The organism is Sphingomonas sp. (genome assembly GCF_026460985.1).
In the GTDB taxonomy this organism is placed as follows: domain Bacteria; phylum Pseudomonadota; class Alphaproteobacteria; order Sphingomonadales; family Sphingomonadaceae; genus Sphingomonas.
Genome location: NZ_JAPKNM010000064.1, coordinates 57,672 through 113,492, shown reverse-complemented (window position 1 = coordinate 113,492; position 55,821 = coordinate 57,672). Strand labels below are relative to the sequence as shown.

Below are 55,821 nucleotides of genomic sequence, written 5' to 3'. Positions count from 1 at the left end.
CGTCCTCGGGCAGCGGCAGCACGGTCGAGATCGTCTCGCCGGCGGCCAGCGGCAGGATGTTGACCATCGGCCGTCCGCGCGTGGCCGGCCCGCCCTCGGGCAGGCGCCACACCTTCATCCGATAGACCTTGCCCAGCGTCGAGAAGAACAGCACCGGCGTGTGCGTCGAGGTGACGAACAGCTCGGTGACCGCGTCCTCTTCCTTGGTCGCCATGCCCGCGCGGCCCTTGCCGCCGCGGTTCTGCGCGCGGAAGCTGTCGAGGCTGGTGCGCTTGATATAGCCCTGGACCGTGACGGTCACGACCATGTCCTCGCGCTCGATCAGGTCCTCGTCCTCGATCCCGTCGGCGGCGGCGGCGATCTCGGTGCGGCGCGGCGTCGCATAGGCGTCGCGAACCGTGACGAGCTCCTCGCGCATCACTTCGTAGAGCTTGATGCGGTTGCCGAGGATCTCGAGCAGCTCGGCGATCGATTCGGCGAGCTTGGCGAGCTCCTCGCCGATCTCGTCGCGGCCGAGCGCGGTGAGGCGATGCAGGCGCAGGTCGAGGATCGCGCGGACCTGCACTTCGGACAGGCGATAGCTCTCGCCGGCGACCTCGACGTCGACCGCTTCGACCAGCCGGATATAGGGCGCGATCTCGGCGATCGGCCATTCGCGCTGGAGCAGCGCCTCGCGCGCGACGGCGGGGCTCGACGATCCGCGGATGATCCGGACGACTTCATCGAGATTGGTGACCGCGATCACCAGGCCGAGCAAGATGTGCGCCCGGTCGCGCGCCTTGGCGAGCTCGAACTTCGAGCGCCGCGTGATCACTTCCTCGCGGAAGCGGACGAACGCCTCGACGATGTCGCGCAGGTTGAGCAGTTCGGGGCGGCCGCCGCGAATCGCCAGCATGTTCGCCGGGAAGGAGGATTGCGCGGGCGTGTTGCGCCACAATTGGTTGAGCACCACCTCGGGCGTCGCATCGCGCTTGAGATCGATGACGATGCGGACGCCCTCGCGCGACGATTCGTCGCGGATGTCGCTCACGCCCTCGATCCGCTTTTCCTTTGCGGCCTCGGCGATCTTCTCGACCAGCGCGTTCTTGCCCTGCTGGAAGGGGATCTCGGTGAGGACGATCGAGCGCCGTTCGCCGCGCTGCTCGACCATGTGCCGCGAGCGGACCATGATCGAGCCGCGGCCGGTCTGGTAGGCCGAACGGCAGCCCGAGCGGCCGAGGATGATCGCGCCGGTCGGGAAGTCCGGCCCGGGGACGATCTCCATCAGTTCCTCGAGCGTGACCGCGCCATTGTCCATATAGGCCAGGCACGCGTCGATCACTTCGCCGAGATTGTGCGGCGGGATGTTGGTCGCCATGCCGACGGCGATGCCGCCCGCGCCGTTGACCAGCAGGTTGGGGAAGCGGGCAGGGAGGACCGTCGGCTCGCTCTCGGAGCCGTCATAATTGTCCTGGAAGTCGACCGTGTCCTTGTCGATGTCGTCGAGCAGCGCCGAGGCGACGCGGGCGAGGCGCGCTTCGGTGTAGCGCATCGCCGCGGGCGGATCGGGGTCCATCGAACCGAAGTTCCCCTGGCCGTCGATGAAGGGCACCCGCATCGACCAGTCCTGGGCCATGCGCGCCATCGCGTCGTAGATCGAGCTGTCGCCGTGCGGATGGTACTTACCCATCACCTCGCCGACGAGGCGAGCCGACTTGCGATAGGGGCGGCCGGCGACGAACCCCGATTCCTGCGCGGCATAGAGGATGCGGCGATGGACCGGCTTCAGGCCGTCGCGGACGTCGGGCAGTGCACGCGCCACGATCACGCTCATCGCGTAATCGAGGTACGAGGTCTTCATCTCGTCGACGATCGAGATCGGGGTAATATCGGAAGGGTCGGCGAGCAGGGTCTCGTCGGTCAAAGGATCACGCTTTCGGAGTTTGTTACGTTACGATGGCTCTAGCGTGCCCGATACCACCTGCCAACCCGCGCGTGCGCGTACACGCGCGCGAGAGGCGCTCCCCGGCTAGATTCCCGTCACCCCGCATGCGACGGCGACCGCCAGCGGGTTGCCCGCGCCGATCGAGGCGAGCATCTCGTCGCTGAGCAGCTTGAGGAACGCGTCGTCGCTGCCCAGGCCGCGCTTCTTGAGTTCGTCGTCGGTCAGCTTGTCGGACAGCGGCTTGAGCTTGGCGGCGATCTTGTCGAGCGCCGTGGAGTCGCCGTCCTTGCTGAGCTCTTCCGCAGCTCCTTGCAGCAGCGAGAGCGTTCCGAAGCAGAGGACGTCGCGGCGGAAGGGGTCCTTGGGAAGACGCGCGGGGGCGGTGCTGCGCGCCAGCGGGAAGCGCCGGTCGCATTGCGGCGCCAGCACCTTGGCGCTTTCGAGCGAGACCGTCGGCTCCTTTCCGATCTCTTCGGAAAGCGTGTTCAGCCGTTCGAAGAAGCTCGCACCGACTCCTTCCGCCTTGGCGGCGTGCATCGCCATGTGCGTGAACTGCGAGGTCAGACGCATCGGCGATTCGGTGCCGGTCCCCGCAATGACGAGCGTCTGTGCGCAGGTCCTCGCCGCTTTTGCGCCGTCGGCATCGAGCGTGGCGGTCTGCAGCGATAGCGCGAACAAGGTCAGCATGGAAAATTCCCCCGGATTTCGCTATACACCCTAAGCCGTTTTCCGCGTCGGGCGCCAGCGACCGCGCGACGAAACGAGTTCAATCGTCGTTCAGGACGCGCTTGCCATCGCAACGGCGAATGCGTCCGCTTGAATGGCGTGCGGTGGCCATTTAGAGGAGCCGCCGACCGGTATGCCGTTCCCACGAGGAGAGTTGTACATGACGTTCGTTTCGAAGCTCGCGCTGGCCGCCGCGCTGACGCTGGGCGCCTCGGCGCTGGGCACCGCTCCGGCGCTCGCGCAAAAGGCGGACAAACAGAATGCCGGGCCCGAACTGAAGGTCAGCGACGAGTTCCGCAAGCCGGCCGCCGCGGCCGATGCCGCGCTCAAGCTGAAGGATCTCACGACCGCGGACGCCCAGCTCACCGCCGCCGAAGCCATCGCCAAGAATGACGACGAGAAATATTATTCGGCCGTCCTGCGCCTCCAGCTCGAACTCGAGCGCAAGAACGAGGCCGGCCAGATGAAGGCGCTGGGCCTGCTCGCGAGCAACCCCAAGACTCCGCCCGAGCGCGTCAATGCGTATGGCGGCCTGTACAATTACATGCTCGGCTCGCAGCTGGTCTCGCAGAAGAAGCCCGCCGACGCCATTCCGGTGCTGCTCAAGGCGCGCCAGCTCGGCACGAACCAGCCCGATCTGCCGGTGCTTCTCGCCAACGCCTATGCCGCCACCGGCAAGTCGGCCGAGGCGATCGCCGAAGTGAACCGCGCGATCGAAGCGAGCAAGGCCGCCGGGCGTAAGCCGCCGGTCGACTGGTACAAGTTCGTGATCCCGCGCGTGAACGCCAGCGGCGACCGCGCGGCGATGGCCGACTGGCTCAAGCGCTTCATCGCCGAATATCCCACCGTCCAGAACTGGCGCTGGGCGATCCAGATCTATCGTACCCCGGCCGACACCAAGACCCAGAAGATCAATCTCTACCGCCTGATGCGTGCGACCAACGTCCTCGCCGATCGCGCCGATTATGCCGATTACGGCTTCGCCGCGCAGCAGTCGGGCCTTCCCTGGGAAGCGGTCGCGGTGATCGACGAGGGGCGCAAGGCGGGCAAGATCCCGGCGGGCGACAGCGACGTCCAGCGGACCTACACCGCCTCGCAGACCGCGGTGAAGGCCGAAGGTTCGCTCGACGGCCTCGCCAAGCAGGCGGCTGCGGGCAAGGACGGCAAGACCGCACAGCAGACCGCCGACGCGTTCCTCGCCTCCGGCAACTATGCCAAGGCGCTCGAGCTTTACGATCTCGCGCTGCAGAAGGGCAGCGTCGATGCCGACGAGGTCAACCTGAACCGCGGCGTCGCGTTGCGCGCGCTCGGCCGCAAGGAAGAGGCCCGCACTGCGTTCCAAGCGGTCAAGGGGACCCACGCCAATCTGGCGCTGCTCTGGCAGACCTCGATCGACTTCCCGCCGCTCGCCTGAGCGGCGCGCGCAAGCCAGGTTAGGGAAGGGGGCGGCCGCAAGGACCGCCCCCTTCTCACATCTCGGGAACGGGGACGCCCGGCAGCGCCTTCGAGGTGCGGATCGTCAGCGATGTCTTCACATGCTCGACATTGGGCGCGGTGGTGAGCTTGGTAGTCAGGATCTGCTGGAAGCTCTGCAGGTCCGGCGCGACGATCTTCAGGATGAAGTCGATCTCGCCGTTGAGCATGTGGCATTCGCGGACTTCGGGAATGTCCGCCACCAGTTGCTCGAACGCGCGCAGGTCGCTCTCGGCCTGGCTCTTGAGGCTCACCATCGCGAAGACGGTGAGATTGTAGCCGAGCGCGGCGGGATCGAGTGCGGCGTGATAGCCGCTGATCGCTCCCTGCTGCTCGAGCGCGCGGACGCGGCGCAGGCAGGGGGGGGCGGTCAGCCCGACCCGCTCGGCGAGTTCGACATTGGTCATCCGGCCATTATCTTGCAGCAGCCCAAGGATCCGTACGTCGATATCGTCGAATCGCATGGGTTCGTCTCTTTCATTGTGGATTCGTTGCATGCAATGACTGCTAGACTATAAGATAATTACAACGCAACGCAATTGTCCCACAATGCGACGTGCCGAAATGGGCTGTATCCAGCGGGTACTTTCAACCGTTAAGAAATTCTGAAGGCGCAGTCCCGCGCCCCGGGGATGATGGCAGCGCGTGCGCTTCGACGACACTCTCGAGACGGTGCTCACCGCCGATTTGGGCACGCCCTACGGCGTCCAGTCGGCGTGGCGCCAGCTCGTTGATCTGATCGGCCGCCGTCGCGTCCCTCCGGCCACCCGTGCGATGGCGACGCTGCGCGCGATTCGCGGCGAAGTGCCCAAGCCCGTGCGCCAGGCCAGCGCCCGCGCGCTCGAATATGCCAATCCGCCCGCGCCGCTCGTGCGCCTGTTCGCGCGCGACGAACTGCCGATCGCGATCCCCGTGCTGCGCAGTGCCCGACTCAGCGAGGCCGAGTGGATCCAGCTCCTCCCCGATCTCGCTCCCGCCGCGCGGACGGTGCTGCGCAACCGCCGCGACCTGAGCCCGGCGGTGCAGCGCGCGCTGGAGAGCTTCGGGCCGGTCGATTTCGTGCTTCCGAACGACGCCCTGGTGCCCGACGCCGACGTCAGCCACGGCGTCCGCACAGAAGCTGTGGATAGTTCCGCCGGACCGATTGCGGAACCTTTCGCCGGCGCGCAGAAGCTGAGCATGGACCAGAGCGACAGGATCAGGGCCGCGGGCGCCGCGGGCGCAGGCGCGCAGCCTGGTCCGGTCGAGGAAGAGGGTCCGTTCGAGATCGCCGAGGTCGTCGCCCGGATCGATGCTTTCTGGCGCCATCGCGAAGAATCCGGTCCCACGCCGCCGCCCCCGTTGCCGGCCGTTGGGGAGTTCCGTTTCGAGACCGACGAGAAGGGCGTGATCCGCTGGGTCGACGGGGTCAGCCGCGCACCGGTGATCGGGCTGTCGCTCGACCTGGGAACCGCCGAGGGCGCGCATGTCGACGGCATCGCCGCGGGTGCCTTCCGCCGCCGTGCGGGCTTCTCCACTGCGCGGATGCGGATCGAGGGCAGTTCGGATGCCGCGGGAGACTGGCTGATCTCGGCCATTCCCGTCTTCGACCCCGCCAATGGCCGCTTCACCGGCTATCGCGGCACCGCGCGGCGCCCGCGGACCGACGAACGTGCCGAGCCCGCCCGACCGCCCGTCGCGTCGCCTGCCGAATCGCTGCGTCAACTGGTCCACGAGCTCCGCACACCGACCAACGCGATCGCCGGTTTCGCCGAGATGATCGAGACGCAGATGCTCGGCCCGGTCCCCGACGTGTATCGCGCCCGCGCCAACGCCATCCGCACCGAGGCGCACGAGCTGCTCGGCGCGATCGACGATCTGGATCTCGCGGCGCGGATCGACAGCGCGGCGCTCGCACTCGTGCCCGGCCGCGTCGCGCTCCGGCCATTGCTCGCGGGGATCACCGACGATCTCGCGCCGCTCCTCGAGCTTCGCGGCTCGATGATCGCGCTGCCGGTCGAGGACCTTACCGTCGCCGGCGATCGGCGCGCGGTCGAGCGGCTGCTGGCGCGGCTGATGGCGACCCTGGTTTCGGCCAGCAGCCCCGGCGAGCGGATCGGCGTCAATATGGCGCTCGAGAGCGACCAGCGCGTCGCGGTGTCGATCGATCGGCCGCGGGCGCTCGCCGACTATCCCGGCGATCTGGTGCTCGGCATCGACGACGAGCGTGAGGATTCGTCGCTGCTCGGCACAGGCTTCGCGCTGCGCCTTGCCCGCAATCTCGCGCGCGAGCTCGGCGGGGGCCTCGTGATCGAGCCGTCGAGCTTGACTTTGCGGCTCCCCGCCGCCGTAAACAGCCAGGTGGGCCAGGCGATCTAACCGACCGTGGGTGAGCGGCATTCCGGCAGCGGCTATCGCCCGCCAGCGCCCGCACCCGCGTCGTTCGTGCAATGGCCCGAAGGCTTCGGCACGCGTTTCACCATCTTCGTCGACACCGAGGAGGAGTTCGACTGGCGCGCGCCGCTGGCCCGCGAGGCGCGCGGCACCGGCCATATCGCGGCGATGCCAACCGCCCACGCCCGCTTCGCGGCGCACGGCGTGCCGCTCACCTGGCTGGTCGACCATCCGGTCGCGAGCTGCCCGCGCGCGGTCGAGATCCTCGGCCAGCTGATCGAGGACGGGCGCTCGGCGATCGGCACCCAGCTCCATCCCTGGGTCAATCCGCCCTTCGAGGAGGTGGTCAACAACTTCAACAGCTTCGCGGGAAACCTTCCGCCGGCGCTCGAAGAGGCGAAACTCGCCGCGCTGACCGACCTGATCGCCACCGCCTTCGGCTCGCGGCCGCTGGCCTATCGTGCGGGGCGCTACGGCGTCGGCCCGAACACGTTCGCGATCCTCGCCCGGCTCGGATACCGCATCGATACTTCGATGCGCTCGGCCTACGACTATTCGCGCGAGGGCGGCCCCGATTTCTCCATTATTCCCAACCACGCCTTCCACGCCGGCGCGATCGTCGAGCTGCCGCTGACGACGGTCTTCACCGGTGCGCTGCGCCAGGGCGGGGCGGGGCTCCATCGCCGGCTCGGCAGTCTGCCGCGCGGCCGCGGCGCCGCGGCGCGGCTCGGGCTGCTGTCGCGCGTCGCGCTCACGCCCGAGGACATGCCGCTGGCCGAAGCGCTCGAGGCGGTGCGCGTCGCTGTGGGCGAGGGGGTCCGGCTGCTCAATTTCAGCTTCCACTCGCCTTCGATCGAGCCGGGCCACACGCCTTATGTCCGCGACGCCGCCGATCTCGCCGCCTTCTGGCGCTGGTGGAGCGCGGTGTTCGCCTTGCTCGCCCGGCTGGGCGTCGCGCCGGCCTCGCTCGCAGAGATACTCGACGCGGCTTGCGGCGCGGCCCCAACCTCCGCTAGTGCCGCGGGCGCTGGGGGCCTGTAGCTCAATGGTTAGAGCTGGCCGCTCATAACGGCTAGGTTGCGGGTTCGAGTCCTGCCGGGCCCACCAGCGGCGCGCGTGCGCCGCGATAGCACAGCTATCGCGCGTCCTGAGCGCGCCCGGCCGGCGGCGCTACAGCGCCGACCGACGGCGTGGCTTTGCCACGCCGCGACTTGTATCCTGGCGCGCCAGCCTATAAGCGCGCTCGGCGTCGGGGAGTGGCGCAGTCCGGTAGCGCGCCTGCTTTGGGAGCAGGATGTCGCAGGTTCGAATCCTGTCTCCCCGACCATTTTCCGTTCTTTCATATCCGCAACGAGGCGGTTTCGCTCGGCTTGTCCTTTCAAATCTCCTCGAGGGAAGCCTTTGCCATGCTTGTGGGGCGGTTTTGAAACTGGGATAGAAGGCGGGCCGAAACGCTGCGTCAACAGCGCCCGGCCCTGACCAAACGAACGTTGGAGGTTCGCATGGCTACCCTTTGGAATATTCGAAATCAGGAATTGATTGAACCCCGCGCCTTGAGTGCTGCCTTGGCCGCTGCAATGCTGACTCTCGCTTCGTGTAGTGGTGGCGGGGCTTCGGGCAGCATGGTGACGCCGAAGCCGACGCCTGTCCCCACGGCGTCACCCACGATTCAGATCATGGGCGAAGCGCGCATAATGAGCGCCACCACTCTCGTCGCGCTCCTTAATCCCGTGTCTCAGGTCAGTGCCGTTTACAGCTATGGCGACCAAGGACAGCGCATCGATTATCAGCAGGGAACGGACTGGATCGTTAGCGGCAACAGCATCGCGCGCACCGCCGGTTCAAGGATCCCTAACTTCGCCAACTACACCTATACCAAGACAAATGGTGACAAATTCGATTTTGCCGGAGACCCGCGCAACCCGCCGCTCACGATCGGCTACAACATCTATGTCGATTACAGCTCCACAGCTCCGGACCTGACCGTGAAGGCCACCCCGCTCGCAAAGCGCAACGGGACGGTACTCTGTGCCGGAGATAGCATCGCGCACGGCGCGCACACCGTTGCCTCATATTACCATAACAGCGATTGGCAGGGATGGTGCGGGATGCTGCGCAAGAACCTTCAGGGACAAGCGAGCGTGGTGAACGCCTCCATCCCAGGGTCCGTCCTCCAGTCCTTCTCCAGCAATATCGATTCCTGGCTCGCCTCTGATCCGGATACGATCATCCTCGCTTTCGGGATGAACGATCATGTCAATGGCGCCGCATATCTTCCTACCTTCACTCAGCATCTCAACACAGTTCTCGATCGCCTGGGTGCCGAGAATGTACAAGTAGTCCTTGTCGGTTTTTTCCAGCAGAATGAGCGCTGGAACATGGAGGACCCGTCGCAGACCATCGCCTATAACAACGCGATCCGTACCGCGGCGCAGGTGCGCGGACTACCCTTCGTAGATCCCTATGCCGCCTTCGGAAAGGCGGTTGCGGGAAGCGAGCAGTTCTACCACCTCACTGCCGACTTCATGCATCATCCCAATATCTATGGGCAGCGCATATATTACTCGTTGATCATCCCATATTTCCTTGATCGCGACATGCCATCGAGCGCCGTGCCGGACTACGTACTAGGCAATTGGTAAGCATCTCTAAGCTTCCATCGTCAGGGCTTCGCAGGAGGCGCCTTCGCCCAAGGCATTCCAGCGTCTCGGCGAGGTGACTCTTGCGGGATTCCGGGAAAACCCCGCTTCCACCCTAGCTTCAAACCCGGCTACACTCCCGTTCTTCTTCGAGACGGGAGTGACGCATGCGGGCCGAACCCTTGAACAGCCGGCGCGCGCGAATGATGGCGCACCCTTTTTCCCTTCTCGTGGCGCTGGCGCTGCTGACCGGCCAGGCCTCGACGCCCACCGATCGGTCGATCGGTACGTGGCGCAATCCTAAAGACACGGTGCGGGTCCGCGCCCGGCCCTGCGGCAGCGCCATGTGCGGCACGGTGATCTGGGCGAGCGACAAGGCCAAGGCCGATGCCGCCCGCGGCGGCACGCCGAACCTGGTCGGGATGGACCTGTTCAAGAACTTCAAGCGCGACGCCAAGGGCGTGTGGCACGGGCGGGTGTTCGTCCCCGATATCAACAAGACCTTTTCCGGCACGATCACGGTGATCGATCGCAACACGGTCAAGGGAAGCGGCTGCCTGGTCGGGCGCATCGGCTGCAAGTCGCAGGTCTGGACGCGCGTGCCGGAATAGGGGCGCGGTCAGATTTGAGCTGAGGCGATCCACCAATTCCGTTTGCCCTGCTTGTCGAAGGGCAGTCCTTGTCTCGCCCGGCCTGCCGAAGAAGAACGGTGCTTCGACAAGCTCAGCGCGAACGGTGGGGGATCCTTCTCTGCGAAGGCCCGCCCCTCAGTCGGGATCGCTCTCCACTGGCGGCGCGGCGGGCAGTTCGTCGGGCGCGCCGTCGAGCGCCCGCGCCAGCTGCTCGCGGTCGAGCGCGCCTTCCCAGCGGGCGACCACGATCGTCGCGACAGCGTTGCCCATGAAGTTGGTCAGGCTGCGGCATTCGCTCATGAAACGGTCGACGCCGAGGATCAGCGCCATGCCCGCGATCGGCACCTTGGGGACGATCGCCAGCGTGGCGGCGAGCGTGATGAAGCCCGATCCGGTAACCCCCGCGGCGCCTTTCGAGCTCAGCATCGCCACGCCGAGCAATGCGAGCTGCTCGCCCAGGGTCAGCTCGACCCCGGTCGCCTGGGCGATGAACAAGGCGGCGAGCGTCATGTAGATGTTGGTGCCGTCGAGGTTGAACGAATAGCCGGTGGGCACCACCACGCCGACGACTTCCTTGTCGCACCCCGCGCGCTGCATCTTCTCGATCAGGGCGGGGAGGGCGGCCTCGGACGAGGAGGTGCCGAGCACGAGCAGCAGCTCGGCCTTGAGGTAGCGGATCAGCTTGAAGATCGAGAAACCGTTGAGCGCCGCCACCGCGCCGAGGATGCCCAGCACGAAGACCAGGGCGGTGAGGTAGAAGGTACCGACCAAAGCGCCGAGGCTGAGCAGGCTGCCCAGCCCGTATTTGCCGATCGTGAACGCCATCGCCCCGAAGGCGCCGACGGGCGCCGCCCACATCACCAGGGTGACGAGCCGGAAGACGACGAGCGCGATCCGCTCGAGCATGTCGGTCACTGGTCGCGCGGCCTCGCCGGCCAAGGTCAGCGAGACGCCGAACAGCACGGCGACGAACAGGATTTGGAGGATCGACCCGCTGGTGAAGGCCGAGACGAGCGTGGTCGGGATCACCGAGAGGAGGAAGCCGGTGACCGTCGTCGCGTGCGCCTTCTCCTCGAAGCCGTGCACCGTGGCGGCGTTGAGCGTGCGCGGATCGACGTTCATCCCAGCACCCGGCTGGACGATGTGCGCGACGACGAGCCCGACGATGAGCGCCAACGTGGAGAAGAAGAGGAAATAGGCGAAGGCCTTGACCACCACCCGGCCGAGCGCAGCGAGTTGCTGCGAGCCGGCGATGCCGGTGACCACGGTGAGGAAGATCACCGGCGGGATGATCATCTTGACCAGGGCGATGAAGCCTTCGCCGAGCGGTTGCAGGCTCGCCCCGAAGGCGGGCCAGAAGGCGCCTACGCCGATTCCGGCGATGATCCCGATCAGTACCCAGAAATAGAGCAGGCGCCAGAAGGGCCGCTTCAGCCCATCCCCGGTCACGCTGGGTCCCATCCTCGCCCCCTTCGCAATCACGCCGATTCGATACCGCCTGACGCCCATACGGAAAAGGGCGCCCCCGCGGGAGCGCCCTTCCTAACCTTCAGCTCCGATCCCGTGGGACCGGAAAAGAGATCAATGCGCGTTCGCCTCGACGGCGTCGGCCTTGTTCTCTTCGACGTCGGCGGCGTTCTCGAGAACTTCCGCGGCAACGGCGTTGGTCTCGTTCGCAGCGGCGTCGTCATAGATCGCGGCGTTCGCCTCGTGGCTCTCGGCCACGTTCTCGGCGGTGGTGTTGGTGGTGCCGCCGTTGCAAGCCGCGAGCGACATCAGGCCGGCGGTCGCAGCAACAATGAGGATCTTCTTCATCTGGGTTGCTCCCATGGAACTTCAAACGTTTCGCACCCGGCCCGAATGCCCGACGCGAAGCCGCTGGAATAACGGTCGTTGCGCTTGCGTCAATCGCAAATGCGCCGCGACGCAAAAATTCTGCCATTTTTTTGCCCGAATTCGGACATCCGAGCGCCGCGTCGGGCTCCGCTCAGCGCGTCGCGGGGGGCACCGGTCCGATATCCTCGGGCGCGTTGGCGGTGACCGCCAGCATCGCGGTCCAGGCGGCCACATTCTGGCGCAACTGCTCGGGATCGACCTTGTCGAGCGTGTCGTCGGGGGTGTGGTGATAGTCGAAATAACGCAGGCCCGACTGCGACAGGTCGATCGCCGCGACGCCCGACTGGATCACCGCGCCGACGTCCGCGCCGCCGTTCGCAGGCCCGCGACCGCGGCCGATGCCCAAAGGCGCGAGCGCTGCGGCGAGCCGGTCGCCGACGGGCTTGGCGCTCTCGGGGAGTGTCGCGTCGAACTTCCACACCCGGTCGGCACCGAAATCCGATTCGGAGGCGAGCACGTGCCGGTCGCCCTTGTGCGCCTCGAAATAGGCGCGCCCGCCGAACACGCCGGGTTCCTCGGCGCCGGCCCAGAGCACGCGGATCGTGCGGCGCGGCCGGCCGGCGTCCATGACCCGCTTCGCCGCGGCGGTGACGATCCCGCAGCCCGAGGCGTCGTCGATCGCGCCGGTGGCAAGGTCCCAGCTGTCGAGATGGCAGGCGATCAGGACGATGCCGGCGGCGGGGTCGCTGCCCGGAACCTCGGCGATGACGTTGCCCGACTGGCCTTCGCCCTTGAACTGCGGCGTCACGACCAGCTTGAGGCGCACCGGTCCACGCTGGAGCAGCCGTTGGAGCTGCTCGGCATCGGGAAGCGCGAGCGCGGCGGCCGGGATCGGCTTGACGCCATCCGCCCAGTTGGTGCCGCCGGTGTGCGGGTTGCGGTGATGGTCGGTGCCGATCGAGCGGATCAGCGTCGCGACCGCGCCCTTGCTCGCCGCGACGCTCGGCCCCGCGCGCCGCGCCGCGCCGAACACGCCGTAGCTCGATCCGTCCTGGGTCGCTGCCATGCGGTGGTCGATGAAAGCGATCTTGCCCTTGAGGCTGCCCGCCGGCGCCGCCTCGAGGTCGGCGAAGCTGGCGAAATAGACGACGTCGGCTTCGATTCCCTGCGCGCCGGTCGACCCCGAATTGCCCAGCGCCGCGAGGCTGAGCTTCTGCGCCATCGGCCCCAGGACCTCGGCGCGCTCCTCGCCGCGCACCCAGACGGGCATCTTGAACGGTTCGACGCGCACGTTCTGGAAGCCGAGCCCGGTCAGCTTCTTCACCGCCCATTGCCGTGCGCGTTCTTCGGCCTCGGTCGCTGCGAGCCGCTGTCCGATCTCGGTGGTCAGCCCCTCGGTGATCTGCCAGGCGAGCTCGTCCTTCAGCGCCGCATCGCGGAGCGCCGCCACGTCGGCGGTCTGGGCCAGCGAGGGGAGGGGAAGGGCGAGCGCGGCGGCGGCCGCGAGCAGGATGCGCTTGGTCATGGTGCGCGTTGCTAACCGCCCCCGTAACGTTTGCCAATGCCTCGCGTGTTTCCCTTTTGTTTCCATCTGGTCCGCGTTGCCATTTGGCGCTCCGCTCGCTACATCGCCGCCAAACTTCCCGCATCCCAGAGTTCGAAACGGAGACCAGCCCCGTGGCCGCCCAATACGCCTTCGTGATGAAGGACATGACCAAGACCTTCCCCGGCGCTCCCAAGCCGGTGCTCAACAACATCAACCTGCAATTCTATCAGGGCGCCAAGATCGGCATCGTCGGCCCGAACGGCGCCGGCAAGTCGACGCTGATGAAGATCATGGCCGGCGTCGACAAGGATTTCACCGGCGAGGCATGGCCGGGCGAGAACATCACCGTCGGCTATCTGGAGCAGGAGCCCCAGCTCGACCCGACCAAGACCGTGCTCGAGAACGTCAAGGAAGGCGCGCGCCAGACCGCCGACCTGGTCGATCGTTTCAACGCGATCTCGGCGGAAATGGGCGATCCCAAGGACGACACCGATTTCGACGCGCTGATGGAGGAGATGGGCGATCTCCAGGCCAAGATCGACGCGGTCGACGGCTGGACGCTCGACAACCAGCTCGAGGTCGCGATGGAAGCCCTGCGCTGTCCGCCGTCGGATTGGCCGGTCACGAACCTGTCGGGAGGCGAGAAGCGTCGCATCGCGCTCACCCGGCTGCTGATCCAGAAGCCCTCGATCCTGCTGCTCGACGAACCGACCAACCACCTCGATGCCGAGAGCGTCGAGTGGCTCGAGAACCACCTCAAGGAATATGCCGGCGCGGTGCTGATGATCACCCACGACCGCTACTTCCTCGACAATGTCGTCGGCTGGATCCTCGAGATCGATCGCGGCAAGTATTTCCCGTACGAGGGCAATTACTCGACCTATCTCGAGAAGAAGGCCAAGCGCCTCGAGCAGGAGGAGCGCGAGGAGTCCGGGCGCCAGAAGGCGATCAAGGACGAGCTCGAATGGATCCGGCAGGGACCCAAGGGCCGCCAGACCAAGTCCAAGGCGCGTATCGCCAAGTTCGACCAGCTCGTCGCCGCGCAGCAGAACCGCACGCCGGGCAAGGCCCAGATCGTCATCCAGGTGCCCGAGCGCCTCGGCGGCAAGGTGATCGAGGTCGAGAACATCTCCAAGGCCTATGGCGACAAATTGCTGTTCGAGAATCTCTCGTTCATGCTCCCCGCCGGCGGCATCGTCGGCGTGATCGGCCCCAACGGCGCCGGCAAGTCGACCTTGTTCAAGCTGATCACCGGCCAGGAGACCCCGGACAGCGGCACGATCGAGATGGGCTCGACGGTGCGCCTCGGCTATGTCGACCAGAGCCGCGATCACCTCGATCCGTCGAAGAACGTCTGGGAGGAGATCTCGGACGGGCTCGATTACATGAAGGTCAACGGCCACGACCAGTCGACTCGCGCCTATGTCGGCGCGTTCAATTTCAAGGGCCAGGACCAGCAGAAGAACGTCGGCAAGCTCTCGGGCGGCGAGCGCAATCGCGTGAACATCGCGAAAATGCTCAAGCGCGGCGGCAACGTCCTGCTGCTCGACGAGCCGACCAACGATCTCGACGTCGAGACCTTGGGCGCGCTGGAAGAGGCTATCGAGAATTTCGCGGGTTGCGCGGTGGTGATCAGCCACGACCGCTTCTTCCTCGATCGTCTCGCCACGCACATCCTCGCCTTCGAGGGCAACAGCCATGTCGAATGGTTCGAAGGCAATTTCGAAGCCTATGAGGAAGACAAGCGCCGCCGCCTCGGCGACGCCGCCGACCGCCCGACTGCGCTGTCGTACAAAAAGCTGACGCGCTGATCGTCTGACGCGCCCTTGCCGCTGGAGCGGGAAGGGCGCGTTTCTAGAAGCGCCGCGTGATCCCCACGTAAAGCTCCACGTCGGGGCTCGCCGCGTTCAGCCCGGCCACTGCGCCCGCATCGAGCTGGAGGTCGCCCCTGGGCTGCCAGGCCAAGGAGAGGCTCGCCAGCTTCTTCGTGGCGTGGCCGCTCGGATCCTCGTCGCGCAATGCCTGGAATTCGAGCGCGCCGCTCACCGCCTCACCGATCTGGGCACCCAGCCCGATCACGCCGCCGAAAGCGAGATGCCGCCCGCGCCGGTCCGCATCGACCGCGGCATCGACTTCGGGTGTCAGCGCGATGCTGAAACTATCGCTCAGGCTGTAGCTGAGCGGCACGATCAGCCCGCTTCCCCAGTCGCCCGCGCCGATCGTCGCGCCGCCGGTGGGGAGCGTGACATAGGGCATAACCGCCGCCGAGAATCCCGACCCGTCCGGGTGCGAGAGGTTGCGACGTACCGCGAGCGTGACGTCGCCGATGCCAGAGCCATGGCTGATCGTCCCGGCGAGCTTGTCGCGCGCGCGGACCGCGCCCAACGCGGTCCAGCCGACCTGCACCTCCATGTCCCCGGTCACGCCGTAGCGGAGCAGCAGGTCGCCCATCGTCCAGCTGTCGGTGCGCGTGCTGTCGTCCTGGTCGAGCGACCAGTCGACCACGCCCAGCTCGGCGACGACATGCCCGCGATCGACCGTGCATGCCGGCGTGCCGAGCCCCGGTCGGTCGGGGCAGAGCGACCTCAGCTCCTGCGCCTGTGCGGCGCCGGTTCCGGCGAACAGGACGCATGCGAGCGTGAGGAAGCGCTTCATGCCATGCTTCATAGACGGTCGGGCAAAGCCGCGATACTTTCTGCGGAAGGGTAGACTGCCTCTCTCATGAGCGGGGTTGGGGATATGACCGGACTGGCGGCCCTCATCACGGCGATCGCGGCGCTCATTGCCGCGATCGTCTGGCCGGTTTCGCTGATCGTGCTGTTCCTGTTGTTCCGCGCGCAGATCCTGCTCGCGGCGGAGAATGTGCCCGCGCTGGTAAAGCGGATGCGCAAGGTGAAGCTCGGCGTGTTCGAGGCCGAACTGGAGAAGGAGACCGAGGGGCTGGTCGACGCGGCGCTGGCCGATCCCAGCAAGATCTCGCCCCAGCAGATCCGCTCGGCGACGCGCGTCCAGGTCGCGGCCAGGGCGCTCGACGACCAGGCGCTCCGGGCGCAGCTCAAACAGCTCTCGCTCGAGTTCGACATCCTGCGCAAGACCTTGCCCTCGGGCCGCGAACGTTCGCGTGCGATGACCGAGATGCTCGTCAAGATGCGCACCATCGGCCCGGCGCTGTCGCACCTGATCGGCGAGCTGAAGGCGTCGGACTCCCCCGGCGAGCGACTGGCCGCGATCGCGATGATGCAGCTCGATCCCGACCTGCTCGACCTCGACTGGCTGCTCGATCGGTTCAAGAGCGATCCGCCCTTCCTCTTCTTCCAGTCCGCCTTCGCGCTCAAGAACGCGGCGCGCCTTCTCGGCCCCGAGGACGATGCCAAGATCCGCCAGACCGCCGAGAAGGCGCTCCAGCAGGTCATGGCCTATGCGGGCGAGCCGGACGCGAATACCGTCCAGTTGCTGGAGGAGATCGTCGGCGGCGAGAACTGACTTCTGTCGGTGCCGTCCGCTGTCTATCAAAACCGACATGCTCGATATCGAATATCAGCGCTGGACGGGGCCGATCCGCGACGCCGCCGATCCGCTGCTCGCGCTCTGCAAGGCGGTGTTCCCGGAGTTCGACCCCGATTATCTGCTCGGCCGCTTGCCCCATATCGCCGATCCGGATCTGTGGCTGGCGATCGAGGGCGGCGAATGGGTCGGGTTCAAGCTCGGCTATCGACGCGGCGAGGCGCTGCTCTATTCGTGGCTCGGCGGCGTGCATCCGCGCCTCCGCGGGCAGGGTGTGGCCTCGCAGCTGATGCGGCGCCAGCACGCGCATGCCGCCGTCGCCGGTTATCGCTTCGTCGAGACCCGCACCCGCGCCGCCAACAACGCGATGATCCTGCTCAACCTCCGCCACGGCTTCCACGTCGCGGGTTTCGAGGTCGACGCCCGCGGCATCGAAGTCGTGACGCAGCGCAAGGCGCTGGAAAGTGCGTTAGCTGAGTAAAACACGCTGGACGGCCGCGCCGGCGCGGCTAGACTGGAGCGATGCTGTTCCTTGCACTGGCGGCACAGGCCGCGCTCCCCGCCGTCGACGGCGCCCGCCTCCAGCCCGGCACCGTCTGCTACGCCATCGCCCGCGGCGAGACGGTGATGGGCGCGACGCTCCAGACCGTGAAGGCGACGACCGCGGACGGCGTGCCGGCCTGGGATGTCGTCATCCACCAGCGCGTCGGCGACAAGTTCGACCTGCGCGATCATTTCGTGCTGCGCCGGAAGGACCTCACCCCGATCGCCTTCGACAGCCGCAAGGCGGGCGTCGAGCATGTCCGCGTCGCCTATGCGACGGGCAAGCTCGTCACGACCCGGGCAGGGGGTGCTCCGCAAGAGACCGCGCTGACCGGCCCCGTCTGGGAAGGCAATCTCTGGGGGCTCACCTTCGCCGCGCTGCCGCTGGCGGAGGGCGCGCATTTCGAGCTCCCCTTCTACCAATATGACAAGGGCCTCGGCCGCTTCAGCCTCGACGTGGTCGGCAGCGAGAAGGTCGGCGATCGCGACGCCTGGGTGGTCGAGACCAGCCCCGACGGGCAGCGCAAGGTCCGCTACTTCATCGGCAAGGCGGACCATGCCGAGCTCGGCTATGCCGGCGGCGGCTTCGCGCAGCGGCTAGGCGGCGATTGCAGCGGCTTCCCGCAATGATCCGCGTGCAGGAGACGGTCGCGAAACGCGCCTCCTGCAGCTGATCGTCAGCCGCGGTTGCGCGCCGCGTCGACGCTCCACGGACCCGCGCCCGCGGCCGCGAGGTAGAGGAAGATGAAGGCGTAGAGCAGGATCGCCTCGCCGCCATTGACCGAGGGATAGAAGCCCTTGGGGGCGTGCGCCATGAAATAGCCGACCGCGCACATGCCCGAGGCGATGAACGCCACCGGTCGCGTGAACAGCCCGATCAGCAGTAGCGCGCCGCCCACCAGCTCGATCCCGCCGGCCGCGTAGAGCAGCGGATTCAGCGGATAGGGGAAGGGCGGCAGCCCGAAGAACTTGGACGTGCCGTGGTGCATGAAGGCGAGCGCCGTGACGATGCGCAGCACGCTCAGCAAGGGACCGGACCAACTCGCGGGAAGGGGCATGCATTCCTCCTGTCTGAACGGCGCGCTCGGTCGCGCCGTTTCGAAGGCGGAACCTTTCATGCCCGCGTGCCGGAATCAACCGGCGCCGATGAAACCCTGCGTTTCCCGTTCAGGCGGTGAAGCGTTTGGTGAAGCCCTTGGTCTGCCGCTCGCCTTCGGCCGAGAAGGCCTCGACATGGTCGACGCGCGCCAGCGGGGACCCCTCGTGGCAGCCCTCGACCAGCTTCGCGACGCTGTCGTCGTCGCCCGAGACCAGTATCTCCACGCGCCCGTCGCGCACGTTGCGCACCCAGCCGGTCAGGCCGGTGCGTTGCGCCGTGCGCACCACCCAGTCGCGATAGCCGACGCCCTGGACGCGGCCGGAAACCAGAATACGCTGTGTCGTCATAAACCCTACGCTGACCCGGCCCCGAACCTTGGGGGCCCGTCGACAGTCTAGCACGGTGTGTCGAAAGCGGAGGGGTGTGGCGATTCGATTCACCGCATACCGGGCACGATTCAAGGGTAAGTGACCGCGATCACTTCATATTCGCGCTCGCCGCCGGGCAGGGTGACCCGCCTGAGGTCGCCGATGCCGGCCCCGCGCAGCGCGCGTGCGAGCGGGGCATTCCAGCCGATCAGCCCCTTGCCTGCATCGGTCTCGTCGTCGCCGACCAGGGTCAATTCGCGCTGGTTGTCGTCCTCGTCGGCGATCGTCACCGTCGCGCCGAAGAACACCCGGTTGCGGTCCTCCTGCGCGGCGGGGTCTACCACCTTGGCGGCCTTCATCCGCTTCGACAGCCAGCCCAGCCGGCGGTCGATCTCGCGCAGCCGCTTGCGGCCGTAGATATAGTCCCCGTTCTCCGACCGGTCGCCATTGCCCGCGGCCCAGGCGATCGTCTCGACCAGTTGCGGCCGCTCGGTCGCGAACAGCGCGTCATACTCGGCGCGGAGCGCGGCGTAGCCGGCGGGAGTGATGTAGTTGGGGCGGTCCATCGGATGTCCATACGTCATCCCCGCGAAAGCGGGGACCCATCTCGTGCAGAGGCCATGTAATACTACAGCGGTTTTGCGCGTGGAGGGTGCCGGAGATGGGGCCCCGCTTTCGCGGGGATGACGATCAAAAGGTCATCCCGGCCGGCTCTTCCCCAGATACCAGCTCATGTTCGCCGGCCCGCGCGAGCGGGCATGCTGGGGGTTCATCAAATCGTAGACCACGGCGTTCTCCAGCACGCGCTGGACATAGTTCTTGGTCTCGAAGATCGGGATCTGCTCGACCCAGCGGATCATGTCGCCGCCCGGCAGCCGCGGATCGCCATTGGCGCGGAGCCATTTGTTCACGTTGCCCGGGCCGGCATTGTACGCCGCCACCGCCAGCGGATAGCTGCCGTAGAGGTTGAACATCCGCTGGAAATAGGTCGAGCCGAGCTTGATATTGTAGTCGGTATCGGTGGTCAGCGAATCCCGGTTGTAGCTGAGCCCCAATTTGCCCGCGGTCTCGGCCGCGGTGCCCGGCATCAGCTGCATCAGCCCGCGCGCGCCGGCATGGCTCACCGCGGCGCGATCGAACTGGCTCTCCTGTCGCGCGATGGCGTGGACGATCGTCCAGTAATCGCGCTGGGATTCGGGGACGCGCACCGAGGGGAAGCCCGCCGCGGTATAGTCCGACAGCCCGTTCTCGAGCGCGCTGCGCCCCACCATCACCCCCAGATCGGGCCGGCCGATCGTCCGGCTGAGCTCGGCGGCGAGGACATGGTCGCTGTCGGTGGTCGCGTCGCGCGCGATCTGGCGGATGAACAGGCCCTGCGAGACGCGGTCGCCCATATTCCCGAGCAGCTGCGCCGCACGCACCGTCTCGCGCCGGTAGAAGGCGTCGCGCGCCACCGGATCGGCGAGCCGCGTGTCGAGCGGCGGCGGGCCCTTCAGCGGGCGGCCGAGCCGCTCGGCGGCGAGCTGGCCGTAATAGAGGTCCGAGAAGCCCGCGGCGCGCGTGAAATAGTCTTGCGCCGCCACCTGATCGCCCGCCGCCTCGGCCGCGCGGCCGGCCCAATAGAGCCCCTTGGACTGGGTCGTCGGGGTCTTCGAGCCCCTGGAATAGCGCTCGAACATCCCGATCGCGTCGCGCGGACGGGCGAGATTGTAATAGGCGGTCGTGCCTGCCAGCCAGGCCAGGCTGGTATAGTCGTCGCGCTCGCCCAGCGGCAGCTCGGCGATGACCGTGGTCGAGGGAAAGGCGTCGTCGACCTGGCTCGCGATCTGGTAGGCAAGGCTGTGCTGCCCGTCCGAGGAGGCGCCGCGCGCCGCCGTGAGCAGCACTTCGTACCATTTCTCGGCATCGCCGGGATAGGCGGTCAGCCGCGGCCGCTGGGCGAGATAGGAGCGCATCGCCGGGCTTTGTCCGGAATCGCGCAGCCAAAGCGCGCGGTCGGCGAGATAGCCGGGATCGCTGCGGCCGATGTCCATCGCGTTCGCGCCCTTGAGCGCCGCGTCCGGTGCCTTGGTCCGGAACGCGATCCGCGCCTCGAAGATCGGACGCTTGGCCGGCGAGACGAAGGCGAGCTGCCGGGTCGCCGCGCTGGTCGCGCCCTTCCACAGCAGCATGTCGGCCCGCGCGTCATGGTCGGCGGGAGTGAGTGCCGGCAGGAAGCCAGCCATGAGCTTGCTCTCGTCGGCGGGGCGCAGCGTCCCCGCGCGCCAGGCCTTGCGCGCCTGCTCGTTGGCCTCGGCGCGCCTGCCCGAGGCGGCCAGCGCCTCGGCGAAGCGCAGATGGCCTGCCGGGGTGAGCGGCGGGAAGCGCTCGAAGAACTGCACCGCCAGCCCAGGCGCCCAGGTTCCGCTGTCGAGCACGGTCTCGGCCGCGGCGCGCCGGCTCGTCTCGCCCGGCCAGCCTGGATGGGCGAGCATGAAATCGGCATAGTCGGAGAAGGGCCAGTTGTCGGACTGCTGGAGCCGCTTCCACTCGGTCAGCGCGGTCGCGACCGGGTCCGACTGGGCATAGGCCGGAGACACCGGCGAGGCCATGTTCTGCAACGCCCCGGCGACCGACCCGATTTGTTCCTGCGTGAGTTGCGATGAAACCGCGACCCCCGATACGCCAGCGAGCAGCACTGCGCTCTTGATAACAGACCCGAGCATGCTGGACATCATACGGAATCGCCGCCTATCTGCCAGTCCCGATCTCGGGATTCGAGGAAGATTTTCACGCCATGTTCTCCGGGTCGATTCCCGCGCTCGTCACGCCGTTCCGTAACGGCATCTTCGCCGAAGAAGATTACCGCGCGCTTGTTGAATGGCAGATTGCCGAAGGTTCGTCGGCGCTCGTGCCGTGCGGCACCACCGGCGAGGCGGCGACGCTGACCAAGGACGAGCATTTCGAGGTCGTGCGCGTCTGCGCGGACCAGGCGAAGGGCAGGGTGAAGATCCTCGCCGGCGCGGGCTCGAACGACACCTGGGTGGCGATCGCCAACGTCCATGCCGCCAAGGCCTCGGGCGCCGACGCGGTGCTGATGGTGCCGCCTTATTACAACCGCCCCAGCCAGGAAGGCATCTTCCGCCATTTCGAAGCGGTGGCGAACGCGACCGACCTGCCGATCGTGCTCTACAACGTCCCCGGCCGTACCGTGACCGACATCCAGCCGGCGACGATGGCGCGGATCGTCGCGGCGTTCCCCGACCGGTTCGTCGGCGTCAAGGATGCCACCGGCCAACTCGGCCGCGTCTCCGAGCAGCGCGCCGGCTGTGGCGCGGGTTTCGTCCAGCTCTCGGGCAATGACGAGACCGCGCTCGCCTTCAACGCGATGGGCGGGACGGGGTGCATCTCGGTCACCGCCAATGTCGCGCCGCGGCTGTGCGCCGAGTTTCAGGCCGCCTGGGCGTTGGGCGACAATGTTCGTGCGCTGGAGCTGCACGACCGGCTCTATCCCCTGCACATCGCGATGTTCACAGATGCCTCGCCCGGCCCGGTCAAGTACGCGCTCGGCAAGGTCCGCCCCGGCTTCCCCGGCGAGCTCCGCCTCCCGATGACCGAGGCGTCGGAGGCCAGCCGCGCGGCGGTCGACGCCGCGCTGGCGCATGCCGGGCTGATCTGATCATCCAGTTTCTCGCGGCACAACACCGCTTGCAAACATTGCACCGCAGCGCGCGGCAAATGGAACGAAACCGTCACAATCCCATCATAATCGGCGCCTAGCCGCGCGCTCAGGGGAACAGCCCTTTTCGTGAATGCCAGCCGCCGTGCGCGCATCGAGCGTCCGGGGTCGGCTGCGTGCGTCCGCGAAACCGAGAACAACAGATTGGGGAACCGATGAAGTCCATTTTTGCCCGCCGCGCCCTTCGTTCCGGGACGGCTCTCGCTGCCTTGCTTTACGCCGGCACTGCCTTTGCGCAGGACAATGCGCCGGCGTCCGAGCCGGAAGCCGGCGGCGACATCGTCGTGACCGCGCAGCGCCGCGAGCAGCGCCTGGTCGACGTGCCGCTCTCGGTGGCGGCGATACAGGGCGAGCAGCTCCGCGACTTCCAGGCGGCGGGCGACGACACGCTCGCGCTCGCCGGCCGCGTCCCCGGCCTCTATGCCGAGACCACCACGGGCCGCATCTTCCCGCGCTTCTACATCCGCGGCCTGGGCAATATCGACTTCTACCTCGGTGCCTCGCAGCCGGTGTCGATCATCCAGGACGACGTCGTGCTCGAGCATGTCGTGCTCAAGTCGAACCCGGTCTATGATCTCGACCGTGTCGAGGTGCTGCGCGGGCCCCAGGGCTCGCTCTTCGGCCGCAACACCACCGCCGGCATCATCAAGTTCGACACGATCCGCCCGAGCGACACCTTCCAGGGCCGCGCTGCGATGTCGGTCGGCACCCATGCCAGCACCAACATCGACGCCGGCTTCGGCGGCCCGATCGTCGACGACCTGCTCTCGTTCCGCGTCTCGGGCCTCTACCAGCACCGCGACGACTGGATCGACAACACCTATACCGGCCCCAGCTTCGACGGCACGCGCGGCAGCTTCAACGCGATGGGCGGGTTCGACGATCGCAACCTGCGCCTCCAGCTCCGCCTGACGCCGAGCGACCGGCTGACCTTCGACCTCTCCGGCCATGGTCGCTGGTACAAGGGCAGCTCGACGCTCTTCCACCGCGGCGCGCTGGTGAAGGGCTCGAACAGCGTCGAGGCCGAGCGGCGCGACCGCGTCGCCTATGACGAGGCGATGGACAATCCGCAGGCCTATGACACCTACGGCGCATCGCTCCGCGCGAGCTACGATTTCGGCGGCGCGGTGCTCACGTCGATCTCGGCATGGGAGTCGACCTCGGGCTATAGCCGCGGCGATACCGATGGCGGCGCCGCGACCCTGTTCGCCGGCCCGGCCTTCTACGGCCAGTCGCAGGGCAATGTCCGCGATCTCGACCAGTTCAGCCAGGAGCTGCGCCTCGCCAGCCCGGGCACCGGCGCGTTCAACTGGCAGTTCGGCGGCTATTATTTCGACTCGCGCGACATCACCGATTTCTACCAGCGCCGCTATTTCCTCTCGGCGCCCTTCGATCCCGCCAACCCCAATAGCCGCAACCCCAACAACTGGGTGCGCCTGCGCAACGTCAATACCAGCTGGGCGGTGTTCGGCCAGGCAAGCTACGAGATCGTCCCCAACCTGACGCTCACCGCCGGCGCGCGTATCACCAACGACAGCAAGTCGACGCGCCTGCTCAAGACCGCCGACACCGGAGCGGGCGTGGTCACCTATACCGGCCGCCGCTTCGTCGAGCTTGAGGACACCAAGGAAAGCTGGGACGTCAGCGCGCTCTACAAGCTCTCGGACGATGTCAGCCTCTACGCCCGGGTCGCCAAGGGCTTCCGTGGTCCGACGATCCAGGGCCGTTCGGCGGTGTTCAATGCCGACTTCACCACTGCGGATTCGGAGACGATCCTGTCGTGGGAAGCGGGCGTGAAGGGGGCGCTGCTCGACAACCGCGTCCGCTTCAACCTGAGCGCCTTCTACTACACGGTCGACGACATCCAGCTCAACGCCAACGACCTCAACGGCAACGGCGTGCTGCTCAATGCCGACAAGGCCAAGGCGTATGGCGTCGAAGCCGAGCTCGATCTGCACCCGGTCGAGAATCTCGCGCTCACGCTCGGCGGTAGTTGGCTGCACACCGAGATCGACGACCAGGACGCGCTGGCCCAGGTCTGCGCGCTCGGCGGCGTGGTGGTGTGCACCGTCCAGGACCCGACCGTGACCATCCCCGGCCGCGGCGTCTTCGCCCGGATCGACGGCAATCGCCTGCCCAACGCGCCCGAGTACAACCTCAACGTCGCGGCGCGCTACGACATCCCGGTCGAGGGCGACGGCAAGTTCTTCGTCTCGACCGACTGGAACCTGCAGGGCTTCACCAGCTTCGTGCTCTACGACACCAAGGAGTTCACCTCGGACGGCAACTTCGAAGGTGGTTTGAAGATCGGCTATGAAGGCGATGGCGGCGATTGGGAAATCGCGGCGTTCGCGCGCAACATCACCAACGAGAAGAACCTCAAGGGCGTGATCGAGAACTATATGGCCGCGGTGTTCAACGACCCCCGCATCATCGGCATCTCGTTCAGCGCGCGGATGCGCTGAGCCCGATTATCCTCCCCCGCAAGGGGGAGGTGGCATGCGAAGCATGACGGAGGGGGAGGACTCCCGAACCTAACGGTGTGATTCCTCCCCCTCCGTCGCCTGCGGCGACACCTCCCCCTGGCGGGGGAGGATAGAAAGGCGGGGCATGCTAGCGACGGAAAGGCGCCCGGCGCTCGCGCGGCTCCTTTTCTCGCTTCGCCCCGGATCAACGGCTTCCCTTAAGCCCGCCGCGCCCCTACATGCGCCCCTCTTATGGCCCGCCCGCACGCCCATTCCGAGAAGGTGAAGACCGTCGCCGAGAACCGGCGCGCGCGGTTCGATTACTTCATCGAGACGGTGTACGAGGCCGGCATCGCGCTCACCGGCACCGAGGTGAAGTCGCTGCGCTTCGGCGAGGGCTCGATCGCCGAGGCCTATGCCGAGGTCAACGAGGGCGGCGTCTGGCTGGTCAATTCGAACATTCCCGAATTCAGCCACGGAAACCGCTTCAACCATGAACCGAAGCGCCCCCGTAAATTGCTCCTTCATGAGCGCGAAATAAACAAGCTTCACGGCGCGGTGGCACGTGAGGGTATGACGCTCGTCCCGCTCTCGATCTATTTCAACGGGCGTGGGCGCGCGAAGGTCGAGCTCGCACTCGCAAAGGGCAAGAAGACGCATGACAAGCGCGAGTCCATCAAGGAACGGGACTGGAAGCGGGAGCAAGGCCGAATCCTCCGCGACCGTGGCTGAGCGCGGGCTCGGCGGCCGTTTCCGGGGGTGGGTTCAGCGCAACCTGCCGACGCGCGAGACCTTCGAGTCGAACCGCTGGCTGAAGCCGCTCGCCAGCCGCATCCTCCATTCCTCCTTGTGGCGGATGACGCGGCGCTCGGTGCCGCGCGGCGTGGCGCTCGGCATGTTCACCGGCATCCTGATCCCGATGGGCCAGATCCCGGCCTCGGCGGTGCTCGCGCTGCCGCTGCGCGCCAACGTGCCCGCCGCCGCGCTGACCACTTTCTTCACCAACCCCTTCACCACGCCGCTGCTGCTCATCCTCTACTACAAGGTCGGCGGCTGGACGCTGCACCTGGGCGGCGCGACCGCGGCGACGGCGGCGAAGACCGCGGTGGTGGATACCGGCTGGCTGCACTGGCTCGCCGCCGATGTCGGTCTGCCCACGGCGGTCGGCATGGCGATCTGCGCCGTGCTCGGCGGTATCCTCGGCTATGTCGTCACTGCGCTCAGCTGGCGGCTGTGGATCGCCCGGAAGTGGCGTAGGCGGTCAGCCGAGCGCACCGCGCGGCAGATTGACGCGGCGTAATGGCCTAGTAAGACAGCGCCTTTCTCTTTTCGAAGGGTCGTCCATGCGTCTTCCGCTTCTCGCCACCACCTTCCTCGCCGCACCCGCTCTGCTAGCAGGCTGCACCAGCGGCGAAGCCCCGCCGCCCGAGGTCACCCAGGCCGCACCCCTGTCGCAGGCTGCGATAGACCTGGTTGCGCCTACCCCAGCCGCGCCGCGCCCCGAGATCGGCGATTACGGCTTCGACGAGGCCGGAATGGACAAGGCGATCGCTCCCGGCGACGATTTCTACGGCTTCGCCAACGGCGCCTGGGCGCGGGCTACGCCGATCCCGGCCGACAAGTCCAATTACGGCGCCTTCAATGTGATCGACGACCTGTCGAAGCAGCGCACGCAGGAGATCCTCGAGGCCGCCAAGGCCGATCCCAACTCGAAGATCGGCGTCGCTTATGCGACCTATCTCGACACCGCCGCGATCGACGCCAAGGGCCTCGCGCCGATCCAGCCCTGGCTAGACCAGATCAAGGGCGTGAAGGCCAAGCCGGGCCTCGCCGCGCTCTACGCCCAGGCCGATCGCAACGGCATCCAGGGCCTGTTCGGCAGCTTCGTCGGCCAGGACGACAAGAATCCCGAGGTCTACGCCCTCAACCTCTTCCAGGGCGGGCTCGGCATGCCCGACCGCGACTATTATCTCTCGAAGGACGCCAAGCTCGCCGAGACTCGGGCGGCTTACGAGAAGCATCTCGCCAACGTCCTGACCCTCGCGGGCGAGCCCAATGCGGCGGCCCGCGCCAAGGCAATCCTGGCCTTCGAGACCAAGATCGCGCAGGCGCATTGGACCCGCGTCGAGAGCCGCGACGCGAACAAGACCTACAACAAGATGACCGTCGCCGAGCTCGCGCGGAAGGCGCCGGGCTTCGACTTCAAGGGCTATTTCGCCGGGATCGGCGCGCCGGTCGACAGCGTGATCGTCGCCCAGCCGAGCGCGGTGACGGGGATCGCGAAGCTGGTCGGCGCCACGCCGGTCGGGGTGCTCAAGGATCAGTTGCTCGTCCGCAGCCTCGACAATTTCGCCGACGTGCTGCCTTCGTCCTTCGACAAGGAGCAGTTCGCCTTCTACGGCACCACGCTTTCGGGCACGCCCGAGCAGCAGGTCCGCTGGAAGCGCGCGGTCGACTTCACCACCGGCGCGATCTCGGACGAGGTCAGCCAGGCCTATGTCGCCAAATATTTCCCGCCCGCGACCAAGGCCGCGGCGGACGCGCTGGTCAAGAACGTCATCGCCGCGATGGACCGCCGGATCGACCAGCTCGAATGGATGGCGCCCGAGACCAAGGTGAAGGCGCACGCCAAGCTCGCCGCCTTCACGCCCAAGATCGGCTATCCCGACAAGTGGCACGATTATGCGAACCTGCGGATCGTCGCGGGCGACGCCTATGGCAACAATGTCCGCGCCAACAATTGGGCACATGACGACAACGTCTCCAAGCTCGGCGGCCCGATCCGGCGTTGGGAATGGGGCATGACCCCGATGGAAGTGAACGCCTATGCCAATTTCGGCATGGTCGAGATCGTTTTCCCCGCCGCGATCCTGCAGCCACCCTTCTTCGATCCCAATGCCGATCCGGCGGTCAACTATGGCGGTATCGGCGCGGTGATCGGGCACGAGCTCAGCCACCACTTCGACGACCAGGGCGCCAAGTATAACGCCGAGGGCCGCCTGACCGACTGGTGGACTCCGACCGACGTCGCCGCCTTCAAGGCGCGCACCGACGCGCTGGTGGCGCAGTACGACCAGTACGAGCCGCTGCCGGGCATGCACGTCAAGGGCGCGCTGACGCTCGGCGAGAATGTCGCCGATCTGGCCGGACTCACCGTCGCCTATGACGCCTACAAGCATTCGCTGGGCGGCGCGGGCGCGCCGGTGATCGACGGCACTTCGGGCGACCAGCGCTTCTATCTCGGCTGGGCGCAGGTCTGGCGGCGCAACTATCGCGAGGCGAACCTCCGCCAGCGCCTGCTCACCGACCCGCACTCGCCGTCGCAGCAGCGCGCCTGGGTCGTGCGCAACCTCGACCCCTGGTACTCGGCCTTCGCGCCGGAGGCGGGGAACAAGCTGTTCCTGACGCCCGAGAAGCGCGTGCGGATTTGGTGACTTCAAATCCTCCCCCAGCTTGCTGGGGGAGGGGGACCATCGCGTAGCGATGGTGGAGGGGCCGCCGCGAAGACGGCGGTTTCACCGCCGCCCCTCCACCACCGGCCTCCGGCCGGCGGTCCCCCTCCCCGAGACAAGCTCGGGGAGGATTTGCCTGTAACCCTTGACCCACGCCCGCGTACCGAACATCGCTAGGCACATGGCGACATTGCCGACTCCTGCCTCCGGATCCCCCAGGCTGCTGCCGCTCCTCGCGGCGAGCATCGCAGGGCTGATCGCCGCGGCGCTGATCCTCCTCACGCTCGACGATCGCGCGGTCGCGATCGGCTTCGCCGCGGCGGGCATTCTCGCGGGGGGCGTGCTGCTCGGCGCGCGCCGGATGCTCCACAGCGAGGAAGTCGCCGAGCCGCATACCGACTGGGCGGTCGCCCAGGCGCTCGCCTCCGCCTCGGACGACGCGCTCGCGGTCACCGATCGCGCAGGCCGGCTGGTCTGCGCCAATGCGCGCTATGAGATCCTCTTCGCCGGCTGGCCGACGCCGCCCAGCCTGCCGGTCAGCGACGCCGCGGTGGAGGATCTCGGCACCGCCGCGCGCGCGGCCTGGCGCGACGGCGAGGCGCGGGTCGAGAACATCCAGGTCTTCGGCGCGCCGGTCTCCGCGCGGGTCGCGCGCGTGGGCGACGAGTCGCTGGTCTGGCGCTTCGTCGGCATCCAGGCGCTCGATCTCGCCGCGCAGGTCGAGGCGCTGATCGACGGGCATACCGGCGAGCGGCTGGCCGCGGCGGGGATCATGGCCGTGATGGTCACGCCCGAGGGCCGGATCCGCTCGGCCAACCGGGTGTTCAAGGCGCGCGCGATGGGCGCGCCCGATGCGCCCGCCGAGGGTCGCGACTTCACGCGTTTCCTGATCACCGATTCGATGGGCCTCGTCCGCTTCGAGCGCGAGGGGCTCGACGGTACGCCGCTGCGCGTCCTCCAGATCCCGTTCCTCGACGGCGAGGACACGCCGATGCTCGTCGCGCTGCTCGACGAGGACAATCTCAACCTGCCGGCGCCCGCGATCGGGGCGAGCGCCTCTGCGCATGTCCGCTCGTTGATCGCGATGCTGCCCTCGGGGCTCGCCTTGGTCGATCGCGACGGCCGCTTCGTCAGCATGAACGACGCGTTCGTCCGCGCCGCGCGGATCAATTCCGCCGCGCCCCCGCTCTATCCGATCGACCTCGTCGTGCGCGAGGACAAGGCCGCGCTCGCCGACGCGGTCCGCCGCTTCGCCGGTGGCGCTGCGCAATCGGTCGAGATGACGGTGCGCTTCGTCGATGCGCCCGAGGAGCCGGTTGCGCTCACCATCGCGGGCGCGCGCGGTCTGGGCGACGCCGCGGTGCTGATCAGCCTCAAGGATTCGGGCGAGGAGGGCAAGCTCAAGCGCCAGATCGCGCAGGCGACCAAGATGCAGGCGGTCGGCCAGCTCGCCGGCGGCGTCGCGCACGATTTCAACAACATCCTCACCGCGATCATCGGGCATTGCGACCTGATGCTGATGCGCCATTCGCCCGGCGACAGCGACTATGACGACATCCAGCAGATCCGCGCCAATTCGAACCGCGCCGCCTCGCTGACCCGCCAGTTGCTCGCTTTCTCGCGCCAGCAGACCCTGCGCCCCCAGGTGGTCCAGCTCCCCGACGTCATCTCGGAGGTCTCCAACCTCCTCAAGCGCCTGCTCGGCGAGACCGTCCGGCTCGAGGTCAAGCATGGCCGCAATCTGGGGCCGGTCCGCGCCGATCCGGGCCAGCTCGAGCAGGTGGTCGTCAACCTCGCGGTAAACGCCCGCGATTCGATGCTTGCCGCAAACCCCAATGGTGGCGGCACGCTCACCATCGCCACGGCGTGCGTCGCCGCCGCCGAGGTCCGCCAGATGGACGACGACGTGCTCCCCGTCGGCGACTATACGGCGCTCCGCATCACCGACACCGGCACCGGGATCCCGCCCGACATCCTCGGCAAGATCTGGGAGCCCTTTTTCACCACCAAGGAAGTGGGGAAGGGGACGGGGCTCGGCCTCTCGACGGTCTACGGCATCATCAAGCAGTCGGGCGGGTTCATCTTCGCCGACAACGTCCCCGGCGGCGGCGCCGAGTTCACCATCTATCTGCCCGTCCACGCCGCGCCCGAGGCGGTGGTCGCCAAGGCGCCGGTGAAGCCGCGCCAGATCGACCTCTGGGGATCGGGGACGATCCTGCTCGTCGAGGACGAGGACATGGTCCGCGCGGTTGCCGAGCGCGCGCTCACCCGCCAGGGCTATACCGTCGTCGCCGCCGAGAATGGCGAGGTCGCGCTCGAGACGCTCGAGGGTATGGACAAGCCGGACCTGCTGATCAGCGACGTCGTCATGCCTTCGATGGACGGGCCCACGATGGCGCGCCGGGTCCGCGCGCGCTATCCCGATCTGCCGATCCTGTTCATGTCGGGCTATGCCGAGGAACAATTGCGCAAGTCGATCGATCTCGACAATGTCGCCTTCCTCCCCAAACCGTTTTCGGTTCAACAGCTTGCCGAGGCTGCGCGTGACGTTCTCGCTCCGAAATAACCTCTTGGCGTGGCCAGAATTTCCTGCAAAGGGCTGATTATGCCCAGTTTGCGTCGTGTCCTGATCGTCGAGGACGAGCCCTTGATCGCGATGATGCTCGAGGATTTCCTCGATGTGTTGGAGCGTGAGGTCGCTGGCACTGCCGATGATGTCGCGGGCGCGCTGGCGCGGATCGAGGCCGGCGGGATCGAGGTGGCGATCCTCGACGTCAATCTGCGCGGCGGCGAGCAGAGCTGGCCGGTCGCCGCGCGGCTCGACGAGCTCGGCATCCCCTTCATCCTCGCCACCGGCGGGGCGGGCGACACGATCGCCGAGGCCTGGCGCAATCGCCCGATCCTCTCCAAGCCTTTCACGATGGACGGCGTGGAAAGGGCGCTCGACGGACTGGGCTGAGCCCGACCGCGGGATTCCCACCGGCCGGATGTCGGGACTCATCCCGATAGTAGGCATGCCCTCCGAAGTGCGAGTGCGGACCCTGAACGTTCGTCAGGAGATCCGCGATGAAGACCAGGATTCGCGTCGCCTGCCTGCTCGGCGGGTTCGGGCTGCTGCTCGGTGGCGTTTCCTCCGCCGGGGACGCGGAGCCAGCCCGGCCCCAGAGCGCCGCGCCCCGCGCGGTCCTGATCACCAACGTCCGGCTGTTCACCGGGGGACAGGCGCTCTCGGCGCCCTCTAACGTGCTGGTGGTGGGCAACCTCATCAGCCGGATCTCGCGCGATCCGATCGCGCTGCCGAACGGAGCGGAGGGCACCACGCTCGATGGCGGCGGCCGCACCTTGATGCCGGGACTGATCGATGCGCACTGGCACACCACGCTTGTCGCGCTCACGCCGGCGCAGTTGCTCTCCTCCGATGCCGGCTTCACCAATCTCGTCGCGGGCGTGCAGGCGACGGCGGCGCTGATGCGCGGCTTCACCACGATCCGCGACCTCGGCGGGCCGTCCTTCTCGCTCAAGCGCGCGATCGACAGCGGATTGGTCGCGGGGCCGCGAATCTATCCCTCGGGCGCGATGATCACCATCACCAGCGGCCATGGCGACTTCCGCCAGCTCTCCGATCTCCCGCGCGTGCCCGGCCAGCTGACCCGCATGGAGGTGCTCGGCGGCGCGATCGTCGTCGACAGCCCCGACGAAGTGCGGATGCGCGCGCGCGAGCAGCTGATGCAGGGCGCCACCCAGATCAAGCTCACCGCCGGCGGCGGCGTCGCCTCGCCCTTCAGCCCGCTCGACGTCTCGACCTTCACCGAGGCCGAGTTGCACGCCGCGGTCGAGGCGGCGGAGAATTGGGGCACCTATGTCGTCGCCCATGCCTATACCCCCGCAGCGATGCAGCGCGCGATCGCGGCGGGGGTGAAGTGCATCGAGCACGGCCATCTCATGGACGACGCCACCGCCAGGCTGATGGCGGCCAAGGGCACCTGGTTGAGCACCCAGCCTTTCCTCGACGACGAGGATGCCAGCCCGCTGCCTCCGGGATCGTTCGAACGCGAGAAGCAGCTAGAGGTCATCGCGGGGACAGACCGGGTCTATCAGCTCGCGAAGAAGTACAAGCTCAAGCTCGCCTTCGGCACCGACATCCTCTTCGCGCCCAATATCGCGCCCCGGCAGACCGCGCAGATCCCGAAGCTCAAGCGTTGGTTCAGCGCGTCCGAGATATTGAGCCAGGCGACTGCGGCGAACGGCGAGCTGATGCGGCTCTCGGGCCCACGCAATCCCTATCCCGCCAGGCTCGGCGTGATCGAGCCGGGCGCTTATGCCGACCTGCTCATCGTCGAGGGCAATCCGGTCGACAATATCGATCTGCTCAACGATCCCGAGCGCAACTTCCGCGTGATCATGAAGGACGGGCGGATCTACAAGAACACGCTGGCCGGCTGAGCGCTCAGTCGCGCAGGGCCTGATCGACGCTGGCGCCCGCCGCCAGCCGCTGCGCGACCTGCTGGCGAGCTTCGAAATAGCGAAGCGCGGGTGCACCCGAGCCCTGTTGCCGCAGCGTTGCCGCCTGGCTCGCGGAAAGGCTGCTCTCCTGTGCGACATGGTCGCAATAGCCCTCGACCGTCCGGCTCGTCAGCAGCCGCGCGCCGATCGGTCCGTAGTGGCGGTCGATCAGCAGGTGCGTGGTCTCATGCGCGATCGTCCCGCTCAGCGTCCGCCGGTTGCCGATTTCGGCGGCATTGCGCACCTCGTCCCGCGCAGACGCGCTGCGGTTGACGACGATGTTGTTCGACAGGGGACGCGTCAACGCGAAGGCGCCCGAGTAATTCGGCAGCGCGAGCAGCGTCCAGCGCCAGCCGCCTTCGGTGAGATAGATGGCGCGATTGCCCAAGGGAGCGGCGAGGGGGCTTGCTGCGGTGAGCGCGTCGGCCCGGGCGAGGATGCCGGTCATCTCCGGCCCGATCGGTTCGACCGAATAGACGGTGACTTGCCCGATCTGCGCGCGGTGCGGAAAGGCCAGCACCGACGGCGCATAGAGGATGCCCGCCAATCCAGCGACGGCCACCCCGGCGCCGATCGCGATTCCCTTGCGCAGCTTCGATGCCCGTCCGGTCATTCTCTTCCTCTCCATCGCTTCCCTGTTCAGTCGATCACGCGCACCGGATCACCGGCGCGGATCAGCCCCGGGCGTGCCGGGGTCGCATAGACGCCATAGGCATTGCCGAACTGCTGGGCGACCGTGCGCAATATCCGCGGCTCCTTGGCGGCGGTGTCGGGATCGATCGTGATCAGCGCGCAGCGGGGGATCGGGTCGGCCATCTGCACCACCGCGCCGTCTTCGCCATTGCCGAAGGCCAGCCGCAGCCCCCGCCAGTCGCTCACCGGCAGCGCGCTCTCGATCACCAGGTTCGAACGGAAGCGCCGCGGGTCGAGTGTGCTGCCATGTGCCGTCTCTACCTGCGCGTGACTCGCGGTGGTGACGATCGAGATCGGCATCGAATCATAGATGCCCCTCGCCACCTGGATCAGCCCCACCGGCTCGCCCGCCGCGGCCTCGAGATGGCCGTGGAGCGACGGATCGTGCAGCGACACCGCCGCGCCGTCGGGCGTGTCGATCAGCACGGCCGAGGTCTTGGGCGCAGCCGGATCGGCGAAGCGCGCATGGTGGAGCACCATCGCCGGCACTTCGCGCGCGGTCAACCAGGGGAAGCGCGTGCCATTGGCCTTGCGCACGAAGGCATATTGGCGGTCACCCTCGATCCCCTGCCAGTCGACTTCGGCCATATCGAGTCGCTCGCCGGCCATCGACTTGACGGGATAGCGGTTGAGCGCCGCGACATGGCCGACGATATTGGTCATGGGACCGGGCTATCGGGCAATGCCCGCTGCCGCAACCCGGCGTGACAGGCGCGGCGTGATCGGGCAGAGCGCGGCCATGATCCACCTGACCCGCGACGGACCGATCGCGACTATTGCTCTCGCGCGCCCGGAGGCGAAGAACGCGCTTCCCATCGCCGCCTGGCAGGCGCTCGCCGCCGCCGCGCGCGCGGTGGGCGATGCCCGCGCGGTGATCCTAAAATCCGACGTTCCCGGCATCTTCTCCGCCGGTGCCGACGTCCGCGAGTTCGAGGCGCTTGCCGCCGATCCCGCTCTGCGCTCCGCCTTCCGCACCGCGATGCGCGACGCGATCGAGGCGGTTGCCGCGCTCCCCATGCCGGTGATCGCCGCGATCGACGGGGGCTGTTTCGGCGCCGCGGTAGCGCTGATCCTAGCCGCCGACATCCGCATCGCCGGCATGCGCGCCGAGTTCGCCACCACGCCCGCGCGCCTCGGCATCGGCTATCCGCAGGAGGACGTCGCGCGGCTGACGGCGCAGGTGGGGCAGGGAATGGCGTCGCTGATGCTGTTCACCGGCGATCGGCTGGTGCCCGACGAGGCCAAGCGCATCGGCCTGGTCGAACTGCGCGCGAAGAAGGCGGGCGAGACCGCGACGGGGCTCGCCGCCGCGATCGCCGGCAACGCGCCGCAAGCCGTCCGCCTGCTCAAGCGCACGCTCCGCGGCGGCGAGGGGCTCGACCAGGCCTTTGACGACGCGTTCGGCGGACCCGAGTTCACCGAGGGCCTCGCCGCGTTTCGTGAACGGCGGAAACCGCTCTACCGATGAGCGTGCCTGCCGAGATCATCGAGGGAAAACAGCAGGATATCCTGCTGCTCTGCGATCACGCCTCAAATGCCGTGCCGCCCGATATCGACCTCGGCATCGCTCCGGAATTGCTCGATCTCCACATCGCCGTGGATATCGGCGCCGATCCGCTGACCCGCAGCCTCGCCGCGCGGCTCGAGGTGCCCGCGATCCTCGCCACCGTCTCGCGGCTCGTGATCGACCTCCACCGCGAGCCCGACCATGTCAGCCTGATTCCCCATCGCAGCGACGGTCACTGGATACCGGGCAACGACCCGGTCGACCGGGCAGGGCGCATCGCGCGCTTCCATGCGCCCTATCACCGCCTGCTCGCCCGTAGCATCCGCACGCAGCGGCCCAGGCTGATCCTCTCGATCCACAGCTTCACGCCGTGCCTCGAGCATGGCGGTACCAATCGGCCGTGGGAGGTCGGCGTGCTCTACAATCGCGACGCCCGCGCCGCGCATGCCGCGATCGACTGGTTTCGCGGCCAGGGCCTCGTCACCGGCGATAACGAGCCCTATTCGGGCCGCCTGCTCAACGCCACGCTCAACCGCCATGCCGAAGCCAACGGCATCCCCTCGGTCGCGATCGAGGTCCGCAACGACCTGATCCGCGACGCGTTCGGGATCGAGCGATGGAGCCAGGCTTTAGCCGGGCTGGCAAATTCTTTGCGCAATAGTCTTGCGCGAAACGTCCCTATCGCGACATAGGCTTGCGCGCCATGACAAACCGATTCGACAAATCCAAGCTCCCCAGCCGCCACGTTTCCGTCGGACCCGAGCGCGCCCCGCACCGCAGCTATTATTACGCGATGGGCATCCCCGAAGAAGATATCGCCAAGCCCTTCGTGGCGGTGGCGAGCGCCGGCAACGACAGCGCGCCCTGCAACACCACGCTCGACGCGCAGGCCGATGCCGCGCGCGAGGGCGTGATCGCCAATGGCGGCATGCCGCGCCGCTTCAACACGATCACCGTCACCGACGGCATCGCCATGGGCCACCAGGGCATGAAGTCGTCGCTGATCAGCCGCGAGGTGATCGCCGACTCGGTCGAGCTCTCGGTGCGCGGCCATTGCTACGACGCGCTCGTCGCCTTCGCGGGCTGCGACAAGTCGCTCCCCGGCATGATGATGGCGATGCTCCGCCTCAACGTGCCGTCGATCTTCGTCTATGGCGGCTCGATCCTGCCCGGCCGCTTCCACGGCAAGGACGTCACCGTCGTGGACGTGTTCGAGGCGGTTGGCCAGCATGCCGCTGGCAATTGCCCTCTCCACGAGCTCACCGCGCTCGAGAAGGTCGCCTGCCCCGGCCACGGCGCCTGTGGCGGTCAGTTCACCGCCAACACCATGGCCTGCGTCGGCGAGGCGATCGGCTTGTCGCTGCCCAATTCGAACATGGTGCCCGCGCCCTACCAGTCGCGCGAGCAGATCGCGGTCGCGGCGGGCTATCAGGTGATGGACCTGATCGCGCGCAACCTACGCCCGCGCGACATCTGCACCCGCGAGGCCTTTATCAACGCCGCGCGCGTCGTCGCGGCGACCGGCGGATCGACCAACGCCGCGCTCCACTTGCCGGCCATGGCCAGCGAGGCGGGGATCGACTTCGATCTCCACGACGTTGCTGAGGCATTCAAATCAACACCTTATATCGCTGACCTGAAGCCGGGTGGCAAGTATGTCGCCAAGGACATGCACGAGGCCGGCGGCGTCTACATGCTGATGAAGACGATGCTCGCGGGCGGCTTCCTCGACGGCAATTGCATGACCGTGACGGGCAAGACGCTGGGCGAGAATATCGATCAGGTCACGTGGAACCCCGACCAGAAGGTCATCTATGACGTCAAGACGCCGCTCTCGCCCACCGGCGGCGTGGTCGGCCTGCGCGGCACGCTGGCGCCCGAGGGCGCGATCGTGAAGGTCGCGGGCATGCACCGGCTCCAGTTCACCGGCCCGGCGCGCGTGTTCGACTGCGAGGAGGATTGCTTCCAGGCGGTCGAGAATCGCGAGATCAACGAAGGCGAGGTCCTCATCATCCGCTACGAGGGGCCCAAGGGCGGCCCCGGCATGCGCGAAATGCTCTCGACCACCGCCGCGCTCTACGGGCTCGGCATGGGTGAGAAGGTCGCATTGATCACCGACGGGCGCTTCTCGGGCGCGACGCGCGGCTTCTGCATCGGCCATGTTGGTCCCGAGGCGGCCGATGGCGGGCCGATCGCCTTGGTCGAGAATGGCGACACCATCCGCATCGACGCCGAGGCCGGCACGATCGACCTCGACGTTCCCGAGGACGTGCTCGCCGAGCGCCGCGCCAAGTGGCAGCCGCGCGTCAACGACTATCAGTCCGGCGCGCTCTGGCGCTATTCCCAGAATGTCGGCCCCGCCTATAAGGGCGCGGTGACGCATCCGGGAGCCAGCGCCGAACGCCATGTCTACGCGGATATCTGACCTTCGCTTCCCCTCCCTGAAAGGGAAGGGCAAGGGGTGGGTTTAGCGCGCGTGGCGGCTCGATGCCGCCATGGGCGCTTTTCTCGCGCCGTCAGTGGCGAGCGCTGTGCGCTCGCACCCACCCCCATCCCCTCCCTTTCAGGGAGGGGCGTGCAAGCGGCTATTTTCGCCCTATTTCTCTCTGCGTGCGGGTCTTCGCCCGAACAGGGCGGTGAGTCTCCAATATCGACGTCCAATCAGGTCCTCGCCACAACCCAACCCGAAGCCCCCAAGGTCGACTGCGCTCCAGCCGGCACCGCCGACCTCACTCCCGCCTGCACGATCGACCGCACCGAAACCGCAGCCGGCCCGATCCTCACCCTCCGCCATCCCGACGGCGCCTTCCACCGCCTTCAGATCACGCGCGACGGCCGCGGCGTGGTTGCCGCCGACGGTGCCGAGCCCGCGAAAGTCACCCCGCTCGGCCCCGACCGCATCGAAGTCGAGCTCGGCGGCGCGCGCTACCGGCTGCCGGCTACCGTCCGCGGACAGGCGCGATGATCCCCTCGGGCACCCCGATCGTCACCGCCGCCGAGATGCGCGCCGCCGAGCAGGCGGTGTTCGCGAGCGGCGTCTCGCAGGACTCGCTGATGGAGCGGGCAGGGGCCGCAGTCGCGCGCGAGGCCGCGCGCTTCGCCATGGGCCGCCCGATCCTGGTCCTCGCGGGCCCCGGCAACAATGGCGGCGACGCCTATGTCGCCGCGCGGCTGCTCCATGCCGAGGGCCATGACGTCAACCTCGTCGCCACCGGCGCGCCCGGATCGGGCGCCGCCGAGCGGATGCAGGCGCTGTGGCATGGGCCGACCAGCTCGCTCTACGCCGCGCGACCGCGCCCGGTCCTGGTCGACGGCCTGTTCGGTACCGGCATGACCCGCCCGCTTGATCGCGGACTGGCGGCGGTGTTCGCCGATCTCGCCAAGCAGGCCGAGTTCACCTTGTCGATCGACCTGCCCTCGGGCCTCGACACCGACACTGGCGCCGACCTCGGCGCACCCCGGGGGATCGACGTCACGGTGGCGCTCGGCGCGCTCAAGCCCGCGCATCTGCTCGATGCCGGCCTCGAGCGCTGCGGCAGGGTCCTGCTCGCCGATCTCGACATCCCCGTCGACACGCGCTGGCGCACCGTCGCGCGCCCGCGCATCGAGACCCCCGGCGCACACAGCCACAAGTATAGCCGGGGCCTCGTCGCCGTGGTCGAAGGCGCGATGCCCGGTGCAGCGCGGCTTGCGGCCCGCGCGGCGATGGCGGGCGGGGCGGGCTATGTCGTGCTCGCCGGCGATCGTCCCTGGGGAGACGGTCCCGATGCCTTGGTCCGCCGCGAAGTGCGCAGCGCCGAGGACCTCACGGAGTTTCTGAGCTGGGACCGGATCGACGCAGTGGTGCTCGGTCCCGGCCTAGGCCGTGATCGCCGCGCCGAGGCCTATCTGCGCACCGCCTTCGCCGCGCCGTGCCCGCTTATCCTCGACGGCGACGCGCTGACTCTGCTCGGCACCGGCGCCACGCGCTGGCTCGAGACGCGCGCCGCGCCCACCTGGATCACTCCGCATTCGGGCGAGTTCGACCGGATGTTCGGCAGCGAGGGCAGCAAGATCGATCGCACGCTCGCCGCCGCGGCCGAGACCCGCGCGACGATCGTCCACAAGGGCGCCGACACAGTGATCGCCTCGCCCAAGGGGGAGGTGCGCGTCCTCGCCGGCGCTTCGCCCTGGCTCTCGACCGCGGGCACCGGCGACGTGCTCGCCGGCCTGCTCTCCGCGCAGCTGGTGCGGGGCGGGAAGGGCGCAGTCCCCGTCGAGGCCGCCGCCTGGCTCCACGCCCGCGCCGCGCAGCTTGCAGGGCCGGCGCTGATCGCCGATGAGCTGATCGCGCATATCCCCGAGGCTATTTCAGAATGTCTGTGAACGACGACCAGATCCTCCGCGTCGCCGCGCGTGGCGATGGCGTCACTGCCGATGGTCGCCACGCCGCTTTCGCAGCACCCGGCGATCGGCTGACGCCCGAGGGCGCGATCGTCCCCGGCCCGCACCACCAGACGCCCCCGTGCAAGCATTTCCCGGAGTGCGGCGGCTGCCAGCTCCAGCATCTCGACGACGTCAGCTGGCTGCAGTTCATCGCCGATCGCGTCGCGAGCGCGCTGGCGGCGCAGGGGCTCGAGGCCGATATCCGCCCGCCCTTGCTTTCGCCCCCCAACACGCGTCGTCGCGCCACGCTCCATGCCGAGCGTCGCGGCCGCCAGGTCCGCTTGGGCTTCACCCGCCAGAACAGCCACGAACTGATCGACCTCGAGGAGTGCTGGATCCTCGCCCCCGAGCTCTTCGCCCTGGTAGCGCCGCTCCGCGGCATGCTCGCCGCGCTGATCCCGGGCACCCGTCGTATCAACGTCCACCTAGCGCAGACCGATCAGGGCCCCGACGTGCTGATCGACGGGCTCGAGGCCGAGGGCCTTGCCGCCGCGGAGGCCCTCAGCGCCTTCTCGCACCGCCACCATCTCGCGCGCCTGTCGATCGACGAGGGATTCGGTCCCACCGCGCGCTACGAGCCCGAGCCGGCCACGGTGACGCTGGGCGGCGTGCCCGTGCCGTTCCCGCCGGGCAATTTCCTCCAGGCCACGCCCGAGGGCGAGGCGGCGCTCGTCGCGGCGGTGCAGGAGATCGCCGGTGAGGCGAAGGCTGTCGCCGACCTGTTCGCCGGGCTCGGCACCTTCACCTTCGCCTTCCCCAAGGCCAAGGTCTATGCCGCCGAAGCCGCGCGCGATCCGATCATGGCGCTCAAGTCCGCTGCCGGCCTCGCCGGCCGGAAAGTGTTCGCCGAGCATCGCGACCTGTTCCGCCGCCCGGTCACCGCGAGCGACCTCTCCAATTTCGATGCCGTCATCCTCGATCCGCCCCGCGCCGGCGCGCGCGAGCAGGTCGCCGAGATCGCAGCGTCGAAAGCGCCGCTCGTCGCTTATGTATCGTGCAATCCCAGTACCTTCGCCCGCGATGCCGAGACTCTGTCGCAAGCTGGCTACCGGCTAGACTGGGTCCAGCCCGTCGGCCAGTTCCGCTGGTCGACGCATGTCGAGCTGGCGGCGAAGTTCAGCCGCTAGGGATAGTCCGCTTTTAGGAAGAACAGCCCGTCGGGCGGCGCGTTGAGCCCGAGCCGCGCCCGGTCGCGTGCCTCCAGCGCGTCGCGCAGGTCGGCCGCGCTCCACTTGCCCTGGCCGACCAGCGCGAGGCAGCCGACCATCGATCGCACCTGATGGTGGAGGAACGACCGCGCCGAGGCGCGTACCGTCACGCGTTCGCCCTCGCGCGCCACGTCGAGCCGATCGAGCGTCTTGAGCGGGCTCTCCGACTGGCAATGCGCCGAGCGGAAGGTAGTGAAGTCGTGCTTGCCCACCAGCAATTGCGCGGCTTCGTGCATCGCCCCGGCGTCGAGCTCCGCGGCGATCCGCCACGCCAGCCCCTTCTCCCAGGTCAGCGGCGAACGGCGGTTGACGATGCGATACTCGTAGTGCCGCGCCAGGCACGAGAAGCGCGCATGCCAGTCGTCGGGCACCGTCACGCAGTCGAGCACTGCCACCGGATTCGGCCGCAGCCGCGCGTTGAGCGCCTCCATCAGTCGGAACGGCGTGATCGGCTTCGCGATGTCGAGATGCGCGCGCATGCCGAGCCCGTGCACGCCCGCATCGGTGCGCCCCGCGGCATGCACCACCGTCGCCTCGCCGGTCACCGCGAAGGCGGCCTCCTCGATCGCCTGCTGGACGCTCGGGCCATGGTCCTGCCGCTGCCAGCCCATGAAGGGGCGGCCGTCGAACTCCACGGTAAGCGCGAACCGCGTCAAAGCTGCGTCCCCGCGGGGATGGGGAATCCGCGCAGCAGCTCCGCCGCCGTCATGACGCCACGCCCGGCACGCTGGACGAGGGTCGGGCGGATCGCGCCTTCGCCGCACGCGATCGTCATCGCGTCGTCAAGCACTCTTCCGGCATCTCCGCGCTCGGCCACGACTTCCGCAGCGTGCACCCGCACGCGCTCGCCGACCACTTCGAAGAACGCCCCTGGCGCTGGGTTGAACGCGCGCACCTGCCGCTCGACATCAAGGGCGCTCCGCGAGAAATCCAGCCGCGCCTCGGCCTTGTCGATTTTCGCCGCATAGGTCACGCCCTCGTCGGGCTGTGGCACCGGCGGATGGGCATCCATGTCGCTCAGCACCTCGACCATCAGTCGCGCGCCCATCGCGCTCAGCTCGGCGGCGAGCTCGCCCGCGGTCTTGCCGTCCACCGGCGTCCGCCCCTCGAGCCGCACCGGCCCGGTGTCGAGCCCCCCCTCCATCTGCATGATCCCCACGCCCGTCTCGGCATCGCCGGCGAGGATCGCGCGCTGGATCGGCGCAGCGCCTCGCCAGCGCGGCAGCAGCGAGCCGTGCACGTTGAGGCAGCCGACCCGCGGCGCGTCGAGCACCGCCTGGGGCAGGATCAGGCCGTACGCCGCGACCACCGCCACATCGGCATCGAGCGCGGCGAATGCCTCGATCGCCCCGGGCTCCTTGCGGAAGGAAAGCGGCGTGCGCACTTCGATCCCCAGCGCCTCGGCGCGGGCATGGACGGGCGAGGGCGCGACCTTGCCCCGATTGCCCCGCCGCGGCGGCTGGCTGTACGCCGCCACGACGTCATGGCCCGTTGCGACCAGCGCGTCGAGCGTCGGGACGGCGAATTCGGGGGTGCCCATGAAGATGATCCGCATGCGCAGCCCTTAGCCCTATCCGTCATCCCGGCGAAAGCCGGGATCTCAGGCGAAGGCGCGATACCGCCAGAGGTCCCGGCTTTCGCCGGGATGACGGGGCAGTTTCCTTTCTGTTCCGCCCCCGCTATCTCTCGCTTATGGCTTCCCCAGAAATCGAAGCGCTTACCCAGGCCCTGTCCCGTCTTCCCGGGCTCGGCCCGCGTTCGGCGCGCCGCGCGGTGCTCCATCTGCTCAAGAAGCGCGAGACCGCGCTCGATCCCTTGCTCTCGGCGCTCAGCGCAGTGAGCCGGCGGCTCAGCACCTGCGGCATTTGCGGCAATGTCGACACCAGCGATCCCTGCGCGATCTGTGCCGATCCCCGCCGCGACGCGCGGTCGCTCTGCGTGGTCGAGGAAGTCGCCGATCTCTGGGCGCTCGATCGCGCGCGACTCTTCCCCGGCAAGTTCCACGTCCTGGGCGGCCGCCTCTCGGCACTGGAGGGCGTCCGCCCCGAGGATCTGCGCGTCGACAGCCTCGTCCGCCGCGTCGCCGCAGGCGGGATCGACGAGGTCGTTCTCGCGATGAACGCCACGCTCGACGGCCAGACCACCGCGCACTACCTCGCCGAGCGGCTCGAGGCCTATCCGGTCCGCATCACCCAGCTCGCCCACGGCCTGCCCGTCGGCGGCGAACTCGACTATCTCGACGAAGGCACGCTCGCCCAGGCTTTGCGCGCCCGCCGGCCGGTGGCCTGAGTTTCTTCACGCAAAGGCGCGAAGGCACGAAGTAGAATGGGTTCGCGCAGAGGCGCAGAGGACGCAGAGAGGTTGGCCTCGGCTGCGCCAGCAGCCTTCATAAGTGCCAGCCTACCGAAGGAACAGCGCGCCAAGGCGCGCAATTTCTCTGCGTCCTCTGCGCCTCTGCGCGAAAAATCTTCGTGCCTTCGCGCCTCCGCGTGAAAATCAAAAGAACCCACCCGCTTGCGACCAAAGCGCCTGCGGACTATTTTACCCGCATGGCCATCCTACCCATCGTCGAAGTTCCGGACCCGCGTCTCCGCCTCATCTCCCAGCCCGTGGAGGAGGTGAACGACGAACTGCGCGACCTGATCGCCGACATGTTCGACACGATGTACGACGCCCCGGGCATCGGCCTCGCCGCGATCCAGGTCGGCGTGCCCAAGCGCGTCATCGTCATGGACCTGCAGGAGGAGGAGGACGAGGAAGGCAAGCCGATCCGCCAGCCCCGCGTCTTCGTCAACCCCGAGATCCTCGATCCCGCCGAGGAGCAGTCGGTCTATACCGAGGGCTGCCTGTCGATCCCCGAGCAGTTCGCCGATGTGGAGCGCCCCGCGCGCTGCCGGGTGAAGTGGCTCGACGAGAAGGGAGATGCGCATGACGAGCTGTTCGAGGGCCTGCTCGCCACCTGCATCCAGCATGAGATGGACCATCTCCAGGGCATCGTCTTCATCGACCATCTCTCGCGCCTCAAGCGCGACATGATCCTCAAGAAGCTCGCCAAGGCCCGCAAGGCTGCGGCCTGAGACCAGCCTCTCGTCGCGCCGGACTATGTGGTTGCTCTGATCTCGCCAAAGCGCTAGGTTCGCCTTCTGTTCCAGGAGGCAAGGTTGGACCCGCTCGCTCTTATCGTGACCGTCGCGGCGCTGCTTTCCGGCCTCGCGTTCGGCTGGTTCCTCGGCTCGCGCGGCGTCGCCCAGGCACGTGCTGAGCGCGACAAGCGCGAGGATGACTTCAAGGCGGCAATCTCCGATCTCAACCGCAAGGATATCGAGCTCGCCACGCTGAAGGCCGAGACGAACGGCCTCGAAGCCCGCTTCGCCGAGCTGGCGAGCCGTGCGCTGGGCGAGGCCCAGGAGGCGTTCCTCAAGCGTGCCGATGATCGCTTCAAACAATCCGAGGCGATGGCGGGCGAGAATCTCAAGTCGCTGCTCCAGCCGGTCAACGATCGCCTCCAGCGCTACGAGGAAGGCGTCGCCAGGGTCGAGGCCGAGCGGCGCAACGCGTTCGGCGAGTTGAAGGGCCAGATCGAGCAGATGCGGATCGGCACCGAGCGCGTGAGCAGCGAGGCCGCCAAGCTGGTCAACTCGCTCCGCAATGCGCCCAAGTCGCGCGGGCGCTGGGGCGAGCAGCAGCTAAAGAACGTGCTCGAGACGTGCGGCCTTGCCGAGCACACCGATTTCGAGACCGAGGTCAACGTCGCGCAGGAGGAGGGCGGGCGGCTGCGCCCCGACGCGATCGTCCGCGTGCCCGGGGGGCGCGCGCTGGTGATCGACGCCAAGGTGTCGCTCAACGCCTATCAGGATGCGTTCGGCGCGGTCGACGAGGGCGAGCGCCATCTCGGCCTCGCTGCGCATGCCGCCTCGATGAAGGCGCACATCAATGCGCTGGGCAACAAGGCCTATTGGAGTCAGTTCGAGGACGCGCCCGACTATGTCATCATGTTCGTGCCGGGCGAACATTTCCTCTCCGCCGCGCTCGAGCACGATCACGCGCTCTGGGATTTCGCCTTCGAGAAGCGCGTGCTGCTCGCCACTCCGACCAACCTGATCGCGATCGCGCGGACGGTGGCGGCGGTGTGGCGGCAGGAGAAGCTCGCCAAGGAAGCGCGGCAGATCGGCGAACTCGGCAAGGAACTCTACGACCGGCTCGCCAAGGCGCTCGGCGACCTGCGCGTGGTGGGCAGCGGCCTCAACACCGCGGTGAAGAACTTCAACACCTTCGCGACCAGCCTCGAGACCCGCGCATTGGTCAGCGCGCGCAAGCTCAAGGACCTCAACATCGAACCTGGTGCGCGCGAGATCGAGACGATCCCGCCGGTCGAGCTCCTCGCCAGCCATGCCGGCGATCCCGATCTCCCCGAAGCGCAGGCGGCGGAATAGGCTGGCGGAGCCGCCCTCTCTTCGTCATCCCGGCGCAAGCCGGGATCCGGAGCTACGAAGGACATTCGCCCGTAACCCTGCGCCCCGGCCTTCGCCGGGGTGACGGATTTAGGTACGAGCCTCCAACCCAGGTGCAATGCACTTCGCGGGTTTTAGATTGTATCGACATTCAAATCCTCCCCCTGCCAGGGGGAGGTGGCGCCGAAGGCGTCGGAGGGGGAGGTAGGCAGCGCACTCTCCAACTGAGCGTAGTGCTTCCGCCCCCTCCGTCACGTTGCGCGTGCCACCTCCCCCCTGGCGGGGGAGGATTGAAAGCCTTCGCTCGCCGACCTAGACCCGCTCAGCGCCGGTCGCGCACCAGCGTCATCGTCTGGCCCCGGGCGTTGCTCAGCACCAGCTTGCCGGCGCGGTTGCGGGTCACCGTCAGCCGGTCGGCGAACAGGCGGAGAATCGTCGCCTCCTGCACGTTCTTGGCGCGCTCCATACAGGCCATCCGCGTGGTCGCCAGCGGGCCCGCGGTCAGCCGGCCGCGCTCGAAGCGGAAGCTGCCGTTGAAGCGGTTGCAGCTGGCATTGCCCGAGATGCGCCCGTCGCGGAAGGTGACGCCCGGCGCCGAGTCGTGTGCCACCGGCCGGCCCGACAGCGCCTCGATCCGCCATGCGCCCTCGATCGCGCCGCCGCGATCCGCCGTCTCGCGCACCTCGCCGCCGCAGCCTTGCCAGGTCCGGCCGTCGACCTTCACGGTCACCGTGTCCGAATAGCGCCGGTCGCTCATCCCGTCGCTGCACGGCTTGTGGATGGCATTCACGCTGATCCGGCGCGTCTGCCAGATCTCGCCGGCAAAGCCGTGGATCACTTTCGGCGTCGCGACGGTCACGGGCCGGCGGCCGGGCGCCTCGAAGCGCATCGCCCGTGCGCCGATCGTCAGGCTCCAGAAGGGCTCGGTGCCGCTTGCGCGATAGTCGGTCTGCGCCTGCGCTGCCGCGGGGAGGGCGGTCAGTGCGATCAGGCTCGCGGCAAGCAGGGTCGGGACGCGCATGGGTTCACTCCTTTTCGAGCCGCCGCAATGGGGGAGCGCGGCTGAACCGTTCATGGCCGTAACGATCGGCTCCCGTTCAGGATGCTGGCAATGTAGGATTTGCCGTGCCAGCCTCGCGTATCGCTCTTTGACAATGTCCGGATCCGTTGCGCCTTCGAACGAACGAATATTATCCGGACGCGCAACGAAGTTTCACGATTCACGGGAAAAGTGCGAAGTTAAGCGCCGCGAATCCTACTCAGTACCTCATAGGCCATCACTGCGGTGGCCACCGCGGCGTTGAGGCTGTCGGCCTTGCCGAGCATGGGGATCTTGACCAGCAGGTCGCATTCCTCGGCCATGAAGCCGGGCATGCCCTGCGCCTCGTTGCCGGTGAGCAGGAAGGTCGGCGCCTGGTAGTGCGGCGCCTTATAGTCATGTTCGGTGTCGAGGCTGAGACCGACCAATTGCCCAGGCCCCGAGCGCAGCCAGGGCACGAACTCGGCCCAGCTCGCCCGTGCCACGGGCACGGTGAACAGCGCCCCCATGCTCGCGCGGACGGCCTCGACCGAGAAGGGATCGACGCACTCGTCGATCAGGATCAGCCCGCCCGCGCCCACCGCGTCGCCGGTCCTCAGGATCGTGCCGAGATTGCCCGGGTCGCGCAGTCGCTCGGCGACGAGCCAGATCGGCGCGGTGTCGCGGTCGAGATCGGCCAGGGTGAGCGCGAACTCGGGATAGACGCCCACCACCGCGCCGGGATTGTCCTTGCCCGAGAGCTTGGAGAGAATGTCGGCATTGGTCTCGATCGCCTCGCCGCCGGCAGCCTCGGTCGCGTCGACCAGCGCGCGGACCAGCGGGTGGCCCGCCATGTCCCTGGCGAAGAACAGGAAGGCGGGCAGCCACCCGGCCTCGCGCGCCTCGGTCAGGATGCGCAGCCCCTCGGCGAGGAACAGCCCTTCCTCACGCCGGTGGCGCTTGTCGCGCAGGTTGCGGACGCGCTTGATCAGCGGATTGGAGAATGCGGTGATTTCGCGAGGCATGGCCCGGCTCAGTCCTCGCCGAAGCGCGCCTCGACGAGCTCCACCAGCGCCTGCACCGCTTCGTGCGCGCCGTCGCCCTCGGCACTGATCGTGATCGTGTCGCCCTTGGCGGCGCCCAGCATCATCAGGTCGAGGATCGAGGTGCCCGAGGCGCTCGACCCGTCCTTCTCGACGATGAGCTCGACCGGTTGGCTGGTCGCGAGCGTGACGAAAGCCATGCTGGCGCGGGCGTGCAGGCCGCGGCGGTTCTCGATCATCACGCTGCGCGTCGCACGGTTCACGCGGCGGCCTCTCCCAAAACCTCGGATGCGACGGTGATGTATTTGCGCCCGGCGTCGCGGGCGGCAGCAACCGCCTCGGTCACCTTCATCGTCTTGCGCGCGCTGCCCAGGCGGATGAGCATCGGCAGGTTGATGCCTGCGATCACTTCGATCCGTCCCGCCTCCATCAGCGAGATGGCGAGGTTCGAGGGCGTACCGCCGAACAGGTCGCTGAGCACGATCACCCCGCGACCTTCGTCCACGTTCCTGATCGCCTCGGCGATGTCGGCGCGGCGGCTTTCCATATCGTCGTCGGGGCCGATGCAGATCGATTCGATCCGCTCCTGCTTGCCCACCACATGCTCCATCGCGACCACGAACTCCTCGGCGAGTCGCCCATGCGTCACGAGTACCAAACCAATCATCTCAAACTCCGCCCCCTGATACGTTCACCGGGGCCCCCTCCAGCGAGTCCTGCGGCGCGGTCTGCAAATCGCGGTGCGTCACCGTGGGCGAAAATCCCTCTTCGCGCAACCGCCGCGCCATCCGTTCGGCGACATGGACCGAGCGATGGCGGCCCCCCGTACACCCGAATGCGGCGGTGACATATGCCTTTCCTTCGGCCTGGTAGCGCGGCAGCAACAGGAGCAGCAGCGCCTCTATCTGCGCCATCGCCTGGCCATATGCCGGATCCTCGGCGACATAGGCCGAAACGTCCGCATCCTGCCCCGTTCCGGGACGCAGCGCCTCGACCCAGTGCGGATTGCGCAGGAAGCGCATGTCGAACACCAGGTCCGCGTCGCGTGGCAGGCCGCGGGCGAAGCCGAACGACGTGATCGTCAGAACGGTCTGCCCCAGGCCCTGACCCGAGAAGGTCGAGCGGATCTGCTGCTGCAGTTCGTTGGAGGTGAGGTTGGTGGTGTCGATCAGCCGATTGGACCAGCGCCTGAGCGGCATGAGCAGTTCGCGCTCGCGGGCGATGCCGTCGCTCGCGGGCCGGTCCTGCGCCAGCGGGTGGCGCCGCCGCGTCTCGGAATAGCGCCGCTCGAGCTCGGAGCCCGCGCATTCGAGGAACAGCGTGCCGACATGGTGACCGTCCTGCTCGCTCAGCTTCTTGATGCGCTGGACGATACTCTCGGCGTCGAACCCGCGGGTCTGGGTGCCGATGCCGAGCGCGAGCGGCCGGTCGTCGTCGCCGTCGGCGCCTTCGCCCGGCGGTGTGTCGAGCAGGCGGTGGAGCAGCAGGAGGGGAAGGTTGTCGACCGTCTCCCAGCCCAGATCCTCGAGCGTCCGCAGCGCCGTCGACTTGCCGGCACCCGACATGCCGGTCACGAGCAGGATGTGCTTGGGCCGCCTCCGGTTCACCGCGCCGCCTGTTTGAGCGCGAGTTCGACCTTGATCGGCGCCGAGGGCTCGAGCGCGGCGAGCGCGAGCACCGGCACGTCCACGCCGGCGATCCGCCGCGTGCGCGCCTCCTCGGGAAAGGGGGATGGGGCATCGAGGACGACGATCAGCAGGTCCACGGGGATACGCTCCACGCTCGGCATCTCGACAATGCCCAGCCCGCGCACTTCGATCCGTCCCGCGAGATGCGCCGGCGCGCTGGCGACCAGCCCGCCGTCGTGCCGCTGGCAGATCACCTGTCCGTCGGCGACCAGTGCGGCGCCGCGATCGATCAGCCGGAGCGCGAGGTCGGACTTGCCCTCGCCCGATCGCCCCTCGATCAGGACGGCGCGCCCGCCGACCGCGACGCAGGCGCCGTGGAGCGTCTCCGAGGAGACTTCCGGAAGCCGGATCTCGGGCATCAGTCGCGCTCCACCAAAGGCAGTCGCACCACGAACCGGGCTCCGCTCAATCGATCCTCCCGCGTTTCCACTGAAATGCTCCCCTGATGGCCTTCGACGATGGTGCGTGCGATGGCAAGGCCTAGCCCCGAATGCTGACCAAAGGCTTCACTCTCGGGCCGCACCGAATGGAATCGGCGGAAAATCGCCTCGCGTGCCGCGTCGGGCACGCCGGGCCCCTCGTCCTCGACCCGGACGACCAGCATCTCGCCATCGATCGCGGCGGAGATCGTGATCAATCCGTTCCCGGGCGAGAAGGAAATGGCGTTCTCGATGAGGTTCTCGAACACGCGCTCGAGCCGCGCCCCCTCGCCGAGCACCGTCAGGGGCGCGCGCGGCCGGCGGTCGAACACGATGCGGACGCCGTTCGGCAGGCCGCGCGTGACGCGCTGGTCGAGCAGCGCCTCGATCATCGCCCCGACATCCACCGGCTCGAAGGTGGCGCGGCTGAGCTGCGCGTCGAGCCGCGAGGCGTCCGAGATGTCGGTGATCAGCCGGTCGAGCCGGTGGACGTCGTCGCGTACGATGCCCAGCAACTGCTCCTGCAACTGCGGATCCTTGACCTTGGACAGCCCCTCGACCGCGGAGCGCAGCGAGGCGAGGGGGTTCTTGAGCTCGTGCGTGACGTCGGCGGCGAAGCTCTCGGTCGCGTCGATCCGCGCGCGCAGCGCCTGGCTCATGTCGGAGAGTGCGCGCGCGAGCATCCCGATCTCGTCGCTACGCTCGGGCAGGCGCGGCACCACTACTTCACGCGCGCGCCCCAGCCGGACGCGGACCGCCGCCCGGGCGAGGCGGCGCAGCGGCCGCACGATCGTCCGCGCCAGGAACAGCGAGAGCAGGATCGAGAGCAGCGAGACGATCGCCAGCACCACGCTCAGCCGGAAGCGCTCCATCCGTACGGTCTGGGTGATGTCGCGGGCATTCACCGTGGTCATCACCACGCCGAGCTGGGTGATCGGCGCCGCGGCGGTGATCACCGGCGTCCGGTCGGGCGCGCGCCATACGGTGGCGGGGGTGCCGTGCGTCTCGCGCGCGGTGCGCACGTCGGGCCAGTCGAGCCCCCGGTCGCGCCCGCGCTCGCGGTAGAGCGGAGCGCGGTCGGCGCCGGCGACGGTGTCGATCACGGCGTCCAGGAAGCGCGCGGTGGACTGGTTGAAGGGATCCTTGTCGGGATCGCGCAGGACGAGGTTGCGCAGGCCCAGGTCATGGCTGTCGGTGATCAGCCGGCCGCTTTCGTCGAACAGCCGGATGCGGGTGCCGGTATCGCGCGCGAGGCTGAGCACGAGCAGGTCGCGCCGCTCGGGCGTGGCCGAGGCGATCGCCTGCGCGATCAGTCGGACCTCGCCGCGCGCCTGCGCCACCCGGCTGTCGACGATCCGGCTGCGATAGGAATCGAGGTAGAAGAAGCCGCTGCCGAGCAACGCCAGCGCGAAGATGTTGACCGCCAGGATCCTCGGCGTGAGGCTGACGCGGTTCGACCATTTGAGCGCGAGGTCGCGCTCGCTATTCGTCCGAGAAGCGATAACCGGCGCCATAGAGCGTTTCGATAGCATCGAACTCGGGATCGACCTGCCGGAATTTGCGCCGCACGCGCTTGATGTGGCTGTCTATCGTGCGGTCGTCGACATAGATGTCGTCCTGATAGGCGGCGTCCATCAGCTGGTTGCGGGTCTTCACGATGCCGGGGCGTTGCGCCAGCGTCTCGAGGATCAGGAACTCGGTGACGGTCAGCGTCACGTTGGTGCCGCCCCAGGTGACGCGGTGCCGCGCCGGGTCCATCGTCAGCCGACCGCGCTCGAGGATCTCCGCCGGCTCCTGCGGGCCGCCCTCCGTAGCGGGCTGCACCGGTTCGGTGCGCCGCAGGATCGCCCGGATGCGCGCGATCAGCAGCCGCTGGCTGAACGGCTTGGCGATATAGTCGTCGGCGCCCATCGCGAGGCCCAGCGCCTCGTCGAGCTCGTCGTCCTTGCTGGTGAGGAAGATGACCGGGATCGCGCTCTTCTCGCGCAGCCGGCGCAGCAGCTCGAGCCCGTCCATCTTGGGCATCTTGATGTCGAGCACCGCGAGATCGGGCGGGTTCTCGATCAGCGCCTTCAGCGCGCTTTCGCCGTCGGAATAGACGCGGGTCAGGAACCCCTCGGTCTGGAGCGCGATGGAGACCGAGGTCAGGATGTTGCGGTCGTCATCGACCAGCGCGATCGTCGCGGTCATGCCGGGCAGCGTGCGTGGCTTTGGAGCATCACGGCAGGGGTTAAAGCAAAGTCGCGGGCGGCTCAATCGGGTGACACCGTTTACCCCAATTGACGCGATTTCGGCCAGCTGCCTATGCCCGGTCCATTGGATAACGCGGCCCCGCCTTCGGGCAGGGGTTTAGCGGCTTAGGAGGTTGGACCTGTGACCAAGCGCACCCCGCGCCACGGTCTCGATGCCCAGGGCATCGCGACCGGCGCTCATCTATTCTGGAATCTCGAGACCGCGCCGTTGATGGAGCATGCGCTCTGCCGCGGCGAGGGCAAGCTCGCCAAGGACGGGCCGCTGGTCGTCGCCACCGGCAAGCATACCGGCCGCTCGGCCAACGACAAGTTCATCGTCCGCGACGCGGAGACCGAGGACAATGTCTGGTGGGGCAAGACCAACAAGCCGATGAGCCCGCAGCATTTCGCCGCGCTCAAGGCCGATTTCCTCGCCCAGCTCGCGCAGCGCGAGACGCTGTTCGTTCAGGACCTGTACGGCGGCTCGCAGCCCGAACACCGCGTCAACGTCCGCGTGATCAACGAGCTTGCCTGGCACAGCCTGTTCATCCGCACGATGCTGGTGCGCCCGGAGGAAAGCGCGCTCGATGAGTTCGCGCCCGAATATACGATCATCGACCTGCCGAGCTTCCATGCCGATCCCGAGCGGCACGGCACGCGCAGCGAGACCGTGATCGCCGTCAACCTGACCGAAAAGCTGATCCTGATCGGCGGCACGGCCTATGCCGGCGAGATGAAGAAGAGCGTGTTCGGGCTGCTCAACTATCTGCTGCCGCCCAAGGGCGTGATGCCGATGCACTGCTCGGCCAATATCGGCCCGAACGGCGACACCGCGGTGTTCTTCGGCCTTTCGGGCACCGGCAAGACCACGCTCTCGGCCGATGCCAGCCGCACGCTGATCGGCGACGACGAGCATGGCTGGTCTGATACCGCGGTCTTCAACTTCGAGGGCGGCTGCTACGCCAAGATGATCCGCCTTTCGCCCGAGGCCGAGCCCGAGATCTTCGCCACGACGAAGCGCTTCGGCACGGTGCTCGAGAATGTCGTGATGGACGCCGATAGCCGCGAACTCGACCTCGACGACGCGACGCTCGCCGAGAACAGTCGCGGCGCCTATCCGATCGGCTTCATCCCCAACACGTCAGAGCATAATCTCGGCCCGGTGCCGAAGAACATCATCTTCCTCACCGCCGACGCTTTCGGGATCATGCCGCCGATCGCCAGGCTCACCCCCGAGCAGGCGATGTACCATTTCCTCTCCGGCTACACCGCCAAGGTCGCCGGCACCGAGATCGGCGTGACCGAGCCCGAAGCGACCTTCTCGACCTGCTTCGGCGCCGCCTTCATGCCGCGCCACCCGTCCGAATATGGCAATCTGCTCAAGGAGCGCATCGCCAAGGGCGGCGTGAATTGCTGGCTGGTCAACACCGGCTGGGCGGGGGGCATGGCCACCGATCCGGGGATCAAGCGCATGCCGATCAAGCTCACCCGCGCGCTGCTCAATGCCGCGCTCGACGGCAGCCTGAGCGACGCCGCGTTCCGCATCGATCCCAATTTCGGGTTCAAGGTGCCGGTCAGCGTCGCGGGCGTGGACTCGGCGGTGCTCGATCCGCGCGAGAGCTGGGCGAACAAGGCGCAATACGACGCCACCGCCGCGAAGCTGGTCGACCTGTTCAACGAGAATTTCGCCCAGTTCGCCGACCATGTCGACGAAGGGGTCCGACAATCGGCGCCGCGCGCCCCGCAGCCCGCCTGACTTGCCCGGTCATCGATCGGGCCTCTAGGAGCCCGATCGATGACCGACTTTACGCCCCGCCTGTTCGCTTCCGACGCCGAAATCGTCCGCCTCGGCGAAGGGCTGCTCGCATGCAGCCTCGCCAAGGAAGACTGGACGCATGAGGCGCATCTTGCCGCCTGCCTATATCTGCTCACCGAGCGGCCGGATGTCGATGTCGATGCCGAGATCGCGGGCATCATCTCGCGCTTCAACGAGAGCGTCGGCGGGGTGAACGACGATGAAGGCGGCTATCACGACACGATCACCCGCGCTTATGTCGCCGGCGTCCGGCTGTTCCTGCGTACGCATCCCGAAGGCGGGCTCGCCGAGCGTGTCAACGCGCTGCTCGTCTCGCCGATCGGGCGCCGCGACTGGCCGCTTGGCTTCTACAGCCGCGAACGGCTCTTTTCGGTCGCCGCGCGTCGCGGTTTCGTCGAGCCGGACCGTGCGCCCTTGCCGCCGATGTGTTAGAGCATCCGGACAAAGCTTGCCCAGGGAGATCCGCGATGAGCATTTTGGATGGCATCCTCGGCCAGATCGGCCAGAACGTCGATATCAAGAATCTCGCGACCAAGGTCGGGCTCTCGCCCGAGCAGGTCGAATCCGCCGTCGGCGCGCTGGCCAAGGCGCATCCCGAGCCCGGCGATACGGCGCAGGGCGCCGCCTCGGCGACCGGGCTTCCGCTCGACAAGCTCCAGGAGATCATCGGCCATATCGGCGGCGAGGGATCGCTCGGCCGCTTCGCCGCGCTCCTGCACGAGAAGGGCGGGTTGCTCGGCGCGCTCGACAAGGACGGCGACGGCAATCCGCTCGACGATGTGGGGAATATGATTTCCGGCCTGTTCGGCAAGAAATAGGATCGCCGGGATTCCTTCGTCACCCCGGCCTCGTGCCGGGGTCCACCGGGAGGCAAGGGCAGGACAAGAGGCTCTTGCTCAGCCGGTGAGGCCAAGTGGACCCCGGAACAAGTCCGGGGTGACGAGGTAGAGAGGGGGGTCTAGGCGACCGCCCGATGCTCGACGACCGCGCCTTCTCGCGTGCAGAAATGCGCGCGGCCCTTGCCGCTGGTCTTGGAGCGATACAGCGCGGTGTCTGCGCGGGAGAGCAGCCGCTCGAGGTCGCGGCCCGCGTCCGGCATCATCGCGATGCCCACGCTGGCGGAGATGCGCATGCTCGTCGCGTCGATTTCATAGGGCGCGCTCAGCTTCTTGATGATCCTCCGCGCGAGCAGCTCCGCTTCGCTGTCCTGCGCCACGTCGATCTGGAGCACGACGAACTCGTCGCCGCCCAGCCGCGCCACGGTGTCCTCGGCCCGGACCGCCGCCTTCAGCCGCTCGGACACCTGCTGAAGCAATATATCCCCCGCCGGGTGGCCGTGGCGGTCGTTGATCGCCTTGAAGCCGTCCAGGTCGATATAGTGGATGGCGAGGCGGCCGTTCTTGTGCAGCGCCTTCGCCATCGCGTCCTGGAAGCGTTCGCGCAGGAGGAGGCGGTTCGCCAGGCCGGTCAGCGCGTCGCGCTTGGCCAGGTGCGCCATGTCGTGCTCGGTGGTGTGGTGCTGGACCGCCGAGCGATAGAGATATCCCACCGTCTGGAGGCTCAGCACGGTGATCATGGTGAGCAGCAGCGCCTGGATGGCGAATAGTTGGGCGTGGAACGGTGCCTCGTGCTGGGTGAACGCATGCACGGCGAGCGCGACGATCGTCGGGACGGTCGCCAGCAGCATGCTGGCCACGCAGATCGCCGGCCGCACCGAGATGCGGGACACGATCCCCGCGCCGAAGCTGAAGACGAGGCTCACCGTTATCAGGTGCAGGAGCGGCTGGTGGTAGGTGAGCGCCCGGACATTGAGCCCGGCCAGCAGCAGCGCGAACGCGTAGCATCCGATCGCGTAGCGCAGCTCCCAGCATTTGAGCTGGGCGATGGACGCGGCGGCGCGGGCGCGGCCATAAGCGTGCATGGTCCACAGGCGAAGCGCGGTGACCGTCGCGGCGGCGACGGCCAAAGCAGTGATGATCGGATCGCGCCACTCGATCGCGAAAAGGGTTGCGACCGCGACGAATACGAGCCCCAGCCCGAAAACGGGCAGGCGCATGCCGAACAGCATGTCGACAAAGTCGCGATAGACCGGCTCGGGGAGCGGAGCAGCCCGGAGCCGGAGGCTCAGCCGCTGGTTTCGCGGCGCATATTGGTCCGACCGTCTCATGCCGGGAGTGTGCGTCGCGTCCCTTAAGGCCGCGTACACGACTCCCTCCGGCATTCTACGTTAAGTGGTTGGCGCTCTAGCCTTTTCGCGCCGCGATATAGCGGTCGACGACATGCCCCAGCACCGTCATGGGCACGTTGCCGCCGAGCACCAGGGCGTCGTTGAACGCCTTGAAGTCGTAGCGCGGTCCCAGCGCCGCCTTGGCGCGGTCGCGCAGGCGGTTGATCTCGCTATGGCCGACCTTGTAGCCACATGCCTGTCCCGGCCACGAGCAATAGCGATCGACTTCGCCGGCGACTTCCTCTTCGGACGAGCCATTGGTCTCGACGAACCAGTCGATCGCCTGCTTGCGGG

At 67.8% G+C, this 55,821-nt stretch carries 54 protein-coding genes and 2 tRNA genes (2 of these 56 running past the window's edge); 31 read left to right on the top strand and 25 right to left on the bottom strand.

The window, feature by feature from the left end:
* Both gyrA and MT490_RS10570 read right to left on the bottom strand, forming a co-directional pair.
* Positions 1-1,903: the 5' portion of a DNA gyrase subunit A gene (gene gyrA / locus MT490_RS10575; RefSeq protein WP_297387015.1), read on the bottom strand. Its footprint begins 863 nt before the window's first position; only the first 1,903 of its 2,766 coding nucleotides appear in the window; the start codon lies at positions 1,901-1,903; its stop codon lies beyond the left edge, outside the window.
* A gap of 105 nt (positions 1,904-2,008) precedes the next feature.
* Complete coding sequence (locus MT490_RS10570; RefSeq protein ID WP_297387012.1) at positions 2,009-2,611, bottom strand: hypothetical protein; 603 nt, start codon at positions 2,609-2,611, stop codon at positions 2,009-2,011.
* Positions 2,612-2,810: 199 nt separating this feature from the next.
* Here MT490_RS10570 and MT490_RS10565 point away from each other — a divergent pair, with 199 nt between their 5' ends.
* Positions 2,811-4,064, top strand: coding sequence for a tetratricopeptide repeat protein (locus MT490_RS10565; RefSeq protein ID WP_297387010.1), 1,254 nt, complete (start codon positions 2,811-2,813; stop codon positions 4,062-4,064).
* Positions 4,065-4,119: 55 nt separating this feature from the next.
* On the opposite strand, the gene MT490_RS10560 is transcribed toward MT490_RS10565, so the two are convergent.
* Positions 4,120-4,587, bottom strand: a complete 468-nt coding sequence (locus MT490_RS10560; protein ID WP_025495035.1) for an Lrp/AsnC family transcriptional regulator — start codon at positions 4,585-4,587, stop codon at positions 4,120-4,122.
* Between the two features lie 181 nt (positions 4,588-4,768).
* Here MT490_RS10560 and MT490_RS10555 point away from each other — a divergent pair, with 181 nt between their 5' ends.
* From MT490_RS10555 to MT490_RS10530, 6 genes are all read left to right on the top strand, one after another.
* A complete protein-coding gene (locus MT490_RS10555) occupies positions 4,769-6,481 on the top strand; it encodes a HAMP domain-containing sensor histidine kinase (protein WP_297387007.1) in 1,713 nt (570 codons plus the stop codon).
* Positions 6,482-6,487: 6 nt separating this feature from the next.
* A complete protein-coding gene (locus MT490_RS10550) occupies positions 6,488-7,537 on the top strand; it encodes a polysaccharide deacetylase family protein (protein WP_297387003.1) in 1,050 nt (349 codons plus the stop codon).
* Positions 7,528-7,603, top strand: a tRNA-Ile gene (locus tag MT490_RS10545). Before MT490_RS10550 ends, MT490_RS10545 begins: the two co-directional genes overlap by 10 nt.
* Before the next feature lie 143 nt (positions 7,604-7,746).
* Positions 7,747-7,823, top strand: a tRNA-Pro gene (locus tag MT490_RS10540).
* Positions 7,824-7,998: 175 nt separating this feature from the next.
* A complete protein-coding gene (locus MT490_RS10535; protein ID WP_297387000.1) occupies positions 7,999-9,138 on the top strand; it encodes an SGNH/GDSL hydrolase family protein in 1,140 nt (379 codons plus the stop codon).
* Positions 9,139-9,338: 200 nt separating this feature from the next.
* Complete coding sequence (locus MT490_RS10530) at positions 9,339-9,746, top strand: DUF2147 domain-containing protein (protein ID WP_297386997.1); 408 nt, start codon at positions 9,339-9,341, stop codon at positions 9,744-9,746.
* A gap of 156 nt (positions 9,747-9,902) precedes the next feature.
* On the opposite strand, the gene dctA is transcribed toward MT490_RS10530, so the two are convergent.
* From dctA to MT490_RS10515, 3 genes are all read right to left on the bottom strand, one after another.
* Entirely contained in the window at positions 9,903-11,228 is a 1,326-nt protein-coding gene (gene dctA, locus MT490_RS10525) for a C4-dicarboxylate transporter DctA (RefSeq protein WP_297386994.1), read from the bottom strand.
* A gap of 120 nt (positions 11,229-11,348) precedes the next feature.
* Positions 11,349-11,582: a hypothetical protein gene (locus tag MT490_RS10520; protein WP_297386991.1), complete on the bottom strand. Its 234-nt coding sequence runs from the start codon at positions 11,580-11,582 to the stop codon at positions 11,349-11,351.
* A gap of 172 nt (positions 11,583-11,754) precedes the next feature.
* Positions 11,755-13,128 (bottom strand): M28 family peptidase, encoded by a 1,374-nt coding sequence (locus tag MT490_RS10515; RefSeq protein WP_297386988.1) that lies wholly within the window; start codon positions 13,126-13,128, stop codon positions 11,755-11,757.
* Positions 13,129-13,280: 152 nt separating this feature from the next.
* Between MT490_RS10515 and ettA the strand changes: the two genes are divergently transcribed.
* Positions 13,281-14,960: an energy-dependent translational throttle protein EttA gene (gene ettA / locus MT490_RS10510; RefSeq protein ID WP_297386985.1), complete on the top strand. Its 1,680-nt coding sequence runs from the start codon at positions 13,281-13,283 to the stop codon at positions 14,958-14,960.
* 43 nt (positions 14,961-15,003) lie between these two features.
* Here ettA and MT490_RS10505 read toward each other — a convergent pair whose 3' ends face one another.
* Positions 15,004-15,804 (bottom strand): transporter, encoded by an 801-nt coding sequence (locus tag MT490_RS10505; RefSeq protein ID WP_297386982.1) that lies wholly within the window; start codon positions 15,802-15,804, stop codon positions 15,004-15,006.
* Positions 15,805-15,888: 84 nt separating this feature from the next.
* Here MT490_RS10505 and MT490_RS10500 point away from each other — a divergent pair, with 84 nt between their 5' ends.
* Genes MT490_RS10500 through MT490_RS10490 form a run of 3 tightly spaced genes read left to right on the top strand, consistent with a single transcriptional unit; the run spans position 15,889 to position 17,826 of the window.
* Entirely contained in the window at positions 15,889-16,632 is a 744-nt protein-coding gene (locus MT490_RS10500) for a hypothetical protein (protein WP_297386980.1), read from the top strand.
* Positions 16,633-16,669: 37 nt separating this feature from the next.
* Entirely contained in the window at positions 16,670-17,134 is a 465-nt protein-coding gene (locus MT490_RS10495) for a GNAT family N-acetyltransferase (protein ID WP_297386978.1), read from the top strand.
* A 41-nt stretch (positions 17,135-17,175) separates the two neighbouring features.
* On the top strand, positions 17,176-17,826 hold the full coding sequence (locus tag MT490_RS10490; protein WP_297386975.1) for a hypothetical protein: 651 nt from the start codon (positions 17,176-17,178) through the stop codon (positions 17,824-17,826).
* A gap of 47 nt (positions 17,827-17,873) precedes the next feature.
* Here MT490_RS10490 and MT490_RS10485 read toward each other — a convergent pair whose 3' ends face one another.
* The 4 genes from MT490_RS10485 to MT490_RS10470 form a co-directional block, all read right to left on the bottom strand.
* Entirely contained in the window at positions 17,874-18,254 is a 381-nt protein-coding gene (locus tag MT490_RS10485) for a DoxX family protein (RefSeq protein WP_297386972.1), read from the bottom strand.
* Positions 18,255-18,363: 109 nt separating this feature from the next.
* On the bottom strand, positions 18,364-18,642 hold the full coding sequence (locus tag MT490_RS10480; RefSeq protein ID WP_297386969.1) for an acylphosphatase: 279 nt from the start codon (positions 18,640-18,642) through the stop codon (positions 18,364-18,366).
* Between the two features lie 110 nt (positions 18,643-18,752).
* The gene (gene greB, locus MT490_RS10475; protein ID WP_297386967.1) at positions 18,753-19,229 is read right to left on the bottom strand and encodes a transcription elongation factor GreB; all 477 of its coding nucleotides are present in this window, start codon (positions 19,227-19,229) and stop codon (positions 18,753-18,755) included.
* Positions 19,230-19,361: 132 nt separating this feature from the next.
* Complete coding sequence (locus MT490_RS10470) at positions 19,362-21,368, bottom strand: lytic transglycosylase domain-containing protein (RefSeq protein WP_297386965.1); 2,007 nt, start codon at positions 21,366-21,368, stop codon at positions 19,362-19,364.
* A gap of 71 nt (positions 21,369-21,439) precedes the next feature.
* Here MT490_RS10470 and dapA point away from each other — a divergent pair, with 71 nt between their 5' ends.
* From dapA to MT490_RS10430, 8 genes are all read left to right on the top strand, one after another.
* Positions 21,440-22,321, top strand: coding sequence for a 4-hydroxy-tetrahydrodipicolinate synthase (gene dapA / locus MT490_RS10465; RefSeq protein ID WP_297386962.1), 882 nt, complete (start codon positions 21,440-21,442; stop codon positions 22,319-22,321).
* Between the two features lie 215 nt (positions 22,322-22,536).
* On the top strand, positions 22,537-24,846 hold the full coding sequence (locus MT490_RS10460) for a TonB-dependent receptor (protein ID WP_297386960.1): 2,310 nt from the start codon (positions 22,537-22,539) through the stop codon (positions 24,844-24,846).
* Positions 24,847-25,098: 252 nt separating this feature from the next.
* Positions 25,099-25,578: an SsrA-binding protein SmpB gene (gene smpB, locus MT490_RS10455; RefSeq protein WP_297386958.1), complete on the top strand. Its 480-nt coding sequence runs from the start codon at positions 25,099-25,101 to the stop codon at positions 25,576-25,578.
* Positions 25,571-26,146, top strand: a complete 576-nt coding sequence (locus tag MT490_RS10450) for a DUF2062 domain-containing protein (protein WP_297386956.1) — start codon at positions 25,571-25,573, stop codon at positions 26,144-26,146. Before smpB ends, MT490_RS10450 begins: the two co-directional genes overlap by 8 nt.
* A gap of 43 nt (positions 26,147-26,189) precedes the next feature.
* Entirely contained in the window at positions 26,190-28,280 is a 2,091-nt protein-coding gene (locus MT490_RS10445; protein ID WP_297386953.1) for a M13 family metallopeptidase, read from the top strand.
* A gap of 199 nt (positions 28,281-28,479) precedes the next feature.
* Positions 28,480-30,864 carry a PAS domain-containing sensor histidine kinase gene (locus MT490_RS10440; protein ID WP_297386951.1) on the top strand — a complete coding sequence of 795 codons (2,385 nt, stop codon included), beginning with the start codon at positions 28,480-28,482 and terminating at the stop codon, positions 30,862-30,864.
* A 39-nt stretch (positions 30,865-30,903) separates the two neighbouring features.
* Positions 30,904-31,257, top strand: coding sequence for a response regulator (locus MT490_RS10435; RefSeq protein ID WP_297386949.1), 354 nt, complete (start codon positions 30,904-30,906; stop codon positions 31,255-31,257).
* Positions 31,258-31,364: 107 nt separating this feature from the next.
* Positions 31,365-32,741: an amidohydrolase family protein gene (locus tag MT490_RS10430; protein WP_297386947.1), complete on the top strand. Its 1,377-nt coding sequence runs from the start codon at positions 31,365-31,367 to the stop codon at positions 32,739-32,741.
* A 4-nt stretch (positions 32,742-32,745) separates the two neighbouring features.
* On the opposite strand, the gene MT490_RS10425 is transcribed toward MT490_RS10430, so the two are convergent.
* Together MT490_RS10425 and MT490_RS10420 are read right to left on the bottom strand one after the other, a co-directional pair.
* A complete protein-coding gene (locus MT490_RS10425) occupies positions 32,746-33,414 on the bottom strand; it encodes a hypothetical protein (protein ID WP_297386945.1) in 669 nt (222 codons plus the stop codon).
* 26 nt (positions 33,415-33,440) lie between these two features.
* Positions 33,441-34,157 carry an MOSC N-terminal beta barrel domain-containing protein gene (locus MT490_RS10420; RefSeq protein ID WP_297386943.1) on the bottom strand — a complete coding sequence of 239 codons (717 nt, stop codon included), beginning with the start codon at positions 34,155-34,157 and terminating at the stop codon, positions 33,441-33,443.
* Positions 34,158-34,176: 19 nt separating this feature from the next.
* Between MT490_RS10420 and MT490_RS10415 the strand changes: the two genes are divergently transcribed.
* From MT490_RS10415 to MT490_RS10390, 6 genes are all read left to right on the top strand, one after another.
* Positions 34,177-34,962, top strand: a complete 786-nt coding sequence (locus tag MT490_RS10415; protein ID WP_297386941.1) for an enoyl-CoA hydratase-related protein — start codon at positions 34,177-34,179, stop codon at positions 34,960-34,962.
* A complete protein-coding gene (locus MT490_RS10410) occupies positions 34,959-35,693 on the top strand; it encodes an N-formylglutamate amidohydrolase (RefSeq protein ID WP_297386938.1) in 735 nt (244 codons plus the stop codon). The genes MT490_RS10415 and MT490_RS10410 overlap by 4 nt, the downstream gene beginning before the upstream one ends.
* Positions 35,694-35,704: 11 nt before the next feature.
* Positions 35,705-37,426, top strand: coding sequence for a dihydroxy-acid dehydratase (gene ilvD, locus MT490_RS10405; RefSeq protein WP_297386934.1), 1,722 nt, complete (start codon positions 35,705-35,707; stop codon positions 37,424-37,426).
* 150 nt (positions 37,427-37,576) lie between these two features.
* On the top strand, positions 37,577-37,966 hold the full coding sequence (locus MT490_RS10400; RefSeq protein WP_297386931.1) for a hypothetical protein: 390 nt from the start codon (positions 37,577-37,579) through the stop codon (positions 37,964-37,966).
* A complete protein-coding gene (locus MT490_RS10395) occupies positions 37,963-39,366 on the top strand; it encodes an NAD(P)H-hydrate dehydratase (RefSeq protein WP_297386928.1) in 1,404 nt (467 codons plus the stop codon). Before MT490_RS10400 ends, MT490_RS10395 begins: the two co-directional genes overlap by 4 nt.
* Positions 39,357-40,553, top strand: coding sequence for a class I SAM-dependent RNA methyltransferase (locus MT490_RS10390; protein WP_297386925.1), 1,197 nt, complete (start codon positions 39,357-39,359; stop codon positions 40,551-40,553). The genes MT490_RS10395 and MT490_RS10390 overlap by 10 nt, the downstream gene beginning before the upstream one ends.
* On the opposite strand, the gene truA is transcribed toward MT490_RS10390, so the two are convergent.
* Both truA and fmt read right to left on the bottom strand, forming a co-directional pair.
* A complete protein-coding gene (truA, locus tag MT490_RS10385) occupies positions 40,550-41,290 on the bottom strand; it encodes a tRNA pseudouridine(38-40) synthase TruA (RefSeq protein WP_297386921.1) in 741 nt (246 codons plus the stop codon). The two genes, MT490_RS10390 and truA, sit on opposite strands and share 4 nt — an antisense overlap.
* Positions 41,287-42,189 carry a methionyl-tRNA formyltransferase gene (gene fmt / locus MT490_RS10380; protein WP_297386918.1) on the bottom strand — a complete coding sequence of 301 codons (903 nt, stop codon included), beginning with the start codon at positions 42,187-42,189 and terminating at the stop codon, positions 41,287-41,289. The genes truA and fmt overlap by 4 nt, the downstream gene beginning before the upstream one ends.
* Positions 42,190-42,326: 137 nt before the next feature.
* Here fmt and recR point away from each other — a divergent pair, with 137 nt between their 5' ends.
* The 3 genes from recR (at position 42,327) to MT490_RS10365 (ending at position 45,067) form a co-directional block, all read left to right on the top strand.
* Positions 42,327-42,923 (top strand): recombination mediator RecR, encoded by a 597-nt coding sequence (recR, locus tag MT490_RS10375; protein WP_297386915.1) that lies wholly within the window; start codon positions 42,327-42,329, stop codon positions 42,921-42,923.
* A gap of 260 nt (positions 42,924-43,183) precedes the next feature.
* Entirely contained in the window at positions 43,184-43,711 is a 528-nt protein-coding gene (gene def, locus MT490_RS10370) for a peptide deformylase (RefSeq protein ID WP_297386912.1), read from the top strand.
* A gap of 84 nt (positions 43,712-43,795) precedes the next feature.
* On the top strand, positions 43,796-45,067 hold the full coding sequence (locus tag MT490_RS10365; protein ID WP_297386910.1) for a DNA recombination protein RmuC: 1,272 nt from the start codon (positions 43,796-43,798) through the stop codon (positions 45,065-45,067).
* Between the two features lie 340 nt (positions 45,068-45,407).
* Here MT490_RS10365 and MT490_RS10360 read toward each other — a convergent pair whose 3' ends face one another.
* From MT490_RS10360 to MT490_RS10325, 8 genes are all read right to left on the bottom strand, one after another.
* The gene (locus tag MT490_RS10360; protein WP_297386907.1) at positions 45,408-46,106 is read right to left on the bottom strand and encodes an META domain-containing protein; all 699 of its coding nucleotides are present in this window, start codon (positions 46,104-46,106) and stop codon (positions 45,408-45,410) included.
* A gap of 218 nt (positions 46,107-46,324) precedes the next feature.
* On the bottom strand, positions 46,325-47,128 hold the full coding sequence (locus tag MT490_RS10355) for an RNA methyltransferase (RefSeq protein WP_297386904.1): 804 nt from the start codon (positions 47,126-47,128) through the stop codon (positions 46,325-46,327).
* Positions 47,129-47,136: 8 nt separating this feature from the next.
* On the bottom strand, positions 47,137-47,409 hold the full coding sequence (locus MT490_RS10350) for an HPr family phosphocarrier protein (protein ID WP_297386901.1): 273 nt from the start codon (positions 47,407-47,409) through the stop codon (positions 47,137-47,139).
* Positions 47,406-47,813 carry a PTS sugar transporter subunit IIA gene (locus MT490_RS10345; RefSeq protein WP_297386899.1) on the bottom strand — a complete coding sequence of 136 codons (408 nt, stop codon included), beginning with the start codon at positions 47,811-47,813 and terminating at the stop codon, positions 47,406-47,408. Before MT490_RS10345 ends, MT490_RS10350 begins: the two co-directional genes overlap by 4 nt.
* Position 47,814: 1 nt before the next feature.
* Positions 47,815-48,753 carry an RNase adapter RapZ gene (gene rapZ, locus MT490_RS10340; RefSeq protein ID WP_297386896.1) on the bottom strand — a complete coding sequence of 313 codons (939 nt, stop codon included), beginning with the start codon at positions 48,751-48,753 and terminating at the stop codon, positions 47,815-47,817.
* Complete coding sequence (locus MT490_RS10335; protein WP_297386893.1) at positions 48,750-49,193, bottom strand: aldolase; 444 nt, start codon at positions 49,191-49,193, stop codon at positions 48,750-48,752. Before MT490_RS10335 ends, rapZ begins: the two co-directional genes overlap by 4 nt.
* The gene (locus MT490_RS10330; RefSeq protein WP_297386892.1) at positions 49,193-50,767 is read right to left on the bottom strand and encodes a stimulus-sensing domain-containing protein; all 1,575 of its coding nucleotides are present in this window, start codon (positions 50,765-50,767) and stop codon (positions 49,193-49,195) included. The genes MT490_RS10335 and MT490_RS10330 overlap by 1 nt, the downstream gene beginning before the upstream one ends.
* Positions 50,736-51,443: a response regulator transcription factor gene (locus MT490_RS10325; RefSeq protein WP_297386889.1), complete on the bottom strand. Its 708-nt coding sequence runs from the start codon at positions 51,441-51,443 to the stop codon at positions 50,736-50,738. The genes MT490_RS10330 and MT490_RS10325 overlap by 32 nt, the downstream gene beginning before the upstream one ends.
* Positions 51,444-51,626: 183 nt before the next feature.
* Here MT490_RS10325 and MT490_RS10320 point away from each other — a divergent pair, with 183 nt between their 5' ends.
* From MT490_RS10320 to MT490_RS10310, 3 genes are read left to right on the top strand one after another with little or no spacing between them, the layout of a single operon-like run.
* Entirely contained in the window at positions 51,627-53,240 is a 1,614-nt protein-coding gene (locus MT490_RS10320) for a phosphoenolpyruvate carboxykinase (protein WP_297386887.1), read from the top strand.
* A gap of 39 nt (positions 53,241-53,279) precedes the next feature.
* Positions 53,280-53,732: a hypothetical protein gene (locus tag MT490_RS10315; protein WP_297386883.1), complete on the top strand. Its 453-nt coding sequence runs from the start codon at positions 53,280-53,282 to the stop codon at positions 53,730-53,732.
* 35 nt (positions 53,733-53,767) lie between these two features.
* The gene (locus MT490_RS10310; protein WP_297386880.1) at positions 53,768-54,118 is read left to right on the top strand and encodes a hypothetical protein; all 351 of its coding nucleotides are present in this window, start codon (positions 53,768-53,770) and stop codon (positions 54,116-54,118) included.
* A gap of 140 nt (positions 54,119-54,258) precedes the next feature.
* Here MT490_RS10310 and MT490_RS10305 read toward each other — a convergent pair whose 3' ends face one another.
* Together MT490_RS10305 and MT490_RS10300 are read right to left on the bottom strand one after the other, a co-directional pair.
* Complete coding sequence (locus MT490_RS10305) at positions 54,259-55,467, bottom strand: GGDEF domain-containing protein (protein ID WP_297386878.1); 1,209 nt, start codon at positions 55,465-55,467, stop codon at positions 54,259-54,261.
* A gap of 76 nt (positions 55,468-55,543) precedes the next feature.
* Positions 55,544-55,821: the 3' end of a DUF885 family protein gene (locus MT490_RS10300; protein ID WP_297386875.1), read on the bottom strand. The gene runs 1,543 nt beyond the window's last position; only the last 278 of its 1,821 coding nucleotides appear in the window; its start codon lies beyond the right edge, outside the window; it ends in the stop codon at positions 55,544-55,546.

Excerpts from the sequence above, each read along its gene's own strand:
- smpB (WP_297386958.1), top strand. The coding sequence starts at position 25,099 with ATGGCCCGCCCGCACGCCCATTCCGAGAAGGTGAAGACCGTCGCCGAG.
- MT490_RS10310 (WP_297386880.1), top strand. The coding sequence starts at position 53,768 with ATGAGCATTTTGGATGGCATCCTCGGCCAGATCGGCCAGAACGTCGAT.
- MT490_RS10485 (WP_297386972.1), bottom strand. The coding sequence starts at position 18,254 with ATGCCCCTTCCCGCGAGTTGGTCCGGTCCCTTGCTGAGCGTGCTGCGC.
- MT490_RS10435 (WP_297386949.1), top strand. The coding sequence starts at position 30,904 with ATGCCCAGTTTGCGTCGTGTCCTGATCGTCGAGGACGAGCCCTTGATC.
- MT490_RS10505 (WP_297386982.1), bottom strand. The coding sequence starts at position 15,804 with ATGAAGCGCTTCCTCACGCTCGCATGCGTCCTGTTCGCCGGAACCGGC.
- MT490_RS10420 (WP_297386943.1), bottom strand. The coding sequence starts at position 34,157 with ATGACCAATATCGTCGGCCATGTCGCGGCGCTCAACCGCTATCCCGTC.
- MT490_RS10335 (WP_297386893.1), bottom strand. The coding sequence starts at position 49,193 with ATGCCCGAGATCCGGCTTCCGGAAGTCTCCTCGGAGACGCTCCACGGC.
- MT490_RS10445 (WP_297386953.1), top strand. The coding sequence starts at position 26,190 with ATGCGTCTTCCGCTTCTCGCCACCACCTTCCTCGCCGCACCCGCTCTG.
- MT490_RS10515 (WP_297386988.1), bottom strand. The coding sequence starts at position 13,128 with ATGACCAAGCGCATCCTGCTCGCGGCCGCCGCCGCGCTCGCCCTTCCC.
- MT490_RS10520 (WP_297386991.1), bottom strand. The coding sequence starts at position 11,582 with ATGAAGAAGATCCTCATTGTTGCTGCGACCGCCGGCCTGATGTCGCTC.
- MT490_RS10480 (WP_297386969.1), bottom strand. The coding sequence starts at position 18,642 with ATGACGACACAGCGTATTCTGGTTTCCGGCCGCGTCCAGGGCGTCGGC.
- MT490_RS10325 (WP_297386889.1), bottom strand. The coding sequence starts at position 51,443 with ATGACCGCGACGATCGCGCTGGTCGATGACGACCGCAACATCCTGACC.
- dctA (WP_297386994.1), bottom strand. The coding sequence starts at position 11,228 with ATGGGACCCAGCGTGACCGGGGATGGGCTGAAGCGGCCCTTCTGGCGC.
- MT490_RS10500 (WP_297386980.1), top strand. The coding sequence starts at position 15,889 with ATGACCGGACTGGCGGCCCTCATCACGGCGATCGCGGCGCTCATTGCC.
- MT490_RS10460 (WP_297386960.1), top strand. The coding sequence starts at position 22,537 with ATGAAGTCCATTTTTGCCCGCCGCGCCCTTCGTTCCGGGACGGCTCTC.
- MT490_RS10425 (WP_297386945.1), bottom strand. The coding sequence starts at position 33,414 with ATGACCGGACGGGCATCGAAGCTGCGCAAGGGAATCGCGATCGGCGCC.
- fmt (WP_297386918.1), bottom strand. The coding sequence starts at position 42,189 with ATGCGGATCATCTTCATGGGCACCCCCGAATTCGCCGTCCCGACGCTC.
- MT490_RS10565 (WP_297387010.1), top strand. The coding sequence starts at position 2,811 with ATGACGTTCGTTTCGAAGCTCGCGCTGGCCGCCGCGCTGACGCTGGGC.
- MT490_RS10315 (WP_297386883.1), top strand. The coding sequence starts at position 53,280 with ATGACCGACTTTACGCCCCGCCTGTTCGCTTCCGACGCCGAAATCGTC.
- greB (WP_297386967.1), bottom strand. The coding sequence starts at position 19,229 with ATGGACCGCCCCAACTACATCACTCCCGCCGGCTACGCCGCGCTCCGC.
- MT490_RS10345 (WP_297386899.1), bottom strand. The coding sequence starts at position 47,813 with ATGATTGGTTTGGTACTCGTGACGCATGGGCGACTCGCCGAGGAGTTC.
- MT490_RS10560 (WP_025495035.1), bottom strand. The coding sequence starts at position 4,587 with ATGCGATTCGACGATATCGACGTACGGATCCTTGGGCTGCTGCAAGAT.
- MT490_RS10395 (WP_297386928.1), top strand. The coding sequence starts at position 37,963 with ATGATCCCCTCGGGCACCCCGATCGTCACCGCCGCCGAGATGCGCGCC.
- MT490_RS10305 (WP_297386878.1), bottom strand. The coding sequence starts at position 55,467 with ATGAGACGGTCGGACCAATATGCGCCGCGAAACCAGCGGCTGAGCCTC.
- MT490_RS10355 (WP_297386904.1), bottom strand. The coding sequence starts at position 47,128 with ATGCCTCGCGAAATCACCGCATTCTCCAATCCGCTGATCAAGCGCGTC.
- MT490_RS10530 (WP_297386997.1), top strand. The coding sequence starts at position 9,339 with ATGATGGCGCACCCTTTTTCCCTTCTCGTGGCGCTGGCGCTGCTGACC.
- MT490_RS10410 (WP_297386938.1), top strand. The coding sequence starts at position 34,959 with ATGAGCGTGCCTGCCGAGATCATCGAGGGAAAACAGCAGGATATCCTG.
- MT490_RS10415 (WP_297386941.1), top strand. The coding sequence starts at position 34,177 with ATGCCCGCTGCCGCAACCCGGCGTGACAGGCGCGGCGTGATCGGGCAG.
- ilvD (WP_297386934.1), top strand. The coding sequence starts at position 35,705 with ATGACAAACCGATTCGACAAATCCAAGCTCCCCAGCCGCCACGTTTCC.
- MT490_RS10490 (WP_297386975.1), top strand. The coding sequence starts at position 17,176 with ATGCTGTTCCTTGCACTGGCGGCACAGGCCGCGCTCCCCGCCGTCGAC.
- MT490_RS10390 (WP_297386925.1), top strand. The coding sequence starts at position 39,357 with ATGTCTGTGAACGACGACCAGATCCTCCGCGTCGCCGCGCGTGGCGAT.
- MT490_RS10570 (WP_297387012.1), bottom strand. The coding sequence starts at position 2,611 with ATGCTGACCTTGTTCGCGCTATCGCTGCAGACCGCCACGCTCGATGCC.
- def (WP_297386912.1), top strand. The coding sequence starts at position 43,184 with ATGGCCATCCTACCCATCGTCGAAGTTCCGGACCCGCGTCTCCGCCTC.
- MT490_RS10535 (WP_297387000.1), top strand. The coding sequence starts at position 7,999 with ATGGCTACCCTTTGGAATATTCGAAATCAGGAATTGATTGAACCCCGC.
- MT490_RS10470 (WP_297386965.1), bottom strand. The coding sequence starts at position 21,368 with ATGCTCGGGTCTGTTATCAAGAGCGCAGTGCTGCTCGCTGGCGTATCG.
- MT490_RS10495 (WP_297386978.1), top strand. The coding sequence starts at position 16,670 with ATGCTCGATATCGAATATCAGCGCTGGACGGGGCCGATCCGCGACGCC.
- MT490_RS10360 (WP_297386907.1), bottom strand. The coding sequence starts at position 46,106 with ATGCGCGTCCCGACCCTGCTTGCCGCGAGCCTGATCGCACTGACCGCC.
- dapA (WP_297386962.1), top strand. The coding sequence starts at position 21,440 with ATGTTCTCCGGGTCGATTCCCGCGCTCGTCACGCCGTTCCGTAACGGC.
- recR (WP_297386915.1), top strand. The coding sequence starts at position 42,327 with ATGGCTTCCCCAGAAATCGAAGCGCTTACCCAGGCCCTGTCCCGTCTT.
- MT490_RS10430 (WP_297386947.1), top strand. The coding sequence starts at position 31,365 with ATGAAGACCAGGATTCGCGTCGCCTGCCTGCTCGGCGGGTTCGGGCTG.
- MT490_RS10330 (WP_297386892.1), bottom strand. The coding sequence starts at position 50,767 with ATGGCGCCGGTTATCGCTTCTCGGACGAATAGCGAGCGCGACCTCGCG.
- MT490_RS10440 (WP_297386951.1), top strand. The coding sequence starts at position 28,480 with ATGGCGACATTGCCGACTCCTGCCTCCGGATCCCCCAGGCTGCTGCCG.